The 57,671-nt window shown below is 52.3% G+C and carries 42 protein-coding genes, 1 tRNA gene and 1 riboswitch (2 of these 44 cut by a window edge); of the genes, 26 read left to right on the top strand and 17 right to left on the bottom strand.

Features of this window, described 5'->3' with window-relative positions; translation table 11 throughout:
- From JSS75_04185 to JSS75_04140, 10 genes are all read left to right on the top strand, one after another.
- On the top strand, positions 1-2,738 hold the 3' portion of the coding sequence (locus JSS75_04185; GenBank protein ID MBS1902881.1) for an IgGFc-binding protein. Its footprint begins 550 nt before the window's first position; the window shows 2,738 of its 3,288 coding nt (coding positions 551-3,288); its start codon lies beyond the left edge, outside the window; its stop codon occupies positions 2,736-2,738.
- Between the two features lie 95 nt (positions 2,739-2,833).
- On the top strand, positions 2,834-3,883 hold the full coding sequence (locus tag JSS75_04180) for a hypothetical protein (protein MBS1902880.1): 1,050 nt from the start codon (positions 2,834-2,836) through the stop codon (positions 3,881-3,883).
- 114 nt (positions 3,884-3,997) lie between these two features.
- The gene (locus JSS75_04175) at positions 3,998-4,708 is read left to right on the top strand and encodes a helix-turn-helix transcriptional regulator (protein ID MBS1902879.1); all 711 of its coding nucleotides are present in this window, start codon (positions 3,998-4,000) and stop codon (positions 4,706-4,708) included.
- Between the two features lie 168 nt (positions 4,709-4,876).
- The gene (locus JSS75_04170; GenBank protein ID MBS1902878.1) at positions 4,877-5,509 is read left to right on the top strand and encodes a hypothetical protein; all 633 of its coding nucleotides are present in this window, start codon (positions 4,877-4,879) and stop codon (positions 5,507-5,509) included.
- Positions 5,510-6,628: 1,119 nt separating this feature from the next.
- Entirely contained in the window at positions 6,629-6,787 is a 159-nt protein-coding gene (locus JSS75_04165; protein ID MBS1902877.1) for a hypothetical protein, read from the top strand.
- 956 nt (positions 6,788-7,743) lie between these two features.
- Positions 7,744-8,340 (top strand): transposase, encoded by a 597-nt coding sequence (locus JSS75_04160; GenBank protein MBS1902876.1) that lies wholly within the window; start codon positions 7,744-7,746, stop codon positions 8,338-8,340.
- Entirely contained in the window at positions 8,259-8,468 is a 210-nt protein-coding gene (locus JSS75_04155) for a transposase (GenBank protein ID MBS1902875.1), read from the top strand. The genes JSS75_04160 and JSS75_04155 overlap by 82 nt, the downstream gene beginning before the upstream one ends.
- Positions 8,469-9,413: 945 nt before the next feature.
- Complete coding sequence (locus tag JSS75_04150) at positions 9,414-9,713, top strand: DUF1360 domain-containing protein (protein ID MBS1902874.1); 300 nt, start codon at positions 9,414-9,416, stop codon at positions 9,711-9,713.
- A gap of 217 nt (positions 9,714-9,930) precedes the next feature.
- On the top strand, positions 9,931-10,827 hold the full coding sequence (locus JSS75_04145) for a hypothetical protein (GenBank protein MBS1902873.1): 897 nt from the start codon (positions 9,931-9,933) through the stop codon (positions 10,825-10,827).
- Positions 10,828-10,894: 67 nt separating this feature from the next.
- Positions 10,895-11,899: a hypothetical protein gene (locus tag JSS75_04140; GenBank protein ID MBS1902872.1), complete on the top strand. Its 1,005-nt coding sequence runs from the start codon at positions 10,895-10,897 to the stop codon at positions 11,897-11,899.
- 286 nt (positions 11,900-12,185) lie between these two features.
- Here JSS75_04140 and JSS75_04135 read toward each other — a convergent pair whose 3' ends face one another.
- The 3 genes from JSS75_04135 to JSS75_04125 form a co-directional block, all read right to left on the bottom strand.
- The gene (locus JSS75_04135; GenBank protein MBS1902871.1) at positions 12,186-12,854 is read right to left on the bottom strand and encodes a hypothetical protein; all 669 of its coding nucleotides are present in this window, start codon (positions 12,852-12,854) and stop codon (positions 12,186-12,188) included.
- Positions 12,854-13,207 (bottom strand): hypothetical protein, encoded by a 354-nt coding sequence (locus JSS75_04130; protein ID MBS1902870.1) that lies wholly within the window; start codon positions 13,205-13,207, stop codon positions 12,854-12,856. Before JSS75_04130 ends, JSS75_04135 begins: the two co-directional genes overlap by 1 nt.
- Before the next feature lie 77 nt (positions 13,208-13,284).
- Entirely contained in the window at positions 13,285-13,956 is a 672-nt protein-coding gene (locus JSS75_04125) for a hypothetical protein (GenBank protein ID MBS1902869.1), read from the bottom strand.
- Positions 13,957-14,088: 132 nt separating this feature from the next.
- On the opposite strand from JSS75_04125, the gene JSS75_04120 reads away from it, so the two are divergent.
- Entirely contained in the window at positions 14,089-14,361 is a 273-nt protein-coding gene (locus tag JSS75_04120; GenBank protein ID MBS1902868.1) for a helix-turn-helix transcriptional regulator, read from the top strand.
- A gap of 833 nt (positions 14,362-15,194) precedes the next feature.
- Here JSS75_04120 and JSS75_04115 read toward each other — a convergent pair.
- Positions 15,195-15,455, bottom strand: a complete 261-nt coding sequence (locus JSS75_04115) for a hypothetical protein (protein MBS1902867.1) — start codon at positions 15,453-15,455, stop codon at positions 15,195-15,197.
- Positions 15,456-16,163: 708 nt separating this feature from the next.
- Here JSS75_04115 and JSS75_04110 point away from each other — a divergent pair.
- The 3 genes from JSS75_04110 to JSS75_04100 all read left to right on the top strand — a co-directional run bounded on the left by JSS75_04110 (position 16,164) and on the right by JSS75_04100 (position 20,829).
- Positions 16,164-17,834: an AAA family ATPase gene (locus JSS75_04110; GenBank protein MBS1902866.1), complete on the top strand. Its 1,671-nt coding sequence runs from the start codon at positions 16,164-16,166 to the stop codon at positions 17,832-17,834.
- Positions 17,835-18,665: 831 nt separating this feature from the next.
- Positions 18,666-19,340, top strand: a complete 675-nt coding sequence (locus JSS75_04105) for a hypothetical protein (GenBank protein ID MBS1902865.1) — start codon at positions 18,666-18,668, stop codon at positions 19,338-19,340.
- A gap of 454 nt (positions 19,341-19,794) precedes the next feature.
- Positions 19,795-20,829: a hypothetical protein gene (locus JSS75_04100; protein ID MBS1902864.1), complete on the top strand. Its 1,035-nt coding sequence runs from the start codon at positions 19,795-19,797 to the stop codon at positions 20,827-20,829.
- Positions 20,830-20,913: 84 nt separating this feature from the next.
- Here JSS75_04100 and JSS75_04095 read toward each other — a convergent pair whose 3' ends face one another.
- Entirely contained in the window at positions 20,914-22,329 is a 1,416-nt protein-coding gene (locus tag JSS75_04095; GenBank protein ID MBS1902863.1) for a site-specific integrase, read from the bottom strand.
- A gap of 204 nt (positions 22,330-22,533) precedes the next feature.
- On the opposite strand from JSS75_04095, the gene JSS75_04090 reads away from it, so the two are divergent.
- From JSS75_04090 to JSS75_04060, 7 genes are all read left to right on the top strand, one after another.
- Complete coding sequence (locus JSS75_04090) at positions 22,534-23,496, top strand: hypothetical protein (protein ID MBS1902862.1); 963 nt, start codon at positions 22,534-22,536, stop codon at positions 23,494-23,496.
- A gap of 76 nt (positions 23,497-23,572) precedes the next feature.
- Positions 23,573-25,384, top strand: coding sequence for an AAA family ATPase (locus JSS75_04085; GenBank protein MBS1902861.1), 1,812 nt, complete (start codon positions 23,573-23,575; stop codon positions 25,382-25,384).
- A complete protein-coding gene (locus JSS75_04080) occupies positions 25,381-27,162 on the top strand; it encodes an ATP-dependent helicase (protein MBS1902860.1) in 1,782 nt (593 codons plus the stop codon). Before JSS75_04085 ends, JSS75_04080 begins: the two co-directional genes overlap by 4 nt.
- A 516-nt stretch (positions 27,163-27,678) precedes the next feature.
- Positions 27,679-28,542 carry a hypothetical protein gene (locus JSS75_04075; GenBank protein MBS1902859.1) on the top strand — a complete coding sequence of 288 codons (864 nt, stop codon included), beginning with the start codon at positions 27,679-27,681 and terminating at the stop codon, positions 28,540-28,542.
- A gap of 1,012 nt (positions 28,543-29,554) precedes the next feature.
- Positions 29,555-31,450 (top strand): hypothetical protein, encoded by a 1,896-nt coding sequence (locus tag JSS75_04070; protein MBS1902858.1) that lies wholly within the window; start codon positions 29,555-29,557, stop codon positions 31,448-31,450.
- Between the two features lie 95 nt (positions 31,451-31,545).
- Positions 31,546-32,367 (top strand): hypothetical protein, encoded by an 822-nt coding sequence (locus JSS75_04065; GenBank protein ID MBS1902857.1) that lies wholly within the window; start codon positions 31,546-31,548, stop codon positions 32,365-32,367.
- Positions 32,368-33,717: 1,350 nt separating this feature from the next.
- On the top strand, positions 33,718-34,506 hold the full coding sequence (locus JSS75_04060; protein ID MBS1902856.1) for a TatD family hydrolase: 789 nt from the start codon (positions 33,718-33,720) through the stop codon (positions 34,504-34,506).
- A 286-nt stretch (positions 34,507-34,792) separates the two neighbouring features.
- On the opposite strand, the gene JSS75_04055 is transcribed toward JSS75_04060, so the two are convergent.
- The 4 genes from JSS75_04055 to JSS75_04040 all read right to left on the bottom strand — a co-directional run bounded on the left by JSS75_04055 (position 34,793) and on the right by JSS75_04040 (position 41,810).
- Positions 34,793-34,865, bottom strand: a tRNA-Lys gene (locus tag JSS75_04055).
- Positions 34,866-34,907: 42 nt separating this feature from the next.
- On the bottom strand, positions 34,908-36,305 hold the full coding sequence (locus JSS75_04050) for a hypothetical protein (protein ID MBS1902855.1): 1,398 nt from the start codon (positions 36,303-36,305) through the stop codon (positions 34,908-34,910).
- A complete protein-coding gene (locus tag JSS75_04045) occupies positions 36,302-36,988 on the bottom strand; it encodes a response regulator transcription factor (GenBank protein MBS1902854.1) in 687 nt (228 codons plus the stop codon). The genes JSS75_04050 and JSS75_04045 overlap by 4 nt, the downstream gene beginning before the upstream one ends.
- A gap of 1 nt (position 36,989) precedes the next feature.
- Positions 36,990-41,810: a translocation/assembly module TamB domain-containing protein gene (locus JSS75_04040; GenBank protein MBS1902853.1), complete on the bottom strand. Its 4,821-nt coding sequence runs from the start codon at positions 41,808-41,810 to the stop codon at positions 36,990-36,992.
- 126 nt (positions 41,811-41,936) lie between these two features.
- On the opposite strand from JSS75_04040, the gene JSS75_04035 reads away from it, so the two are divergent.
- The 4 genes from JSS75_04035 (at position 41,937) to JSS75_04020 (ending at position 46,189) form a co-directional block, all read left to right on the top strand.
- Positions 41,937-42,548, top strand: coding sequence for an RNA methyltransferase (locus JSS75_04035; protein MBS1902852.1), 612 nt, complete (start codon positions 41,937-41,939; stop codon positions 42,546-42,548).
- Positions 42,549-42,612: 64 nt separating this feature from the next.
- Complete coding sequence (locus JSS75_04030) at positions 42,613-44,871, top strand: hypothetical protein (GenBank protein MBS1902851.1); 2,259 nt, start codon at positions 42,613-42,615, stop codon at positions 44,869-44,871.
- 74 nt (positions 44,872-44,945) lie between these two features.
- Entirely contained in the window at positions 44,946-45,689 is a 744-nt protein-coding gene (locus tag JSS75_04025) for a hypothetical protein (protein ID MBS1902850.1), read from the top strand.
- A 134-nt stretch (positions 45,690-45,823) separates the two neighbouring features.
- A complete protein-coding gene (locus JSS75_04020) occupies positions 45,824-46,189 on the top strand; it encodes a hypothetical protein (GenBank protein ID MBS1902849.1) in 366 nt (121 codons plus the stop codon).
- A gap of 24 nt (positions 46,190-46,213) precedes the next feature.
- On the opposite strand, the gene JSS75_04015 is transcribed toward JSS75_04020, so the two are convergent.
- Positions 46,214-48,214, bottom strand: a complete 2,001-nt coding sequence (locus tag JSS75_04015) for a T9SS type A sorting domain-containing protein (protein ID MBS1902848.1) — start codon at positions 48,212-48,214, stop codon at positions 46,214-46,216.
- Positions 48,215-48,331: 117 nt separating this feature from the next.
- Positions 48,332-48,409, top strand: a riboswitch (SAM riboswitch).
- 50 nt (positions 48,410-48,459) lie between these two features.
- Here JSS75_04015 and JSS75_04010 point away from each other — a divergent pair.
- Positions 48,460-50,280, top strand: coding sequence for a B12-binding domain-containing protein (locus JSS75_04010; GenBank protein ID MBS1902847.1), 1,821 nt, complete (start codon positions 48,460-48,462; stop codon positions 50,278-50,280).
- Positions 50,281-50,287: 7 nt separating this feature from the next.
- On the opposite strand, the gene JSS75_04005 is transcribed toward JSS75_04010, so the two are convergent.
- The 7 genes in view from JSS75_04005 to rlmN are tightly spaced (at most 54 nt apart) and all read right to left on the bottom strand, a layout consistent with a single transcriptional unit that may run on beyond the window.
- Positions 50,288-51,067, bottom strand: a complete 780-nt coding sequence (locus JSS75_04005; GenBank protein MBS1902846.1) for an alpha/beta hydrolase — start codon at positions 51,065-51,067, stop codon at positions 50,288-50,290.
- A 24-nt stretch (positions 51,068-51,091) separates the two neighbouring features.
- The gene (locus JSS75_04000; protein ID MBS1902845.1) at positions 51,092-52,765 is read right to left on the bottom strand and encodes a hypothetical protein; all 1,674 of its coding nucleotides are present in this window, start codon (positions 52,763-52,765) and stop codon (positions 51,092-51,094) included.
- Complete coding sequence (locus JSS75_03995; GenBank protein ID MBS1902844.1) at positions 52,762-54,243, bottom strand: hypothetical protein; 1,482 nt, start codon at positions 54,241-54,243, stop codon at positions 52,762-52,764. The genes JSS75_04000 and JSS75_03995 overlap by 4 nt, the downstream gene beginning before the upstream one ends.
- Positions 54,240-54,953 carry a sigma-70 family RNA polymerase sigma factor gene (locus tag JSS75_03990; GenBank protein MBS1902843.1) on the bottom strand — a complete coding sequence of 238 codons (714 nt, stop codon included), beginning with the start codon at positions 54,951-54,953 and terminating at the stop codon, positions 54,240-54,242. The genes JSS75_03995 and JSS75_03990 overlap by 4 nt, the downstream gene beginning before the upstream one ends.
- A gap of 54 nt (positions 54,954-55,007) precedes the next feature.
- Positions 55,008-56,264, bottom strand: coding sequence for a 4Fe-4S dicluster domain-containing protein (locus JSS75_03985; protein MBS1902842.1), 1,257 nt, complete (start codon positions 56,262-56,264; stop codon positions 55,008-55,010).
- Positions 56,257-57,057, bottom strand: a complete 801-nt coding sequence (locus tag JSS75_03980; protein MBS1902841.1) for an FAD-binding oxidoreductase — start codon at positions 57,055-57,057, stop codon at positions 56,257-56,259. The genes JSS75_03985 and JSS75_03980 overlap by 8 nt, the downstream gene beginning before the upstream one ends.
- A gap of 3 nt (positions 57,058-57,060) precedes the next feature.
- Positions 57,061-57,671 carry the 3' portion of a 23S rRNA (adenine(2503)-C(2))-methyltransferase RlmN gene (gene rlmN, locus JSS75_03975; protein ID MBS1902840.1) on the bottom strand. 499 nt of this gene lie beyond the right edge of the window, so only the last 611 of its 1,110 coding nucleotides appear in the window; the start codon falls outside the window, past its right edge — the gene reads right to left on this strand; the stop codon is at positions 57,061-57,063.

Genomic DNA, 57,671 nt, shown 5'->3' with positions numbered 1-57,671 from the left:
TCAGTGCTGCCGAGAATGGTACTGAAGTTACGATCACACCTTCCACGACCACGGCAGGCGGGCATCCCGGGGCGATCAGCGGAACCGGTGGGAACGGCAAGCCTCAGCCATTTACCGTCACGCTAAATCGCGGTCAGTTCTACACGGTATATAGCGGCGGGGCTGACCCGAGCTTCGATCTTACCGGTACACTCCTCACCGCGAATAAGCCGATCGGTGTGTTAAGTGGTCATGAAAATGCATTTCCTACCGATGGCGCGGATGAACTGACTTTTGACGATGCGCGTGATTACGTAATTGAGCAAATCATCCCGGTTGAAGCCTGGGACAGTACCGGCTACGTTACGTTGCCCTTCTACGAAGGCAGCGCTTCGGGGGATCCTGGAACAGGCGACGAGATTCGGATCGTCGGTCTACCAGGGAATGGCAATTCGGTGCTGATCCAGAACGGGAGCAGCTCGACGGCCCAGCCGACACCGTCTTATAGTTCTGTAAATCTCCCCTCCACCACCGTAGCACTCGGTCTGAAGGATGTGAACGGCAAGCCGTTTGGTGTGATGCAATACGACCAGAGCATGCAGGCGGTGCGGCCGCCGAACCCGGCGCCGAGTATGCTTTCGATCATCCCACGTTCACGATGGAAGAGTGAATACTATTTTAGCAACCCTTCCTCAAAGAACAACACTCGTTCGATGTACCTGCTGATTACGGCTCCTCGAAGCGATTGGAACGGGCAGAAGATTCTTGTCAGTCATGCTGGTGCACCTGCCTCATCATTAACGAGCGCAGGATTCGGCGTTAAACGAACGTGGAATACTATTCCCGGGGATTCTGCACTTGTTGGGGTCTTGCTCGTTGTTAACGGTTCCGGCACCTTCCGCTTGACGGATGTTGCACCGGCCGCAGACCCTTCACGACATTCAACCTTCGGCGCGGCGATCCAATCCCCGGTTGTAGAGGGGAATGCCTGGCCAGGAGCACAGCCGATCTACCCGGATGTACCGTTTGAATTTGCGAATCCACTCGGCATGCAGTATGGTCAGTTCGGGGTGAGCGGCTCGAAGCTTGGGGCGACGATCACGAATAACTGTGGAGTATGGGATATCTGTGTGCATGGCACAGGCTCGACGAATTCCGGGATCCGCTACATCGAACTGGTCAACTATCCGGACAATACGTATACAAGCCCATTACCTATCTCGAGGAATGTACAGATCGACCCAACTCGGGATCCGCTTGGGAAAGGGGAGATACTGCTCCCGGGTAGCGATGCCGAGTATTGCTTCAGCGTGTCGATCGTCAACCCGGCGGACTCAGCTACCGCTGTCGTACGAGTCTATGACAATTCCGGCGCGTCGAAGACGTTCACCCTTTCCGCTACGACAGCCGTGAGCGCGAGTGCGACCGGCTCGCTCGCTCAACTCTCGGCACAGTCGTTCACGTTTGGGGCCCATTCTATTGATTCCGAGGTATGCGGGATCGTCAAGGTATCGAATGCCACAACGACCGCTGGAGTCAGCGTACGCATTGACTCTTTGCGAATCGTGGGGGCGCTTGGTCGGTTCACGGTGAATGGATCGGTCGGGACATTCCCCATCTCTTTGCCAACAGGTGGTGCCCTCAACATTCCGGTCTGCTATCATGCGTTGGACACGGTAACCTCGACTGCCACGCTACGGGTCTATTCCGATTGCGGCCGATCCTTCGACTACGTGCTCCGGGGGAAGGGCCTCTCGCCGATTCTCAAGGCGAGCGATATCACCTTCGATGCTACTGATTCCGGTCATGTCAGTTGCGATACTGTATTGCTGAGAAATGTCGGGACATTGCCACTGGTTGTGTCTTCAGCGGCCGTTACGGGAGATACAGCGAATTTTCATCTTGCGGCATCATCTGAAGCTGCGTTTCCTCTGACGATTCCTCCGGGAGCAGCAGTAAGTGCAACACTCTGTTACTCACCGTATGATCGTAACGCACACTCTGCGATCGTGCATTGGGTAACGAACATGGCTTCGACGACCGAGCTTCAGTCGCTATCGAAGAGCACCACTTCTCTGCTTGCGCCCGGATTCGGAGGCTCTTGCAGATTCTCGCCCGGTGTCATCGCGTTCTCCGTTGACTCCACGTTGGCATCGCCCGAGCAAACCTTGCGGGTGTATCTTGTCAATCATGATGCGAGCCATTCTGTGACCGTCCCGTCTGTCATTATCGGCGGGGTAGATGCGTCGGACTTCTTGATAACGAATTCGCAGCATCCGGTATCTTCTGCATTCAGTCTCAGCGCGAACGACAGTGTTTGGTACGATATCACGTTCAAACCCGACGTGACCAAGCCGTATCCTGCACGGTTTGCCATGCGTAATGGATCTATCGGTGCTGCGTTCCAGATCGAGGGCGGGGGAAATACAGTTGATTCCAGCTTTGGAATATTGTCCGGCTCGTTCAGCGGTTCTTCATCCGTCGGGTCGGATTCGAAGAGTCCGGCGTCGGTTATCACTGCCTTCACGGATGGAGTACATCTGTTCGTAAGGGGTTCCTTCGAGAGTCCGGTCGAGGTCTCATGCCAGTTATTCGATCTGTTGGGACGGTGTGTCTTTGATTCTGGTACAGCAAGGGCGGATGTTATGAGTAACGGATTCGTCCTTAACCTCGAACGGCCATTATTCCGAGGTGTTTACCTTTTGCTGGTCCGCAATGGGAGTAGATATTTGTCTACCATGCTTGTGGATGATCATTAGTCGAACGGCCCATGTGGTACTTTGGGGATATTTAGAGATTAACCAACACAATAACACATTAAGCAAGTATTCTTATGAACTGCACTCCGATGCGTTTGGCAAACTGGAATGATTGGCAAGATTTTGCACCTGTCGATCCGGTTGACATTCTAGCAAACTGTCAGATGATCGCGGGGACGAACCCGATTGAGACGGGATCAAGAGTTAATAGCACAACCTTTCGAACGCCTACCTCAAGGGTACTTCCTATTGGTCAGGTAACAGGTGTTTCGATATCAAGTCTAGGTCCGATACAGACGTTAGCCAACATGCCGACAGATATCGTTACGCTTGAGACGGCACTGGCTGGTAATCCTCAGGTGATTGATATTACATTTAGTAGTGCTGTGGACGCCGCAAGTGTCACTACTGCGAGTTTTACGGTTACCACTGGTGGGGCAGGCGTCGCCGGAACTGTCAGCGTTCCCAGTGCGAACGTAGCGAGGTTCACGGCATTTGTACCCTTTGGGGTTGGGACGTACAGTGTTACCCTCATAGGTGCAGCAGGGCCGCCACATGTGACTTTTGCAGGCGGGACAAGAATCCTTGATGGTGATCCTCTCCAATTACCTTCTGGGAACGGAACAAGCGGGGGGACTTTCACTTTTACTTTCAAGGTTTCAGTGTCACCTTCCAATCCCATCTTGTATCCAGGCGCTAATATTGGAGGCTGGAATGGCACTCAATTTGCTCTGAATAGCGACCCACTATGTACGGCTCTGAGACTTGATGATCAACTGGCTGTTGCCAATGCACAACAGTGGACATTTTCGCATGACACCGCAAACCTGCAGTCCTCCAACCCTCTACCTCTGGAAAATACTATCTTTCTTCGAGCAGGAGTTAGATGGCAGATGGCGATTGACCTAAACCTTGGTACTCTGACGTATTCGAATTTGCAGTTAGGTTTCCAATTTGATGCTGGTACAAGAGGAGATTGTCAGGGGACGATCCCAGTCATCGAATTCGCCACCGGAGGTTATACGGGGCCGGCAACAATGTTTCTGACGCTGAAGCGTCAAGGTAGATATCGGATGGGCCTGCGTGCAATTGATGTACGAGGAAACTACTATATGTATGAGACGGTGTGGAATATTGTCCCATAGCCATCAGAAAAATGGATTCAAGCAGTCCCACAGCATCAGTGTGTTGCTAAGGGGGAGATATTGAAGATCTATGTGTTACTTCTCAGTTTATCAAAAGGAACAGTTGTATCAACTATGAAACTGGTAGTGCCCTTCGTTCGGTCTTCAGAGACAATTGCCGCAGGCGAAGTTAACGAAGTAATTGCTATCGTTAATTTAGGCTACACTCCTCTTGTGTTCGATGGGACAACATCACTCCGAGTTGAGGCACTAGAACTGTACGTCCCATTCTACTTCGTGGATCCGGTTCGTGCGCCGGCAAGGTCGGCATTACTCGAGAGAATCATGGAGAAACGCTTTCCATTGGCTCTGCGGATAGAAGCATCAAATCTGGAAATCCCGACGTTGATCGATGTATTCCGAGACCAGCTATTGCCCGTTCGACTTGACAATTCAACAGAATTGAGTTACCGGATGTTACGTTCCATCCTAGAGAATATGAGTCTCCCTGTTCAGATCGCGCTTCAAAAAACACGTATATCTCTCGGGATGTCTATCTCCAGCTTGCTCAGGCATTGCAAGATCGATTTAGGCGATACGCCCACAAGGATAATAAGAGAATTACGATTGAGATTAGCCCATGATTTAATATATAGCACGCCGGAGACAATTTGTAGTATTGCATGGTCTGTCGGATATCGTAGTCATCCTACATTCACTCGTGATTTCAAATCACGTTTTGGGGTCGCTCCTTCTGATTGTCGAGATCGGGGGATGACCGATGCGCTCGCCGCGGTCCAATTCTGCAGCACCAGATTGACAATATCGGATAAGAAATTGAATTAATCGGAATAGCATTATGCAGCCAAGTTGAGTATATTTGCAATTACATTCTGGAGACAATCGCGTTTTTCACGTTCTGCTTATGAAGGCGTGGTCGATCTGAGCAAATTTATGCTTCAAGTTGCCCGCCAAATGTGTAAAGATTCATTCATCTAATTTGAAAGGAAGAATATGGCTAGTGATTGTTGTTTTGCTCCATCATCGGCAGCAAATTGGAACGAGCTGCAGAAGTCAACCCCCGTCAATATCTCAGATTTGGTTGCCAACGCAACCTTAGGCGGCACGACAGGTACTCTTACTAATAGTTCAACTTATGCAGCGCCTGGCACATGGATTGCTAGCCCAATTGTGGTGTCGTCGAGTCCAACGTGCGTAGCACTTGGAACAGATAATCTACAAAATGTAGCGGATGCTGCACAATGGAATTTTCTAAATCTAACAGCGAATCTAGCTAGTTCCACTGCTATCCCCCTGCGTAAAGTGCTGTTCCTGAGGGCGGGGACAAAATGGCAGATGAAGATATCGCTCGACTTTGGTGCCTCCACATATACCGAGGTGCAATTGGGATTTCTTGATTCAGCTGCCACACGAGGAGATGCTCAAGGAACGTTTCCAGTCGTGGATTGGACTGGGAGTTTTACCGGTGTTGTCGATCTCTACGTTACACTTCGATTTGGAGGTGCGTTCAATATCGGAGTGTGGGCGAAATCGGGCACGAATTATTCGATGTTTGACATGAGGTGGATTGCGGTGGTAGATGTTTCCAGCCCGGCAATCTCCATCCAGCCGTTTCAACTGGGCTAGGAAAATCAAACTTATTCATAGTAGAAAGTAAAAAAAGCAATGGGATGTTGTGGTGATCGTCGACGAGCCATTGGGAAGGGGGGAGGAGCGCCCTACGTCCCAAAGAATCGAAAATTGATGGAGTTTAAGGGTGAGGGGGTTCACGTTGTGAAGGGTAACTTTTCCAATGTGGAGTACGTTTTTTTAGGGCATGGATCACGTATCGCTGTAGATTCGAGTGACTCTAACGTGATAACGGATACGCTCCTAAAATTTTGCGACGTGTTCATTTGACATTTATCTGTCTTGAGTATTTGTGGCTGTATAGCGAATCCATAGACTATGTTGTTGAGGTGGCTGATTCTGAGTTTGATTGGTAGTTTCGTGGATTCGAATAGTGTTTCCGTGGATCAGAAATCTCTAGTGAATCTAAACAAGCTTCAGAGTATGACTTCAACCATTATTGGTGTTCAACCATATCAGGCACATTGGACGGGTGTCTTCATGGACGCCTCGAAGAGTACGGGCGAAGTTCATTTTTATTTTGATCGTGCGGATACTATCCTTGATGGCGTTTTCAAGTTAATAACCAAAACGTACTTTGGTGAAGAGGTCGTTTTTGGTGAGGTAAAGGGCAAGATCGAGACTGGGAGGGTAGATTTACTTGCCACTACAGAATCTTCATCTCGTGCAATAATCCATTTCTCTGGAGTTCTAACCGATAGCACTCCGGAATCGCCACTTTGTGCTTTTGGAGTCTTTGCGGATAGTCTCCATAAATTCTTCTTGGGCGGAAGCTGGATCGTATGGAGTAGTAGATAGGGAGTTGAAGATTGTCCGAATCATTCCTAGCTTTGTTGATACTTTCGCTACTTTGACCAATGCAAGACAGAGTTTATTCGCTTGGAGAGACAAATATGGATGCGCCTAACCGGTTGCCCGGAGGTATGGCGGTCTCCAGTTCGGAAATTCAGACTGTTCCCTTGGGGGAAATTCCGCCCCCCCCGCCTCCCATGAATCCTCCTCCTCCTCCTCCAAACGGTCCCCCGATCCAAATAAATGATCCCGATCCACGCCTTTCATGGAAGAAAAATGCCAAGCCGCATTCGGATACCGGGACTGATTGTACCAATATTCATCGTGACCCATACGCATACGGGTCCACGCATTCATCTGGTACAGTGTGGCATCCTGACCCTCCCGCAGACGATTGGCCTTGCAGTCACCCCATACGGCCAGTTGGTCGCTCCGGTCGTAGCGGCAGTCCGCCGGCGTACCCTTCCCGAGAGAATGCGATAAGGGAGGCATGGACCTGTGTATGCACCGAACTTCATAGTTGTCTGCCAAACCTACAAGGTATCAATGATTGCCTCGACACAATAATTGATTGTCTCCTGAACCACGACATTTGGCATAGACGTATTGAAATCGATTGCGATTTGACAGATTCCAACAAGTACGGGCACACGGACGGGTACGCACTTGGTGACACGGTACATATTCACCTGAATTTTGATAACATTGGAGATAACCTAGATTTGCTTTGTCAGGTACTATTCCATGAACTAATTCACGCTTGTGGAGGGTCCGAGATTGATGCCTATTTCCTTACCTGGTTTTGTTTTGGCAGTCAGTTGAGCCCAGGGTTATCTCCTCGTTCATACAAGGGTAATCAGTTGATCTGCGCTCTTTGTCATAGCGCCAATATAGACCATTATTACGACGATCCCATGATGCTGAAGGGAACTTGTATCGCGCTGGATCTTCGAACTGGGAACGTTGTAACAAAAGTACACATTGATCCTGATGACCCTAGCGATCCTCTTTTTGGGAGTAGGCCAAGCTGGGACAGACGCCACGAGTATTTTGATAAGGATCATAGTCCTATTCTAAGTGCATTCACTGACTCGGGGTCTTTTGCTAGTCAAATGCTTGGGTTTCGACCAGGGATGAGCTGCCAAGACTATAATTGCTAACCTTACTACTTCTTGGTTACGCCTGACCGATACCGTTCTGAACGGAAGGGCCATGTTTGATATGCCTGAGGGGGCTGACTCAGTTTGCCAAGCAACGCTATACATGCTATGGTATGTGTTTGCATAGATTGTTGCCTAGTTCCCTTTTCTCTAATTCATTTCTGCAAAAGAATATCTGGTAAGTGACGACCAAGGGACTATGATCCCCCCCCCCCCCCCCCCCCGATCTTAGGACAGGTAGTTAGGGTGGGATTCATTGGGTCTACTACTTGTACCGATATGGAAGAAGGCACCCGCCGGAAGATCAGTCCGGCATTCAAAGCGAAAGTGGTTTTGGAGCCGTTGCGCGAGCGACGGACGATCGAAGATCTTGCGCGTCGGTACGAACTGCATCCGAACCAGATCACGCAGTGGAAGAAGGAGGCGACCGAACGGTTGTCGCAGGTCTTCGAGCGTGGTGCGGGGTCGGAGAAGCCGTCGGAGGATCAGAGCGAGAAACTCTACGCGTGGATCGGCCAACTGAAGGGGCTCGAGATCACCAGGGGCGGACATGTGTGGTCGATGGACATCAACTGCATCCCGATGCGGCGTGGGTTCCTGTGCATAGCGGCGATCATAGACGAGCACAGCCGCTATATCGTCGGGTATCGGATCTCGAACACGATGACGGCCGAGAGATGCGAGAGGCGTTCGAGACGTTCGGGGCACCCGAGATCGTCAATACCGATCAGGGCTGTCAGTTTACCATCGAGAGCTTCACGCCGCTCTTGCGCCAGAGCAGTGTTCGCATCAGCATGGGCTCGAAGGGTCGGGCGATCGACAACATCTTCATCGAACGCTTCTGGAGGACGCTCAAGTATGAGCACGTCTATCTGATGCCGGCGGACTATCGGGTGATCCTCGACGAGGGAGTCCGCTGGTATATCGACTTCTATTATCACGAACGGCTACATCAGTCGTTCGACTATCAGACAGCCGCAATGCGATACAAACAGGCTGCATGATATGTACTCAGACCCAATGTAACTACACCCTGTTTGCTGTCCTAATTTTTTTGGGGCATCATAATTATACTCTAATTGCTGACCATGCCGTCAGAATTGATTTTCATAAACTTTCTATTGGTAGATTTTGGTAACGTCACTTGTCATGCTAAAAGATCATATAACTCGCCGGCTTGGTCATGTAAGTGACTGCTCTATGTTGGGTGTCTTCAAGTCGTACTGAAGTACCGTGTAATAGGAGGAGTGTTTTATCCAAGATGCTTCAAACATGTTAAATAAGAATAGCGTCCTGTCTGGCTAATCTTTCATAGACTCGTCGATCAATCTACTTCGACTCAATCCAGACACACCAAATTCCTCCAAAGAAAGGTAGATTGGAGGTGCTAGCTACATATCCGTACATTGACTGTAGACCATTTGACGTAACAACCCACTTGCCTTGAAACTTAAGAGCGGGGAAAGACTCTCCCATTGCAATTTCAAAATTAATGAGATCCCTTGAAATCAGTCCCCTTACGTTGCCGCCATAGACTTTCCTTCCAGTGCTATCGAGAAAGCTGAATGTCAAAGTGCCCTCGATGGAAGAGTCTCTTCGTGCCAAGTTCAACTCGATCGAACCGAAGTGATCAGCAATGTCACGATATTGCCCATACCAAGTCCCATCTTGGAACTCAGTGACCGAGGGTGCGACGCGCAACAAATTCGACGGAAGTACAAGGTTATCGATCTGGTTCATATTTGTTCTTGTTTGTTTCATATATTCTTGTGTGCAACCTTGGTAGAGAATCGTGAACCCGATGGAAAGAAAAAGCCACCAAAAGGTTGCAAATCGGATCATAATTTTAGTTGAATGTCCTTAGTTGGAACCACCCATTTCCTAAGATGGTTTCTACAAGCGTTCATATAATTACTGATTTATTGTAATTCATAAGAGCCGATTGATCGGTGATTCGTCCATTCCGCCAAGATATGTTTTGGTACTTTTTGGCAGTGTTATCTGTGTGGCGCATAAGCCACTTGCTTTCATCCGAAGACGGTCCATTTGACTTGGTATTGAAGGGCAGGATGGCTCTTCGTGATTCCTTGCTTGGAAAGCTCTTTGATTGTTTCTATTGCTTGAGCATTTGGATTGCTATACCGTTTGCAATATGTCGAGCAACAACAATTGAAGAGGGCATAATGATGACATTGTCTCTGTCGGCGCTGGCGATATTTACAGACAGGCTGATAGGAAAACTCTTATGAGGTCCTTCGGCAAATTTGAGGGATAGTTGCTCCTTGCGTTAAAAATGGCGACTAAACCAAGCGTTGGGTATTGTTCTAGAGTAGTGGCTGAGTATGTTGTGACTGCATCGCAATACTAGTCATACTCGCACTAACAACATATTGGCATCGAATCAAGTGACAATTGTTCAAATGAGCAATTCAACTTGGGATATCTTAAATTGTACATCGAATGTCTTTGAAACATCGTAGCGATCTCGTTCTGGAAGAGCTAAGAAAGGGTCAATCCGAATATGGGGGAATTCTCTCAGAGGTGAGTTACGGGGGACAGGTGGTCACCGATTTGAACTGCGCAGTATCTAGTCTCGTAGCCATCGAGTGTGCATGTGATCAGTTGGTTTTCTCGGAGAGTCTTAAGCGGACCTTGTCGAGAATTCTAGATTTTGTCGAGGAATGCATGGATGAGGCTAACTCGGGTTGGTTTCGTTTCTACCCGAGTAAAAACCTAACGCCGAAGATTTCGCATCAGATTTTTGATTGCCGTATTCCTGATCTTGATGATACCTGCTTGGCCTACCTTGCACTTATCAAACATAATCGTCTGAGTGTCAGCGAGGTGGCAGTGTTCTTCCAGAAAGTCGTACCACAGTTGGAAGTGAGTCGTCTTTCCAACGATGACGGTTATTGGGTGCGATTGGGAGCTCTGCGTACTTGGTTGGTCAGCTCTGCGAATTTGCCACACAATCCAGTTGATGTATGTGTTAACGTCAATGCCGCAGCAGCGATGGCGCTGTGTGGGCTCAGGGGATCGGCTCTGTTTCGTACAGTTTGCGAATCCGTGGAGTCCGCAACATATTGTTTTCTGCATCAAGGAGTCAAGTTTGCAGAGATCGCTCCTTACTACTCCCATCCAATTGAACTAGTTTATGCAATTCAACGGGCGGTTTTATATGGTGCTGAGCGATTGCAGTGGGTCTTGGACGAGCTCCTTGAATCCGATTGGTCAACTATTGATGAGGGGAAGAGATTCTCAGCCTCTAGGAGTCTATCTTGTAGCTCGGACAGAAAAATCCACTGGCATGCCCCGACACTCCAGATCATACGTAAGATGTTGAAGCATGATCATATGGAATGACTTCTACTGACTGAGAGTATATTGCTAACAAGTCAGATTGCATCAGAAGGTTAGTATAGTGATCATCATGAAAGAAATGGATTTCATGCTTGAATTGGCTGGTGAACTTCGACGCGAAGTCGCACAGTCACTTCGCGGTACGAACCTGCCGCTTCCCGTCTCTGAATTCTACGAGGCTTCTCGTCACGCAGGCACTGACGTATTTGCTTCTCAGTTACCGGACTTAGTCGCAGGCATGAGGGAAATGGAAGAGTCAAAAGAGTTTGGGCCAGACTTTGTAAATGCCATCTATATTACAACAGGCGTAGGTTATTACCTGTCGTCCTCGTTCATCGGCCCACTTAAGCTTACAAATGAAAGGCATGAGTATGTAGCCGTATTAGGTGGAATTGCGAATCTGATTACATCGCTATTCGATGTTCTCGTTGATAGAGAGTATCTTAAGGTGGATGACCTCATAACAAGGGATGCGCTTAGAAGTATATTGTCTTCAAATGATTTGGCGGTCCCAAAATCTAGGCAAGCTAACAAGATCGCTTATTGCTGGTGGGTGATGGTTAGTAGATATCTTTCGATGGTTCAATCACTTCAAGTGGAACATCGTTCCGATAGCCAGGCAGATTGTCTTCGCAACCTATGCCTCAAGATGTTTGATAGCCATCTTGCCTCTCGTAATTCATCACGAAACTCCTACCTGCTGCTACGAAGAAAGGTGCTTCCAATTCTGATAATGCTCCAGGGCGGGTTCTTGGTCCAGAAGAACTATGATCCCAAGTTAGGCGAGAGTTTGTGGAGAAAGGTGTATAGGATTGCTGAACTCATCGCTATCTTAGATGACATTGTGGACTTGGAGAAGGACATAGATAACGATCATCCAAACCTATTTGCCCCTTGCGGGATGACTGCAAGTGGGATGGTCGCTTATTTCGATATGTACAGAAATCGTATTTTTAGTATCTATTCGGCGTTGGATCTTCAAGATGTCGACCTTGGGGGATGGCATACACGAAGGAAGTACTCTCAACTAGTGATTCCACTGCTGATTTCATCTTGGGTCGATCAATGTCGCTAGGCGATCTACCCAAACCTACGGATAGGAGTAGAGGATAAGTTCTCTGACTTCTATCTCGGTTTACGACGATCTGCCCAATCCTGGAGTTGTGCTTGGGAGGCGGGGCAAAGTAAGGATAGTATTATGCCACCCGGAGATATCCCCAAGAAGCATCAATCAGCATTGTCCTGTGGAGTTGCAGAAGTGGACGATCGAAGTGGTGGGTGTCGTCACAGTCTGGGAAAACTGGACTAATACTGCATACCGGACGCATGCGTCTGTCTCGGCTCCTTTTTTGTGACGCTAGTCACCATTCCTCTGCGTGTTTGATTTCGACATGCGGAATGGTGATCGAAATTTGTGTCAAGAGAGCTTTTCTTGCTTTTAGCAGCGATGCGATCTCCTCTTCCGGAAGTGAAAGCCACAGTCCTCGCTCCACAGTGAAGTTCACGACGCTTCCATCTTTCATATGGAATCGTACTCGGCACTTGTATGGTCGTTTTGAGTCACCTTCTGCATATTCGATCGAGCCAATCGTATCGAGTCGGACAGCACTCTGAACGTCAGCGCCAAGGTAGGGGAGATTGACAATGAAATTCTTTGTCAGCAGAACAGTGAAGAGATCAGGGTGGTCAGGCCAGTAGAACAACTTATGTGCGGGTGTCTCGGACAGTTCGGTTTGAAAGTGCGTCTCAGGGATGTGTTGGGCGATCATGGACTGTCTGGCAATCTCATCCGCCCCTCCCTTGTACAGTTTAAGGAGTACGGGGACGACCAGCAGCAATCCTAGACTTGCAAGTACTATCCGATCGGTGGTTGGCGAACTATGAGTGCCACCAGACGAAAGACTCGTCAGCCCCATAAACCCATAGGCAAGTAGAGAGGCCAGGTATATCCTGCGCTTGGTGCCTTGCCAGATCAAGCGTTTCCAGAAGTTCTTCCGGAGCGTGTAGTCTTTGTACGGGATAACCAGCATTAGCGTGGCCCCTTGTTCGTGACGCTCGTTGCCATCACCTGCACCTGCCCCATGTCCGAAACGCCGAAGGTCTCACCCTTCACTATGACGATGTCGTCTCGGTGCAACTCAACGGGATCGATCTGATAGAGCCGCACGTCGTAGTGATAGTCACCGTCAAGGTAACAGACCGCGTAGTCATTGAAGACGAGAGTTACCGTCATGGTCCAGTTGACAGCGACCTTCTGCCCTTTACGTGCTTCCTTCCACTGCGCCTTCGAATTTGCCTTGCCTTTCTTCTGTGCATTCGTCGGCGTTGTGCTTACAAAAGTGAGACTGATCAGCGTGAGAATTATGAGTGTGATGTGTCGCATAATGTGTAGGTTGAATGATGAAAATTCGGGGAAAACGTGCTCGTGCATATTCCGGGTTTCAATCACAAGTTCACCGTTCAAGGGATGCTCACGACTTGGATGTTCGAGCGGTGTAAGCCTGCGATGTCCGCACTCGCAGTTGCGTATAGCAATGCAACATCGATGAGCGATAGAGATGAACTGCCCTGACGGATGTGGATGGTATTTGCATAGTGTGGCCACCCGTTGCTAAACTGCTGCCGAAACTGCTTCGCTGCTAGTAGGGCGTCGCGCACGTGTCTATCAGCGTCGTTTTCATGGTGTCCTCGACGCGAAACGAAGGCTTCCCAGATCAGGAGTGTGCCTGGACTTTCTCCCCACTCTTCTAGGGCGAAGCAATACTTCAGATCCAGACATCGAGCCCGGAGGCTTGAACTGAGCTGGCGGAACATCCACGCCATCTGGTGCAGCATAAGCAGAGCGACAGCCGAACCGGCCGGCGCAAAGCACGAGCGATCGCCTTCGTGTTCTCTCCCGATCGACAGTTCCGTCGCACTGTCCGGGATTGGGATAAACAGAGGGGCCTCAATGCCGAGGGATACCTTATGCCCGATGATCAGGTCGTTCGCTAACGCCTCAACGAGTCCGGAAATGTCTGACCCAGTGGTGGGGTGACTCGCGACTCCAGTGTCATCCGCGATCCGAACCCACCCGAACCGGCCACGTCGGGTAGAGCCAATATCGCAAGCGAACGTTACGTGCTCGGTCACAAGCTGTGAAGCAACATCCAGAAGAGTATCGCGAACAGTATTAACGGCTAAAACACCCTATTCTCGTATATAAACGAGATATATGGCATATATCCTCTTGTCAACAAGGCCCTCAGTGGATAATTTGTTCCAATGACTTTGGAAGAGATTATCGGAAGCAATGTGCGAGGATTTCGCAAGCGGCTTGGATGGACACAGGAACGGCTTGCCGAGGTTGCCGAGCTACATCCTACCTACGTTGGTGACATCGAACGCTCGAACGCCAATCTGTCGATCGATACGTTGAAGAAACTGTCGAAGGCCCTACAGGTGGAGGCACATGTGCTCTTGCTCAAAGGAGCGTTCATGGACGCTGAGGTGTACCAGGTGATAGCAGGTTCGGGGGATGCGAAGAAACGAAAATGACGGCCGCCTCAACGGTAGTCTGAGCTGCTAGATGCCGGATGTATGGGTTTGCCTCTGCGGAAGCTCTTTTCAAGTTTGCACGCGATGCCAGTTCACCGGCTGTCGAGTCTGCCAAGAGCTCGCTGCTTTGCCTTCGTGATGAAGCAGGTTCCTACGGAAAATTGTACTCGCTCCTAGCCCGGTAGCGGCTCTCGGTTTTTTGGGTCGGATTACTATCGTGAGTCGCTGGTCACGGAAGGGCCTTTCCTTGCCCTCGGGAACACTCGAGCCATACTCGGAACCATAAAATAGCGATTCGGGGTGTCTTGCGTAAGGGAGAGGCTTCGCTTGGCTCGGACGAGATTACCGGCGAGTCTGCTGGTCCAACCTGCTTTGGAGAGTCTCAGTGCGAGGGAGCTCGTACGAGGGGATAGCTAGGCGGGACAATGGTTCACGAAGAAGTTTTGGCCGAAGCCAGTGAACCGGTCTCCTGAAGAATGCTGCGTCCTCGTGTCTACAGCCCTCACGAAGACAGGATCGCGAGGTGCCATACTATCATCTCTTTTGCAACCCAGGGAAGCGGCAATATTGATACGATGAGACAAGCGCTCGGCGTGCTATCATCGTGCCACAGTGCAGTTTTCGTTGGTGTTCGGAACCTTGCTACATTGAACCCTTTGTCATGGTCTCTCCGTCTCATCTCACTCAGTTCTCTTCACTGCGATGCTCCTGAGACTATGAAGTTAGCAACCTAGTCCATTACCGTTCGTAAACAAACGCGATCACAGTACTGATTGGACATCTCTTCATCAGACTACAAATGCATGAACAAGCAAAGACGGGACGTGAGTAGATCACTTCAGCATCGTGAAGAACAGGTAGAGCTTGCCGGCAGCGTGAACATAGTTTGCATCGCACGAGTCTGAAGCGCGTAATGCATCAACATCGACACCAACGTACACATCACTCTGTTCGACGAACTCAATCGCTGATCGTTTGCTACGAAACGCATCGGTGCGACAGCCGAACGAACGATGAATGTCTTCGGTGTGCAATGGACAAAATTGCAACAACCACACAACCGCTTTGTCAGGCATGAGTTCATGCAGTGCCATCGTACGTCGTAGTTGTTGCAAGAATCAGCAGCATCGAACCGTGATCGTCTCTGCTGTTCACTCGCATTGCTGAATCACGACGTTGATCACATTCGTTGTTGAACAACGTGATGAATTCGTAGCATACGATGGAGCAGTGTTGCGTGTTCGTTGTCACCTTGATACTCCGTTGCGCATGTGCTCGTGTCATGCGGGAAAAACGTAGCGAATAATTTTCTCAGTTCCAATATCCCAGAAGCCCCGTCGGACACGGGCTGTGGAGCCTTTATGATCGTTGCAACGCGACGGCTGGCAGCGATCCCAGTCGCTGTTTCAATGGATTTAGGGAGGGTTATAATCTAACGCTTCCAACGACCTTTGGGATGAATGCTATCCAATTGTGAGATGATTACAAACAAAATCGGATGCGCTCCTAAGTAATTTGGCTCTCTGAGCAGAAATGAAGCCAATATGACTCGCCAGTCGGATTTCGCCGCGACTCACTTCGGTTCTACGGGCGCTGTTCTGCTCGTGCGAGTTATTCGCATCGGACAGAACAGCAGCAATTCGTGCGGCATGCGTTGAGCAAGACCAAGCGCAACCGACTCGTTCGAATGAACAAGTCGAGGCAGGTAGGTTTTGCTTCCTTGCCAAACACGACTGAAATTGATGAACATAAAGTATATACACATGACCACTACAAACTATACATTTGGGCACGATCCTTCTGTGCCTGACAGACCTCACGACGAATCATCAGCCCGTCCGTCGGAGGACTCATTACACAAACATGATAACGTAGGCGACGACGAAGTGCAGTTCACGAGCGGCGATGCTTCATCGCTGGTCGAAGACTACGCGTCGCCCGGTGACTCGGATTACTCAGAGATCGATACCGATACGGGTGAGATCTTTGAGTACACTGTACCACCATCGGAACCGGGTAGACCATACCTAGGTGATGGCGGCGATTCAGAGCAGCAATGGGACGAATTCGACGGCGAGATCACGCTTGAAGCGCTGATGCAGATCAGCGTCGATCCTGAGCCTTTCATGCTTGAGAACTACCTACCAAAGATTGGAATCGCTGTTCTCATCGCTCGTCCAGATCTGGGGAAAAGCATGCTCTGTCGCAACTTATCGCTAGCGATCAACCGCAGGGACAAACAGTTTCTGGACATCCCGTTGTGGACGGATAGCGGTGGCGTAATTTACGTATCGACGGAGGATGGGCGTTACGATACACGGCGCGTCTTCGACCGAATGCTTGCCGGGGAGGGTGCTCTTGCAAATACGACCCGAGGCAAGCTTCGCTTCCTGTTCACGGAATCGATCGACCCGAAGCAAGTCCTGGGTCGACTGGAGCGCATGCTCAGGGAAGCACCGGCTGACCTGGTCGTCCTTGACGGATTCCGCGATCTCTTCACGATGCGGGATGCGAATAATAATACGGAGGTGTCCAGCTTCCTGCGCCCGTTCTACGAACTTGCACAGCGATACAAGTGCCTGCTGCTCTTTAACCACCACATCAATAAGAGCGGGTACGATGACAAGCCATCCCTTCGACACATGCAGGGTGCGTCCGCGCTGGGGCAGAAGGTACGCCTCGTTCTTCAGTTACTTGCCGATCGGGACGATCCAACGATGCGTCATCTGCTCATCCTGAAGGGGAATGGAGTCTCGAGTGAGATGAAGCAGTACACGATCGGCATCAAGTTGGACGAGACCACGCTGACGTTCAGCCGGAGCGGTGAGACGCGATCGCTGGATTCGTTCGATCCGGGGCGCCGCACCGAACAGGAAAAGGAATCGGAACTTCAGCCCCCTGGGCCGAAGTACAATCTCAATCGCCTGTTTAGGAGCATAGATGAAGTCCTCCGTCACGGCGAACTCGTCAAGCGCTGTATGGCCAAGTACGGCCTAAGCCAGTCGCACTCGCGTCGGTTGATCGAGAAACTGAGCAAAAGGGATGACGGGCGGTATGCTCTCCCTGCAAACGTGCTGTCTCTTGAGCCAACGCTTGCGGCGATACTCGCATCGATGAATGCTGACGGTATCATCCCGGTCGAGTACGCTGCGACTGTCCGAAGACTGCACGTTCAAAAGCTGGGTATGGATATCCCGGAGCAGAAATACCGTGTTCGAGGGGAAGACGGCAGCGACCACGGTTGGCTCGAAGACTGGGAAGCTGGTAGCGCCGCGGAAGTGGTCGCTCCGACAAAACAGGGCGATGCAAATCCTGTAGAATCAAGCAAGATCGGTACCGAGGCGACGAAACGTTCGCCTGAGGGGCTGCTTGCTAGTTCCGTGGTCGAGATGCTCACTACAACGAAGCCTGACTCGGATGTCGATGTGACGGCGTCGGGTGAGGGATTCATCGCGGTGGTAGAACCGAAGTGAGCGATTGGGTGGGTGGGGCCGAATCCGAACAGCTCCACCCTATTCCAAAGACTACCCTTAGCACAGTTGAGAGCAACCGGTTGGCGCTCTTCCTACTGACAAACGTGCTCGCCTCAGTCCTCTTGGTCAGTGCGGTGATGAATATGCCAACATGCTCATGCTCACAGGCCGACGCCAGTCTGGGGAACAATGACCCATGAGCATGAGCCCCCACTCAAGGCGGGCTCGTAAGGTTCGTTGGATCAACCTATAGAGTGCAGTCGGCGGTCCGATACTGTGCAAGATTGAATCATCATCAGGTTTCCGAGAGATCCGAATCTTGGCTTGGACGTCAGTTGCGTCCGATACGGCAGGAACTCTGCCGAAGGTCATGGTGCCGGGAGAAGTGCGGTCAGGTGGCGCACGGTGAATTGCAATACAGCGTATGATTGGTGGAGTTCGAGATACCCGAGGGTGTGTGTGATGCGCCAGAGAACGGTGAGCTCGACTGGCTATAGCGGGTGTCCCAACCGGCACATGGTAGCTCAGCTACTGCGGTCCCAACAGCAGACACGAACAGCAACAAGACCTTGTGAAAAGCCACTTCCTTACAATTTTGGTGCGATTGAACAAACAAATGGATGAGGCCAAAGAAACTGTGGGGCGACACCGGGCAACTCGATGACCGGATAGTGACCAAAAACAACCAGTAACATATTGCCACATAATCAGATAGCGGATGTGAGCACGTGTTACTGGAGTGGGGCCCACTTCGGAACACCCCTCCGCTAACTTTCGGTTGATGCTCGCGTCGCTCGGCACAAGCCGGCGAGTTATTATTAATATATCTATATGAAGACAATCAATAAACTCAATGACGTCAAAGCCAAGAAGGCACGACGTGTGAAGAGGGGCAGAAAACTATCGCACCGACACATCCAGGTGCTGTTCATGCATCGCAAATATGCTGGCTTCTATGGGCTCACTTTGCTGCGCTCAAGCATCAGGGCGATTTGCGACGTTGAGCATCTCCAGAACTGGGAACAGTTGGGACCTGCATCGTCGCTCGCTAGAAAACGAACGCGATCAGCGATTGTGATGACCAACGGTAATGTGCATTTGCTCAGGACTAGGTATCAGGCGTTGCGCGATGATCTCTTGGGATCGTCCCCAACGGCCAAAGATGCTCTGGGTGAGCAGAACACTCATGAGAATGGTGCCGATGGGACACCACCACAATTGCGACGGAGGATGAGAGCCACGAAGTCTGGGTGGTACTTCAGCGTGGACGAAGCGGACGAGCAAGGGAGGGCTGTAGCCCAGGCTCTAGATGATGAGAAGGACTTCGAGGCTCTTCTCGAAATCGTCCGTGCGAACCGGCCCGCATGGCTCAAGTATGCTGCTGATGCCGCGGCCCGGAAGGGGCAGAAAAGAAGGGGGTTCGACCAGAGGTTGGCGCCCGCTAACGATGCGATACGTCCAGCTTCCGCTGAGGCGCGGAGTGACGGCGATGCTTTAGCTGCCTAGGGAGCATAGTCATGCTGTCGTTCGATCCGGACGAACGACAGCATGGCCCAGTGCTCCCTTGCAGGGAGGACAGTCGAAATGGCATTCGGTGTACAAAGCTAAATTATCGAATTGGACGCGGCAGAACCTACCGAACTTTGAACGCTCGAAAATCAGCTCTTATGGTGAGCATGATCTCAGGGATCCTGCAGAAGTACAAACAGTCTGCGAACGGTGGGAGGATCATGCATCAGCGGTGCAAAGCAACCACGCTCTTTCTCGAACGCCGCACTATGAAACGGATCATCTGGAACATCGTAATACACGAACCGCGACTCCGTTCGACTTGGTCGATGTCGTTACCCAATGAAGCACCAATACTATTTCTCATACAGCTTAAGAATATATGTCCAGTAGATTTCGCGTTTTCAGTCAAGATGTCCAAGCCTTCACCCCTCACGCCGGATTCGGCGAGATGGAGATCACTTTTGAGGTGATGCCTAACGCGTTCAGGCAATCCGTAGAGCCTCATATTGAAGAGAAGAGCGGTATTGAGTGGCTCTTCGGGATGCAACTCACGAGAGGATCTGGTGACAAGTTCACACTTCGGGGATCGATCGCGGCCATGGCGGGGAAGGATCTGGGGGCACTCCAACTGGCGAACGACGATATGGTGAAGCTTGCGATTGATCTGTTTCGCGAAAGGACGGACGTTGATATCTCGGGCGCGAACGTTTCTGAATTGGAGGTTGGGTGCCTGTTCGATTCGCGATGGCGAGCCGCTGGCTACGATGACCTGTTCGATTCTGCCGGCACCCTAGAACCGTCTGACGATATCTCCGCTTCCGTTTTCTCGTCCAAAGAGGTAGAAGTTCGTGTGAGCGATGTGCTCCGTGATCTTGTCTCGGCCGGTGCTCTCTCCCCAGACAATGTCGAGAAGCACATTACCAGCTTCACGCTGCGCTGCAAGCGTAGAATGGCAGATAAGCTCATGGCGGGCCCTCTGTCAAACGTGACCTTAGGACAACTCGCAGACGAGGCCACATTCATTCACGTGATCCGCAGGTATCAAGAACTTTTGTTCATGTACCTCGGCGTCAAGCCAATACTCAGAAAATGGGTGGGCAAAGCGTCAGGGGGTCTCGCGGTGATGGGCTTGATCGCGTGTCGTCTCGCAGAGGACGATCCGCAGAAATATGCACGGATTCTGCTTGAGGTTCTAAATCAAGTCGGCATCCCTGAAGGCAGGCTTCATCAGATTCGGAAGACGGAAAAAGAACTCGAGCGGGACGCTACGCTCTTGCAGCTTAGGAAGGATATCGTCGATGCATGTGAGCGTTCGCTTCCATCAGCTGCTCGGGTGGCCGTTGATAACTTCCCGCATTCGAGTGTCTTCGACGTACTCCCTCCTGATGAAATTCCCGCCGAATTTGTTGGCGACGACGAATCTGGGCCTGTGTACCGCCCAGCGTCAGTTGACAGGCTCATCAGAAGCCTTTCGCGAATCTGAGAAATTCCCGCCCCGTGGAAGCAGAACCTTCGGATGTGACAGAGAACGCAAGTTGGCATCCGTCTCAAACGAGATGGATGCCCGCTAGTTCGTCGCGTGCGGCCACCCGCCGCTTCGAGGAGAGCTGGTGTCGAACCCCAGTAGACTGTAAAGGCTCCGCATGGATCGATTGCCGTTCGCCCTCCGTACGTTGCTCTTCACCTCGATCATGAATTCAGATGACGACCCGTCCTCTACGAAAACAAACCGCAACAAGGAGCTGATGTGAAGGCGTTGGAGATCCCAGGTCCTCATGCGGTCGATGATCGGGTCCATCGGCACCGAACTGTCCGAGTTCTTGTGGTACGTCGACAGAGTCGTTTGCAAGGAGCTGTGGCGTATCATGCGTGACACCAGGGCGGGATTGATGCCGCCTTCGACAAGGTTCTGTGGTGTGCTGTGGCGGAACGAGTGCAGATCCATACCATCGATTTTGAGACCAAGGCTTTCGCATACGGATCGCACTCGTTTGAGCACCGCCTTTGTTATGCTATCGGGATGATAGTGTTCCCCACGCTCGTTGCAGAACAACCATGCCGAGGTGCGCACACTCTCGTTCGGATGCTGATCCCGGTTCTGCAGCTGATCACGAAAAGCACGCTCCGCCGGTGAGGTGAGTGGGATTGTCGCCGCTGAAGCACGGTTCTTTAGGCGGTACTCAGGCTTCGGTCGGATCGATACGCGCATCGTACCGGTGTCGAAGTCCTCTACCTTTAGAAAGCATGCTTCAGATCTTCTCACGCCCTCACCGAATAGGACGAGCATCAGAGAGGCCGATAGCCGGTCCAGGTATGTCCCGCGTGGCATCGCAGCATGGATTGCGAAGATCTGCTCCGGTCTCATAATACCGCGAGGCCGTGGGTTCAGACGTTCCTTAAGCGCGCGTTTGTCGGCACGCACGAACGGATTGTGATCCAGATCGCCGTCAACCACCGCTCGAGCGAACGCGGCGTGAAGACAACGGTAGTACGATAGGGCGACCGAGGCCGATCTTACCGAATTGAAGAATGAGCGAAGCGTCGATACTTTGATATGCGTCAGTAACGTGCCCCCGTCGATAGCCTTTAGGAGAGCAGTTGCAGCGGCGCGCACCTGCGTGAGGTATTGTTTGGAAAGATTTCTGGCTTCGCATTCCTGTATGTACGCGGCGAGGAACGTGCTCAATTTCCGAGACGCAGTGGGATCGTGTTCCACTTGGAAGTTCGCGAGCATTTGAATGGCGGCGATACGTGCAGCCTTTTTTGATGCTGTTGACCCGATCAGCACACCGGTTGATCGCTTAAGATGTCTCCATCTCTCCGTGCGCGAAGAGCGAACACTGATCTTTACATACCACGTCGTTCTACCTTCGACACGGAACGGCTGTGTGCACTTGATGAGATCGGAAGTCGGGTTGATTGTAACGTATCCAGTTGTGGTGGAATTGCTGTTGCGCTGACGCGAGGAATTGTGGGTGCCCATGGTATTGTAATATTGTATGATCCCGTAGCGGAGTAGATAACCGCCTCGCACCCCCTGCAGGGTTCCCGAATGTCGCGATGCTACGGCCGAGCCGGATACCAACCCTGTTCGGTGACTAATTGAACCGCTGAATGCAAAGAACCATATGACGCGGCCGAACGTAGAATAACAGGGCCCAGTGCTTCATAAACCATTAGTATCCCGATGATTTACATATGCGTCTATACCGTCGCCAATGATAGGCTGCTTGCTCAGTTGTGCGGTTTCTATTCGATGAAGACCGGCCAGAGTATTCAATGGCAGTCGTACCGAGACCATTTGATCGACGTCTCCGAGGATCCTTCCTTCCTTGCCCATGAACTGCACAGCGGCTCAAGCCTTCCGCTAACGTGGGGGATATGCCGCCCGAACGTGCGAAACAAGATCGCTGAGCTGATGACTTTGGGGCAACGGTGCACAGTGATCTTCATAGCGCGTGAGGCTGGTAAGCCTGTTGACACCTACCATCTAAAGGCGATCTGTGACGTCCAGAATCTAGAAAATCAGTTCACCATTGTGGGTGGTGCAGGTAGCGTATTTAGCGGTTACGGAAACCTCCTCATCACGGCGAGTGGAAATGGGAGTTTTCAGCACCAGGAGTACTTCGATCAGATCGCGCGGCATGGATCGACTGGCCTGAGAATTGACGGGCATGGAGATTGGTACGAACGAGTCGGGGCCTTCGACTGGCATCACCCTTCGCTCGTTACACATCTCGAAAACTCTAATCGCAAAGAGTTTCGAAAAGGCTTTGAACGATACGGTCTTCATGGCAATGCTGTGCTTGAATTAGCTCACGCACAGGCAAACTGGGGGTATGTCCCGAAGGATAACTATGTCGTCTTCGATACTCAATCCATCGTTCTGCGCAATGGAATTACTATCGCTTCCGTTCTCACCGGAGAGCATGAACGGTGGGAGAGACACGACGTTGCAACGCAGGTTCAAGCTCTGGTGCAGCACAGTCGTTCACATCTGCGAGTGACAAAGCGAGGTTCACGTGGCGGCTTCCCTCATCCGCATGTGCGTATGGAGGAGTCCTCGCGGGAAATGGTTAGTCGGCTCATCGAAGCCGTAGGCTCATCCGGGTTAGAATGCATAGGGAACAGCCGTGAGCTGAACCCATGAGCCCATGTAAATCAGCACAGTGCTGTTTCGTCGAGCCGAGATTGCATATATTTGTCCTATTGATCGCTATACGCCAATGTACCTTCAACAATTATCGATCGAGAATTTCCGAAACATCACCAGCCTTGCTCTATCGTTCAGTCATGGGTTGAACGTCATTGTGGGTGAGAACAATATTGGCAAGAGCAATATCGTCGACGCGATTCAAATTGGGCTTGGAAGTCTTCAGGCATCTAGGGATGATCTACCGTACGCGATGGGTTCAAATGCCACGATTAAGATCGCCCTCACGTACAAGCCGGAGTCGGAAGCGGAAAGAGCCGCATTTCTCGACATTCTTGATTTTGATGCTGAGCACCCTGAAGCATCCACTGCGCGGATCAATTTCGAGTGGTCATTCAGCAATGATACTAATAAGTGGACTCGACGCCGTTGGGGAGGAAGAGACCCTGATACTGAACGAACTGTACCGGAGGATGTCCTTCAGGCCCTAAAGGTCACTGCGCTTGATGCACTTCGCGATTCGGTTTCTGAGTTGCGTCCGGGCCCGCGCAATCGACTAGCCAGCCTGTTCGGGCTTTTGGCGAAGGAGGATGAAAAGGCAACGATTGTGGAAGTATTTCGCAAGGCGAATCAGGAGCTTAAGAAGGACCCGCTTGTAAAGCGAACATCGGATTTGCTCCAGAGCACGCTTACAGGCTCAACGGGGAAGACTTTGGGCCAGTCGACCGAGGTGGCCACGTCAGAATCAGAGTTCGAAAGGATCGTACGGAACCTCAAGATTCTTATAGGGGACAGTGAGGCCCATGAGCTTTCAGCAAACGGACTTGGCTACAACAATCTGCTATACATCGCATGCGTACTGGCGGAGCTTGGCTCTTCACAGGAAGGTGACTATCCACTTCTCTTGGTGGAGGAACCTGAGGCACATCTTCACCCACAACTACAAACAATTCTTGCGTCCTTCCTGTCGAACGGCCTTCGTGACGTGGCGCAATTCAAGCGAAAGCCCCAGGTTATCATAACCACCCACTCTCCGACTATAGCAGCTCACGTCATGCCAAGCCAGATTCGGTATCTATATAAGGACAACAAGGGCGCTGTTCGGTTTTTCTCATTCGAAGGGATTCTGTCGAAAAGTGAAGAACGACGAGTTCAGCGCATGCTTGATGTAACTCGTGCGAGCATGTTGTTTGCAAAGGGGATCATTTTTGTCGAAGGAGAATCGGAGACCATTCTCTTGCCAGTCCTCGCTGAACGAAGCAATCAAGACCTTCTTCATCACGCGATAGCGATCGTGTCCGTTTGTGGTGTCGACTTCACTACGCTCGCCAGCCTGTTCGGCGAAACACGAATTCAGATTCCGGTCGCAGTGGTTACTGATGGCGACCCAGCGGTGGATTATGCTCAAGATTCAAAAAAAGACCAATGGAAATATGCAGTGCCGCGTAAGGTTGGTGACAAACTCGAACAGTGTGCACGAGTAACCAATTTGATCGAGCTGTTCGGCGCTGACGCGTACTTGAAACTCTTCGTGTCGTCCGTGACACTCGAGTATGATATCGCAGACGCAGGAAATACCAACCCCGAAGTGATGACGATTGCTTGGCAGCGCTGTTATGAAGTGGGATCGCCTAGAACTCTCACCACTGACATCATAACCGCATTGCCCTCAGATCATGAACGCACTCTTGCAGTCTGGCGAGGCATTTGCATAGCTAGTCCAAATGTTAGGAAACCTGTATTTGCGCAGGAGCTCGCCGAGATGTTATCCACTAGAAGCGAAGGGGGAACGTACGCAGTTGCCCAAAATAGATTTGTGGTGCCAACGTACTTGAGTCAGGCATTTGCTCATGTGGTCGGAAACAGAGTGCCGAAGAACGCATGACCGAAATCACTTGGACGGATGAACAGAAGGAGATCCTCGCCTGTGATGAGAGGATCGTAATCGTCAAAGCGGGTCCCGGTAGTGGCAAGACAAAGGTATTTGCCGAGTTGCTTGCACGGGAGATCAAGAATTGGCAGAGTCCGACACAGGGGGTCGCGGCGCTGTCATTTACGAACGTTGCGGAGCGGACGATCAGGGAACGATTGGGTTTTGCTGTGCCGTATCCTCATTTCGTCGGCACCATCGATTCATTCTTGCTCCGTTTCATCATCAAGCCGTTCTGGAAGGAAGCTGGTTTCCCCTTCTCCACCCCACGGTTGATTTCAGCCGACGTAGCGAATTTACTCGACAAACCTGATCTTGCGTTGGATGATGATAAGTCGAAGCGTGCATTCATTTTCCAAACAAACGCCACCGGAGGAACAGAACATCAGCCGAGGTATACTACTAAACTCAGTTACCGTTGGCACCAACTTCATGCGTTGAGCGATCGTGACAATGCGGCCGCTCTTCGATCCAAGCAATCGATCTGGAGAAAGAGTGGCTTGATCACATATGACGACAGCCATTATCTTGCCTCCTACATCTTGAACTTCGCACGTCACCGGGCGGCAGTCGCGAGCATTGTCACCCGTCGTTTCCCGGTCCTCCTAGTCGACGAGTTTCAAGATACCGGCCATTTTCAGTATCGTGCACTTCTCAAACTCATTCGCGATTGTCCAGTTCGCGTGATTGCGGTTGGTGATCCAGACCAGGCTATATATGGCTTTACGGGAGCTTCATCCCGGATCTTTGAGCAGACGAGTAAGCTCAACGGTGCAAAAGTTTTACCGATGCAGGTCTCTCAACGTTGTTCGATCTGTGTATGCACGGTTGCATCATGCCTCTCTAGTGCGGACAATCCTGTGCTTCCTAAGGAGGGAGCTCAAGTTGGCCACACGTTACTCATCAGTTATGAGAGTGACAAAACTCTCACGGCCGACCTAGAAGCCTACCTCCTTGCTCGATGGACGGATAGGGAAAGGGTTATTCTTGCAAGAAAGGCATCAATACTCAAGTCATTTAAGAACCTTGCTTCGCTTGAATACCCTTGTAGTGCGTCTGGTGGTAAAAAACTTCAACTTGCTGTAGATCTATCTCGATCCGGTGACCCGGCAGCTGCCCGTCGCATCATCTCAAATTTGCTTGGACAAATGGTGTTCACAAACAAGATAGGCGCGAACGAACCTCAGCATTTCTCGGATGAGCGATTGACTTCGTTAGGAGTGAATCTTGAAAGGTGGAAGAGGATCATTTATGCGGTGCTCCTGGAATCGTCGACGACTATCAGAGACGAGACATGGAACGATTGGCTCTCGCGAATAAGGGAAACGGTTGCATCGCAACTTGCGGATTACGGTTGTGATGCAAAAACAATCGCTGGGAAGTTTAGGAAGGATAGCACTAACGGCAACCGGCTGCGGAAGTCTTCTTCAGTGGGTTCAAGTATCCACAACGGGTCTTTCAAGACTTCAACAGTTCATGGTGTCAAAGGTGCAGAATTTGATTGCGTGTGCATGATCGTACCAAAAGGAAAGGAGACGGATTGTCCGTCTACCCAATGGTGGGATACCGATCCATTGAACGAAGAGAGGCGTGTTGCGTTCGTCGCCGTGACCAGAGCCAGGCATGAATTTGCGCTCTGTGTTCATCTAGATACATTTACTAGACTGAAGAATGAACGGCCAGAATTCGTGGATAGCTTCACTGAAACCCTAGAACTTCCTACAAAACTATAGGATGACAGATCATTGATAACGCGAGCGAAAACAACCTTCAGGATTCTCAACTTCGTCATCTCGTTCATCATCGACCTCGTACTGCAGCATTTCCAAATCGCACTCATTGAATTCTCTCTTCGAGCGTGGACGATCTACCTGCATATTGTCTTCCCGATGAGGTCATTTGGTCTGGCGACTACCTGAATTTGGATATAGTCTGTTCCATCTTCGGCCCGCTCGTGATCCAAGCCACCCTGCATGTGTCCGTACTCATGGACACCTAGCATAATAATAAACCCCATCACGGTCCATGATGTGAGTGATAATTACGCAAAACAGGGAGGTTTGCACATGCAAAAGATTGGCATTGATTCGGTTCGCTTTCACAAGGGGTTTGGTCCTGAGATCACAAACGAGAGGATATTACCATCATTTCGCTATTCTGCGGATGGAATGGCATGGTTTCATGGGTTTCTTACATTCCGTCATCGGCAAGATCCTCATGCGTTCTCATTTCAGCTATCGGTCCCTCGTGTGACAAGTGATGACGGGACAAACCTTGTTCCGGCAGGGCCAACTGAGATCGACGCTTCGAGAAGGAAATTTGAAGAAGTGAGCGGACTAGAGGTGTCGGATGCTGCGATCAGTCGTGTTGATGTTGCAATGAACCTCATGGTTGCACGACCTGTCGTGAGCTATGGTGCATTGATGGGAGAGAGGATGGGGTATAAGCGGCATCGAGAGGAAAATTCATTCTACCTCAACAGCAAGAGCAAAGAACGAACGCTTGCCTTGTATGACAAAAGGCAGGAGATCATGGACAATCACGGGTTCGATCCGCTCGATGGAAGTGAAGGGAAACATCTTGCTCGCATTGAACTCAGGATCCTTCGTCATGTGGAGCGTCATGCAAGGATTAGTAAGGAGATGCCAGCTCTGACGATGAGAACGCTTGCAACCGATTATGGCATGGTCGCGATGGTGAACACATTCGATCGTTTCTCAAGACGTCTGCTCGGAATGGTTGATGCTGAGAGAAGAGGACGGTTTGAAAGGAAGAAGCCTTTAAGCGTACAGAGGGTGGAGAATGAGGCTATGAGACGTCTTGCTTCAAAGCACTCGGATGAACTTGACAGGTTGATCGATGAGGTGATCGCAGAGCAGGGAAGGAATGGAGAGGTGGTGCTGGAGGCAACATATCACAGGTCGCTGAAAAGGAAAGTCGAGGAAGCAAGAAGCGAAGTGTTCAACGGAATCAGGCGTCTTTGTGATGAGGTGTACAAAGAGCACCCGGTAACGATGAAGGCGCAGGTAAAAGAGCAAATTGACGATGAGGGGGTACCAAGGACGGGAAACGTTGAATATCGGACGAAAGAAGAACGATTTACTAATCAGTGATCTTGCTAACTCTGCACAACTACATTTGTACACGATTAACAAAATTGGAAGCCAACGGTTGCGGCGTGGGCAGAATTCTGTTCGCTTGGAGAATTGGCCACATTGCGTCTGACAGCCATGAACCTGCAAGCCATCACACTCAACACCTCCGCGAAGTGATGTTGTTGAAGTGTTGCTGCTTGAATCTTGATGTTGAGCTACAAGGGTCCGAGTACCCAAAAGTGAAGTTCAGTGGCGACACCAAATGGGGCACCCTGCTGGGAGTACTCGCAGTCCAACCCTAGGCTGGTTATCCTGGGTAAGCTTTTGAGTAAACGGGATGTGACTCGGGAGACACAAATTGCGCTAGTGGTGCTCTGTCTCTTATTGTCTGATTCGAATGAGCGGATACGATCCCTGTAGTGAAACGCCTGTTCGTGTCCGTTGGGAATAGGCCCATGGTGTGTGATAAGAGTAGAACAGCGAAGTACTGCACGCCATGAGACAGCTTGTTCCATTTCAGCTCGCGAGCGGTGGATCTGAATTTGCTAATATCATGCTGCAGATCCTTCGTGTAGTCACCGCTGTTACGATGACTTCGGATCGACGCATTATCAAATAGCCAACCTGCCTTAAACTCAATGATTGTTTGGGGGTCTGTCCTGGTCCAGTATGGCGATGTCGAATCGTGATGTTACGCCACGAACAGGTAGATTCCATTCGCGGGCGACGGTCAAGTTGCTGCTTATTGCACGTTGAATGGCCCATGCAACACGGTCTCGGATAGGTACTTCGATCTTCGACGTTGCGGCAAGGTATCCGAGTTCTTCTGGAATGAGAGTGATAACGTCCTTCACGTAGCGAGACAGGTGTTTGTTGGTCATAGCGATTATGGAAAGTTATAGTGCCGAAGTGCACGCTCACCTCTAGTAAACGGGTCACAATCCCAAGACTTGGGATCTCACCAACGTGGGGAACAATACTCCCTCTCGCGGAAGTTGGCTTAGAAACACACGACCTACCCTGCAAATCAATGTGGAATGATAGAGAAACTGATGTTGATCTTCTTGGTCATGAAAAGATCGCACAGACGATTGTAGAAATTATCGACGATCCAAGTCTCCGACCATTGACCGTTGGGGTGTACGGTGACTGGGGGGCGGGGAAGTCATCCGTACTCTCGATCCTTTCGAAAAAGCTCGAGGAAGCGAACGCAGAGGGCCGTACGCGAAATCACGTCATCAAGTTCAACGGATGGTTGTTTCAGGGATTCGAGGACACCCGAACAGCCCTGATGGAAACGATTGTCTCCGAATTGGTTTCTAAACTCAAGCCTACAGACAAGATCAAGCGACTCGCACAATCACTTTTCCATAGGATAGAGTGGCTCAGCGTTGCGAAACTGGGAGGGAAGCTTGCACTTGCCGCTGCCGGCGGCGCTGGGGGCGGTCTTGCATCGCTAGCTTTCCTAGCCGGGGGTAGCGTAGCCAAGGAGGCTCCAAATTCGGGTGGCAATGAGAGGGTCGAGGTGAACGTCGAGAAGGAAAATGAGACCAGTCTCTTGAGGCCCGCATCTCAGACGATAGCGCAGCACATTAACGCGTTCCGGGAGGAATTTCGAACCTTGGTGGAGTTGGGAGACGTTGACAGTGTTGTCGTGCTGGTCGATGATCTCGATCGATGTTTGCCTTCGGCTGTCATTGAGATACTGGAAGCGATTCGGCTGTTCCTGTTTGTAGACGGCACCGTGTTCGTCATCTCCGCGGACGAACAGATGATCGAGTACGCGGTACAGCAGCATTTCCCTGATCTACCAAATCATCTTGCCTTATACCCTCGTCAATATCTTGAAAAGCTGATTCAAATTCCCATTCGGATTCCAGCTCAAAATCAACTTCAGACCACAAACTACATTAAGTTCTTGGTTCTTCAAGCCCACTTCGGGAATGAAACTGATAGCGTAAGGGAGTTGTATGCCTCACTCGAAGCGACCAGGAAGACCCCATATCAACCTGTTGAATTGAGCTATGATTTTGTGATCGGAAAGCTTGGGTCGGAATCAGAGGAATTACGCATGACGCTTCAGATTGCCGATCAACTTGGCAGATTCTTATCGAGGAATCTGAGGGGAAATCCTCGAAATACCAAACGCTTTCTTAACACGCTCTTTCTGCGGATCCGTATTGCTAAGATTTATGGATTGAGCGAAAACGTTCTGTTAGGCGTGCTGGGTAAGTTGATGCTCCTCGAGAATTTTCACCCCGAATTATACGATCAGTTGGTGTCACGGGTAATTGCTTCTCCTGATGGTATGCTAGGTGATCAAGACATTGCGATTGTGGGTAAAGATGATCCTGCGCAAGGCGCAAACGAGGAAAGGCCAATTGATGAAGCGACTGAACGATTTGAGGAGTGGAGGGTGCAGGAGCCTAGTCTCGCTGGTGTTGACCTGAGACCCTACATATTCGTGTCAAGGGAAAAAGTAATCGGTGCGGGAGCAATCGATGGTGCATCGGAGCGCCTCTCTGAGATTGCGGCCCATCTCCGGAGTAGTTCGATTATCCTCCGAAATGGCGCGACCAAACTGCTTCAGACGGTTACTGATGTGGAAGTCACGAAGCTCTTCGCTATGTTTGAATCCGAACTGCGATCGGTACAGGATCTCAGGAAAATGCCCGGGGCGGTACATGGGCTTATCGCAATAACGAAGGTAAATCCTGCTAAGTCTGATGCTGTACTACTACTTTTGGAGTCTCTCCCCACTCGAAATCTAGGACCGTGGGTTGCAGCAGAACTCAGTGGCGGGCTTACATCTGGTTCAAGCGAGAAAGTTCGGAAGTTGCTTACCGCGTGGGCTGAGCGTGCTGAGAATCCTGAACTAAAATCAGCCGCAAAAGCTATCCTACAAGCTACTAAATCAAGGTCCTAATGGGAACCTCATCTTCATCTTCAGGGGCGAATGGGTCACATCCATTGATCCCGTCCTGGATTTCGCCTATTGGTAACAATGAAGCACCGACGTCTATGCTGGCTAGCGATGCAGTTACCGGAGGGGAACAGGTGGATCTGGTCACGCCGGCCACTAACAGTGCGCACGAAATCGTTTCGCCAGGTGCTGTGTCATCTCCGCTGACTCCTCCAAGTGAAGTTGGGAATCGTTACTCAACCTCGCGACGTGCCTTCAACGACGCTCTTAGGGCCTCGACAGCAGAAGCCGGTAGAACGAGGCTGAGGACGGCAATGCGCAGCTATGTCAGCAAGGGAGCCGGTGGCTCAAGGGTGCTCACGCGACGGATGGAAGCGGCAAGAAACCGTGTCGGCAGTTTCTATTCGGCATTAGACACAATCCAACAGTACGGTAAGATAGCTGGACTCCTACGCCTCAATCTTGACGGTTATGTAAATCGTCCTGCTCAAGATATCCTCGGGGCATTGTCTGACCTCATTTTTCAACCAGACGGTAAATCCTTTGAAAATACAGAAGATGACTATCTTGTCAAGGAGGCGTACGGTAATACTGTACTTCGGATTTTGAGAGAGCCGGACGTGTCACTAGATAATCTTACGTCAGAGTCCGTCGCCGCCATGACTTCCATATTTATCTGCGAGTCTATCGCATTGCGCGTTCTTCATGACATCGGTGTTCATCTCTATAAGTCGACGACCGATGTGAACAGAATCCTCCGAGTCGAGGAGGATGTGTATCAATTGGTTGAAGGGTTAGTACGGAATACGGTTATGAACCATATCGCGTCTACCCCCACCACTACTAAGGAAGACGTCGAACGCTTGATGCAGAGCGTGTACCAGATTGCGTTCAATTCAATAGAAGGGGTAGGGGAGTAGATCTGCTATGGCCACTTTCACTTTCCGGGCTGCAGTTGGCGCCAACGACAGCATTGCAAGTACTGCCCGATCGATCGATGACAACTGTGCAACTCTCAGCTTTTTTGGACACCAGGGGTCTGCTTGTGTCCGGATGGACACGATCATCGAGTCAATTACTAGATTGGGATTGAAGCCATCAGAGACCTCAATGGACTTGTTCGTGCTCGCCTGCACGATGGCTGCCGCGGACACTAGGGTAGACCGCAAACAGTATGGTGAGGACGGATGGACACGGGTCTTTCGACTCGAGGTGCCTGTTCGCGACCTAACTCTTTGGCAAGGTGGATCCCAATTATTGGAACGAATCTTCCGATTCTTGACTGGGGACATTTGGTCGATTGAATTTCGACAGCGCACTGGGCAGGACCTGTACCTGCCTCCAGCCGGCAGAAAGAGGAAATACACAATTCCTTATGCTACGGACACCGTCTGCTTATTCTCGGGTGGCTTGGACAGCTTCATAGGTGCTGTGGAACTTCTCGACCGTGGAATTCGACCGATCCTGGTTGGGCATTCGAAGAGCGCAGATGTATCTACCTATCAATCGCAGTGTCATCACGCGTTGAAAACAGCTTACCCGAATTTGGTGCCCGCGAGAATCAATGGATACGTCGGGATACCCAAGAAGGGCTTGTCTTCGAGCGAAGATCATACAGAGCGAGGCAGGTCATTCCTGTTCCTATCTCTCGGCGCTCTGTGCGCCTCGTCTATCTCGAATGCCTCAACCTTAGTAGTGCCTGAGAACGGAATGATCAGCCTAAACCTTCCTCTTACTCCTCTTCGCATTGGTTCACACAGCACGAGAACGACCCACCCTTACTATATGGGTTTGATGAGTACATTGTTCTCCCATTTACGACTGGGAGTTTCTCTACTCAATCCATACCAATTCAAAACGAAGGGCGAGATGATCAGCGGATGCACAAATCCTGCACTGATCAGAAATGCGGTTACAATGTCATGCAGTCATCCAAACGCTCGGTACCATGGCAAAGGGAATATTCATTGTGGCTATTGTGTGCCGTGTATTATCCGGCAAGCTGCATACCTATGCTCTGGCATCCCTGACCCGGCGCAAATGCGCGTGGATTTGTCAAGTCACAGTTTAGACATAACAGGGGCGGAGGGCAAAGATGCATTTGCATTTCACTACATGCAATCACGCGCCAAAAGAGACCCGAACTATGTTGAGGTCTCAGTGCGAAATACTGGCCCACTTGACTCAGATGTGACTCAATACGTGCAGGTATACACCAGAGGGTTGGCCGAAGTATCGACCTTACTGCAGAATGTCACTTTCAAAAAATGATGGAATTTTGTGACACACATTGTCACCTGGATCTCCTGAAGGGCATTGAACTCGATGCTGCATCCATGATTTCCCCGAATGTTCAATATATTGCTGTTACAAATGCACCATATCTCTATGAGCCTAACAGAGCACTTTTCTCGAAATTCACAAACGTTTCTGTAGCGTTGGGTATGCATCCACAACTTGTTGACCAGTTCGGGGGACAGCTTGACAAATTTGCATCTCTTCTTTCTCAGACCGGATGGGTTGGAGAAATTGGTCTTGACGGATCACCCCAGAGTGTTGGTTCTCTTCCCCGTCAACGTGAAGTTTTCGATCAAATCCTCGCCATGATTGCGAAGGGACGCTCCAAGATTCTCTCTGTCCACACCCGCGGGGCCGAAAGGGAGGCGATTCAAACATTGCACAACCACCTTGCTGACACGGATTCTCGTGTTGTACTACATTGGTATTCAGGGCCTGCCTCTGTGGCTGCTTCCGCTATCGAGCACGGCTACTTCTTTTCCGTAAATCATCGGATGCTGAATTCCGCGAGAGGTAAGCGAATTCTTGAAGTTGTTCCAATTGATCGTATTCTTACAGAAACCGATGCCCCTTTCACATTCGATCAGTCGGTTTTCTCTCAGCGAACGTCACTCGCAACTACCGTCAGCCAACTCGCGACGTTATACGGCATAGAGCTCGAAACAATGGTTACAAAGATTCGGAGTAATCTGGACCATTTAATGATCCACTCCACTGGTGAATCATCGACGTTACGGTCCCCGGTGCAACCGAGTCAGTGACAGAGTACCATCTGCTCGTACTCCATATATATAGCGCTGATTTCGTGATAGATCCCCAATCTCGTTCTACCCGATACTGGCCGTCGAATGAGAACCGTATGAGAACTCGAAATGAGAACTGAAATGGGGGGTTCGGGGGTAGTGAGACCTTCTCCGAGTTCTCAGACATCCTCTACCAAGAAACGGCGAGTGTGCTAAGAGTGTTTTTGTAACTGCATACGAAAAAGCCCGTTACGACGCGGGTTGTAACGGGCTTATGCAGCATTTTGTACTGCGATTTTGGTAGTGCTTCCTGACGGACTCGAACCGTCGACCCACTGATTAAGAGTCAGTTGCTCTACCAACTGAGCTAAGGAAGCGAGTCGAAAATGATTTTCGCGCTCGCTTAGTTCCACAATAAATTATGGCCGCCGATTCGTCGGGATCCGGCACCGTACGATAGTGCCCCGGCCACTTTCGCTCTCGACTTCGAGGGCGATGTGATGCAGGTCTGCAAGGCGTTTCGCAATGGTCAGTCCCAATCCGGTGCCCCCGGCGGAGCGGGTACGTGCACGGTCCGCACGCCAAAACCGATCGAAGATATACGGAAGATCCGAGGCAGCAATCCCGATGCCGGTATCGCTGATCTCGATGACGGAACTACCGTCGGGTGCATCGAACGATCGTACCGTGAGCGAGCCTCCTTCCGGCGTATAGCGGATTGCGTTATCGATCAAGTTTGCTACGATCGTCCGGACGTCTTCGCGATGGATCGTGCAATTGTGTGTCGATTGCAGATCGCGGACGACGGCCAGTCGCTTCTCGTCTGCGACAAGTACAAACCGGCCGAGTGTCTCGTCGAGTAATTCATTCGGCGACCATGGCGACGATGCGTGGTCCTGCGTATGCGTATCGCGATCAAGGCGTGCAAGCGTCAGCAGGTCTTCGACGATCCGAATCAATCGGGCTACTTCTTCAAGGTTACTTTCGATGGCGGCCCGATCACTTAGCGTAAATTCTTTCGTCCGAAGATCGACTTCCATTTCACCTTTGAGGATGGTCAGCGGGGTTCGCAGTTCGTGTGCTGCATCAGCCGTAAAGGTACGGAGTGCTTCGATATTGCGATTGCGTTCGGCAAGTACATCGTTGATCAGCGATGCAAGCTCGTTGATCTCGGCTGTCCGGGTGTCGGTCGGGAGTGCGTCATGTTGTTGCGAGTGCGAACGGATCCTAAATGCAGATGAAATCAATACCTTTAATGGTTTCAGGGCAAGATTCGCTGTGATCATCCCGATCACAAACGACACGATCACACCCACACCAAGCAAAAACAGAAACTGACTGATCATCGTATCCTGCACCTCGTCGAGTGGCAGCATATCTATCGCACCGACCAGTGCATGCGGACGGGCTACACGTGAGATAATTCTATAACTGTGTTCAAATCCGTGAACAATCTGTGGAGGATCGAGCAGCGAAAGATGAACCGAATCGAGGATCGCAACTGCATGCGACGGACCCCGCGCAAGAATCCCGGTATGGCTTCCATCAGAATGACGCAACGAGATCGCGATGGCCGATTCACCGGTCGTACTATGACTTCGATAGAGGGAATCGAACACGGCCTGCGTCGGCGGCTCGTGCAGTGCCGAAAGGATCGCATCGAGTGCGGCCGTTACCTCAGCGTCACTACGGACTACAAGGGTCCGTTCGATCGAAAGATAGCTGGCAATAAAGAATACCGAGAGTAACACCGTGAATGCGGCGGCAATGAAGAGCCCGGTGCGAAGGCGAAAGCTGATCGGCTGCTTGGTTCTCATCGCTCGCTCAATCGGAGGACGTACCCGACGCCGCGAACCGTCTGAATCAATGGATGTTCGGACGGCCCATCGACTTTCTTGCGCAGATACATCATATAGACGTCGACGATATTCGTCTCGCGATCAAAGTGTTCATTCCAAACATCGGCGGCAAGCTGTGTCCGGGTACACGGTGAGCCTGCATGACGCATGAGATATTCGAGCAGCCGAAACTCGGTGTTGGTCAGTTCGATCGCACGAGAACCCCGGCGCACACTGCGTGTGATAGGGTTGATCTCGAGGTCGGCATATTGCAATGTTGTTTGTACTGCCGGTACGGGTTCGCGGCGCCGGAGCAGCGCGCCGATGCGTGCTACAAGTTCTTCGAAGGCGAATGGTTTGGGGAGGTAATCGTCGGCGCCTACACGGAATCCCTTCAATTTGTCATCTAATTGATCGAGCGCCGAAAGGATCAATACTCCTGCATTCGGTTGAATCTCTCGCAACGACCGGATCACGTCGAAGCCGCTCGTCTGCGGCAAGAGTATATCGACGGTGATCACATCGTACGGTTGTGTTTGTGCCAGTCGGAGCGCTGCCGAAGGAGTTTCTGCCGTATCGGTCTGAAAGCCTTCTGCGGTGAGTCCGCGTTTGATGAACTGCGCGACTTTGGGTTCGTCCTCGATGACCAATATACGTGCCATGTCAGTTCAACGGAATTCGCCAGCCGAACCGCCCCACATAGGCGGGTGGAGCAACGAGCGATTGAATCGACGAGTTGATATGTCCCTCAGCCTGAAATACGATATTCTGTGCTTCTTGGAAAGTGAGAAACGTAGAGAATGGGATCTCGAGTGAGAAGTCAGAGGCATTACCAAAGCCTGCGTTCGACACACCGCCACGCAACACGATATCGCGGTACACGTTAAGCGTTGCATTTACTTTCACAGCATTATTGGCGCCAAATTCGATGCGGGCCGATCGGATATAGTCCTTCAACGATGTCGAGGCGATCGCATTGTTCAGCGCTGACGATACGAAACTCGACCCGATGCTGTACCCTGATTTATCTTTGATCGAACCCAATGTCGATACTGCGCTTGCCGCGTTCGCATCGTTTGGCAGCATGCCGGTCGCCAGGAAAAAGAAGCTTTCATTCCGCTGCTGTTCCTGGGGTTCTGTTCGCTTTACGTATTCACCCTGCTGGTTCTTTTGCCACAACTCGAACCGTAGTGATGGGTCGTATCGGGTGCCGCCGACAAGCATTCTGATACGAATATCACCCGGACCATAGGAGCCGGTATATTCGGCGCTCAGATCGAGCGTCGGATTATCGAGGGCTTTATAAAATTGCATGGTACCCTTCACCGGAGTAAACTCCTTGATGAAGGTATAGCTGGAGCGCTCGGTCAGCCGGAGGGTACCGGTGGACCCATAGTCGGCTTTCGGTTCGTATCGATAGAAGTGGAATGGTCCGTCGGATTTTAACTCGGCCTTCAATTGGGTGCCGAAGATCCCGTAGGCTTGTGGGAAGGTGATGATGAGCCAGCAATCGCCCGGGATCATGATGTTCATATCATAGAGCATCTTGTCCATAAACGATAACTGTGGCGCAGACTGCTGAGTAGTACTCTTATTCGCTTCGATTCCCGTCGCATCGGCGGCAACTGACGGAGCGCTGCGAAGCTCGAACTCCCTGGCTTCGGCATCTTCGGCGCTCTCAGGTTGCGGGGATGGTTGAATGTTGGCCGTATCGGCAGGAGGTTTCGGCTTTGTCGCCTCGATATAGGTAATGCCTTCCGATTCCACCTGCGCAATCGTATTCGATGATTGTGGAAGTGTTAAGTATGCCTGCGCGATCGTCAGGTCGCCATCCAGATGCGGAGCATCGAACGTCCCGTAAAAATGGAGTGGAGTATTCCCCGAGCGAACAATGAGCGGACCGTAGATAGTCTTCATCGCATCCTTCGATGCGTCGTTGAGTACGAGCAGACGGTCGTCGGTTCGAAGCTTCAGATCGAAGTTCTCTACGTCGAATCCGTGGAAGTGAAATCCGCCGCTGAGAAAAGCGCGGCCTCCTTCGAGATCCACGGGATAGTTACTGACACGCACATCGTCAAAATTCAGATCCAAATGGGCAAGCGTCACTCTGCCGCCCATTTGATATCGGATGTTGGTAAAGGGCACGAGGAAGGATCCCTTCGTGATATACCCTTCACCTTGTATGGTGGGAGAGGTCAGGCTCCCGTGAAGCGATATGGTCGCGTCGGCGAGTCCGTGGATCTGTGTAAGCACGGGGATGAACGGTCCGAACATATCGATTGCAAAATCCCGGGCCGTGACAGATACGCTTGTGGGCGCCGAAGCGATCCGTGCGCTATCAGTGCGCTTTTCGGGATAGTCGGCAAACGAGAGCAGCATCGGAATGCTGTCGATCGCGACACTGAGCGTATTCTTTGCCGAAGGAATCCATCTCTCCAAGCCGCGTGCCATGCTCCCGATACCGTAGGCGCTGCTGTCAATATGAGCATCAATGTTCCCTCGAACGTTACCCAGTCCGTACGACAAGTTTGCCCGCATGCTATCGAGTGTCACATTATTATAGGCAAAATTCTGCGCGGCAAGATCAAGGGCCATTCTCGGCTGTGCCAATGTCCCGGAAACATCAAAGAGCAGGCGCGTTAGTTTTCCTTGTGTCGGCCTGAGGCTCGATACATCGACCCATGATGAGAGGAAGCGAGGCAGCTCCGGCAGGCGAAGCAGCGACGAGTGCACGAAACCGTAGGCGATCGTATCGCCTCGCAATTGCATTCCAAGCTGCAGCTTTTGCGCGAACACATGGCCCGGATCGTAACTCGGTTCCGGTTTGAAGAGCCGGAGCGTATCCAGTGTCAATGTGCCATGCTCATCGATGTGAACACGAGAGGGGGCGTCATTGAACCAATCGAACCCGTCCGAGAATGTCAATCGAAGCGAATCGATGCCGAATGTCTTCTCTGCTCCGGCGATCGAACCGGCGCCGCGAACGTCGAGCGCCGTTTTTCCCTCGAGCGATCCGCCGATCACATATTGCATTGCTTCACCGCTGAGCTTGAGCGTTACGTGCGGAGCGAACACTGCTACATCTGCAACTCGTAATGCCGAATCGGACTGCAACGAAAGCGAACCCTGAAGTGTGTTCAGCACGTCGACATCGTTGTGTGCAAGTCCGCGCAGGGCGACTTGAACTCCTAATTTTTTTACGCTGATCTTCGGCACGCCTGCCCCTGCTCCGCTGCCGGCATCCGCAATCAGGAAGTGATCGAGCGTTCCGGCCATCGATACGTTCATTAGGGCATGCGGGTCGCCTGCAACCGCGCCGTCGAGACGTCCCTTGGCGAGCAAGGTAAGATTCGGAAGAAAATGCGTAAGTGGCCGCATATCCTTCATGTGGAGTGTGTAGGTGCAGGCAATCGAATCGCTGTTGCGGGCGAACGAAGAATCCGGATGCGGCGATATCGATCCGTTATGCTTCGACGTATCGCGCATGTGTTGAATCGACCCGGCGAAGGCAGCGAATCGTTCTGCGAGCACGCCGCCGATCGACACGATATCGTATTTACCGCGCACGGTCAGATCGGCAATATCGCTGGCGATGACGTCGGAACGTTCGCCGGTTACCGAATCGATCTGCATCGTTGTATTTACCGATATCGGGGCAAGGGTCGAGCCTCGGTACGGCATACCCGTAATAACGGCCTGAATACTTCCTGTCGTACTGTTCACCGATTTGAGATCGCCCGCGATCGTCGCACTGGCACTCAATGTCGATGCATGAGGGAATACTGGTACCAAGCGGCCGATCGGGATGTCGGTCGTCGAGAGATCGCATTCATAAGTCGGTGTGGCTGGAGCAAGATCGAGCGTCAAGTAATTCGCGTCGATATGAGAGCCATCGGCGAAATGAATATTGCTCTGATCGAGATTGATCGCATCGTGGTCGATCGCACCAACGAGATGTGTGCTGGTCAGATCGAGCCCGTAGAAGGAAGATGGCGTTGCACTTTCGACAGAAAACGTGGTGCTCATCGTTTTCAAGTCGAATCCGTTGCCTTTGGCTGCGAACGTCATATTAAGCGAACTACGAAGCACGGAATCGCCCAAGAGCGGGGCGAGGTCAAGTGATGTGGTCGTGAGCTGTGTTTCGTATGTCGGTGATGGAATACTCAGGTTAAGAGCGGCCGTCCCGTTGACATTGCCGTGCGTGGTGCGCACAGCGAGTTCAGTCTTGAAGTTATCGGGTCGTCCGACAAAGCCGATGTGGTCGATGTCGATCGTACCGAACCGTTTCATGTCGGGCAATCCGAGTCCTGGGATATAATCCCGAATACTCTTATCCGAAAGCGAGCGTGCAGCCACATCAACATCAAGGTAGAGCTTGTCCGGTTGGTGGAGATTTTTGACTTCACCACCGAAGGTGATGAAGCTTCCACGCCCGAGACCGAGACGACCGCGACGAATCTTGAGCGCTCCGTACGGACCTTCTGCTTCGAAGTCGAGACTGGGTCTTCCGGCGAGGAAGGAAATGTCGGGGATGAATTGAGCAAGTTCATCCTGACCGATCGAACCTGCTGTGAGCTTCACATGTGTCGCTGACGTGCGCAGCGAATCATACGGCTGACCGTTGAGCATCACAAGCGGCGAGAGACTGGCATCGAGCTTGAGTTCGGTATGATCGGTCAGCAATCGTACGTTCTTTACTTCCGTAATATTTCCGTCGTGATATGCTGACAACGACAGTTGGTAGAGATTGAACGGCGCGTTTGCTTCGCGGCAGCTCAGGTGCTCGAGGTTTACATATTGTTTCACACTGCCTTGATAGCGTCCGCTGAGTGTGAGTGCAATATCCCGGACATCGAGATCGCTCCAGCGGATGTAGCGTTTCTTTCCGTCGGGTAACAAACGCACTAGGCTGGTATCGTTCGCATCGAGTACACGAAACGACCCGCCCGCGACACTCAGCGCCTCGAGGCGAACGGTTTGCGAGAAGGGCTGCGATGGCTTGGTCGAAGGTGCCGACGGTTTGAAAAACCGTTCGTAATTCCAGAGCGAGTCCCCGAACGATCGGTGGAAACGGATCTCCGGAGCATCGACAAGCAACGAATGGATCGTAATCGAGTTACTGACGAAGTAATCGATGATCGAATACCGAACCGAAAGGAAGTGAATGCGGGCGATCGCTGCCGTGTCCGACTTCAATCGAACCGTCACGTTCGAAAGGGACAAGCCTGTGATCAGATTGCCGCCGATCTCGCCGATGGAGACGGTTCCGTTGGTGTTCGATTCGACGATCGAAACGAGTTTGTTTTTCAGAAATTCGCGCATCGGCCCGGTCTGCAAACTGCTGAGCAAGGCGAGCACCAAGAGGAACAGGACGAGCAACGTGCGGCGCACAACGCGCATCGCGCGCTTGAAGCGCGACGGTGGCCGCACGGCGGGGTTCGCCTGCGGTTGCTGATTGGCCGTTGTTTCGCCGGTTTCGGGCATATCTATCCACTACATCTAACAGTCAAATGATGCGGATACGTTTACATCTGCGGCATGTCAAGACAATGATTTTTCATTCACTTGCGAAGTGCGGGCGCAACCCGAAGCCTGTAGGGTTCGTTTCAGATGGCGGTGGCAAACCAAGAAGCAGCATGGACGCGAAGCGAGGGGCGTTCGGAGCGGATCGCCCGAACACTCGAGCGCAGACAACCGGGGCTCGTACTCGTGCTCGAGAACGTGCACGACCCGCATAATGTCGGCGCCATTCTACGTACATGTGACGCCGTCGGAGTGCAACGCGTCATGATGGTCTATTCGATCGAACAGCCACCCGGGATCGGTACGACGAGCGCTTCAGGGGCCGTCAAGTGGCTCGAATTCAAACGGTATCGTTCGATCAAACCCTGTTTCGATGAGTTGCATCGGGAAGGATTTCAGATCCTTGCGACAAAGATCGAGCCGAAGGCGGCCAGTATTTATGCATACGATCTAACGAAGCCGACCGCGCTCGTCCTTGGTAACGAACATCGCGGTATCTCGGATGAGGCTGCAACACTTTCCGACGGACTCGTATATATCCCCATGATGGGTATGGTCGAAAGTGTGAATGTCTCGGTTGCTTCGGCGATCTGTTTGTTCGAAGCGATGCGCCAGCGGATGGAGAAGGGGATGTACGACACTCCGCAACTGAGCCCCGATGCACTTCGCTCTGCGACCCTCGACTGGCTGAAAAAATGAGGTGTTTTTGCACAGCCAGAGAAACCGATCACAATGTACGTTCTATCGCTCATAGTTTGAAGTATTGAGTTCGTTCTCCGTTCATCTTGCATCGGGTTCGTGGTGGATCGCAATTCCTGCCATACTCATTGGCATCGGTCTTGCAGTCTGGACCTATCGGCACACCGTCCCGAGAACAACACCGGCGCGCCGGAGGCTGCTCGTCGCACTTCGATCGATTGCCATCGCGCTCATCCTCTTCGTCCTCTTTCAACCGATTCTCACACTCACGAAGACCCAGGAGCGAACACCTCGCGTCGTCATCATGCTGGACAACTCGCGGTCGATGCAATTACCGCCGGCACCGGGCGATACGGCGAAGACGAGGCTTTCGGCGATGCACCGAAACCTACTAAATATCTTTCCCGAGTCGTTTCGATCGGATCGTTCGGCTCGTCTTCTCGAAGTATTCTCCGAGAAGGCTTCTTCGGTCGATACTCCGTTTACGCACGTACTTTCTTCAATGAAGGCGGATGGATCGGCCACGGATATTGCCGGCGCGTTCGGTTTGCTTGCCGAGGCGGAAAAGTCGCAGAATATCAGCGCTGTTGTCCTCTTCAGTGATGGAGCATATACGGCCGGATCGAACCCGCTCTATGCTGCGGAGCGTCTTGGCGTTCCGGTATTTACCGTCGGCCTTGGCGATTCGAGTGAGCGGCGCGATGTGGGAATCACCTCGATGTTTACCAACGATATCGCTACGGTTGGCGTCTCACAGCCTGTCGATATCGAAGTACATGCGGCCGGTGCGAATGCAGGGGAGAAGGCGGTTGTGAGTTTGTATGCCGAGTCGGAGAAGATCGCTGAAGAAGAAGTAACATTCAAAGCAGGAGCGAACGATGCGGAGGTGAGTATCAACTACACTCCGGCACAGGAGGGTAGTGTGAAACTCACTGCGCGAGTTACTCCGCTTTCTGGAGGCGAAACAACGATGTCGAATAACGTCAGTATTCGATACGTGAACGTCCTGAAAAACAAATTCCATATCGTGCTCTTTGCGGGGGCTCCGAGCTCCGATGTCTCGTTCGTTCGGGATTATTTTCGGGCGCGCAAGGAGATCGAACTGACGACATATATTCAAAAGCAAGGAGCCGAGTTCTACGAGGGCACTCCGACGTTCGAAAAACTGCACGACGCCGATCTCGTGATCGTCGTCGGATTCCCGATCGCATCGACATCGACGGAAAGCATGGCACTGCTCAAGCGGCTCGTGGTTTCGGAAGGAAAGTCGATGCTCTTCGTCCCTTCAAAGATGCTCGATATCGCCAAGCTTCGCGAGATTGAAGAAGCATTGCCGTTCACTCTTAGAGAGGGGGCTGCATCGGGCAACGAACTCAGTGTCTCTGCCGCCGTGAACCAATCTACCGTTACAAACCCCATTCTGCGAGCGGACAAGGAACAAACGGCAGCGGTAAAATGGGAATCGCTTGCGCCGCTGGCGAAGACGGAGATGCACTTTGCCCCGAAGCCGGAAAGCGATGTGTTGATCGAAGCGACGGTGCAGGGCGTGAAGATCGGCGAGCCGATGTTGCTTTCACGCACAGTCGGGAAATCGCGCGAGATCGCATTCACCAGTTATGGCCTCTGGCGCTGGAAGCTGACGTCATTCGGACGGGAGCGTGCGTTTGCTTCGCTTTCACGTACGAAAGACACAACCGTCGGGTCTGAGAGTGCCCTGGACCTGTTCCTCGGAAACGCGACACGCTGGCTCGTGATGCGCGACGACCGCAAACGAGTCCGCATCGAGCCAACCCAGCGGCTCTATGATGCCGGAGAAACGATCGAATTTACTGCGCAGGTATATGACGAGAGTTTCGAACCGGTTGACGGAGCGATCGTGTCGATGAAAGTTGTCGGACCTGGGCTCAAGCAAGCGTTGGATCTGACGCTGGAGCCGCTCTCGAACGGCCGGTATTCGGCGCGGCTTCCCCAAGGATTGCCCGCAGGTGATTATACATACTCCGGATCTGCGGTCTCAGGGAAAGCTCAGATCGGCACCGATGGCGGACGATTCAATGTCGGCGAGTACTCGATCGAATTTGCCGAACCTAGAATGCGCAGCGAGCTGCTGCGCGAGATCGCCGCGCGGACGGGCGGTGCATTCTTCACACCCGAAAACGATGCGGATCTGCTCTCGCGTATTCGTGCATTGCCAAGTTATCAGCCGAAGAAGATCGAGGAGCGTTCAGAATATGAAGCCCGCACTGCGTGGTATTTCCTTGTATTGGCGATCGGTTTGTTGAGCACCGAATGGTTTCTCCGAAAGCGGTCGGGAATGTTATAACCGCGAGAATGGGGAATTGAGTATTGCGTATCTCTGGTTCTAACTGGCGCATGCGGCAAACCTCTTCCATTACAGTGCAGACCATACACCAACCAGGACGGTCCTTCCGGCATCGCAGTGCAGTTGCGTTGTTGCTGATGGTGCTGTTTTGTTCGACGTCAATTGCATCGCCGACCGATTCGCTCACGTCGCCTGTCGATGCATACCGACATTTTATCATGCCGTCGGCAAAGCCGATCGATAATCCATACGTTGGGTTTTGGGAGCTTGCATTTCTGCAAGGGGGCTTTGGGATCGGTAATGTTCTGAGTGTCACCGGAGGCGCGACGATCCTTCCGACGGTTTCCTTCAAATCGCAGTTCGCCTATCTGCAAGCGAAAGCAACGTTGGCCGAAGAGGACGGTGTCTCGTTTGCAGTCGGTGCAAATCTGCTGCGCTTAACGAGTGAGCATCTCTACCTGCATGCCTTTGCGGCTGCGACGATCGAGATGCAGAATGAGATACGCTATACCGGCTTGTTCTTCTATAAGGTGTCTGGCGACGACTATCCTGTTGTCAGTGTGTATCCGTACGGTCAGTTCTCATTTAGCTACGGGAGTTCGCTCGGAGCAGGTATTGGGTTCGATACCCCGATCAAAGGTGTGCCGAATTCTCGGTTGGTGGTCGAGGCCTGGAATCACGATCTCTCAACGCCGAACAAACTCGCGCTGCTGTTTGCGGTTCGTGTCGAAAGCCAGCGATTCTCTTCCGACTTTGGCTTTATGTACTTCACGCTTCCGCTGCTGACACCGGTTGCGAATTTTGTGTGGCATATTTGATTGGTGCAACGCGGTTGGCGCTTCGATAGGTCACGAATCATTCCCCTTCATTTCTGCGAAACAACGAGAGCAGTGGTGGGTCTTCATCATAGACGCCGGCTAGTTTGGCCGGGGATGAATATGAAGATTAACGTATGAAGACCAATACACCTCTCATCATTGCTGCGCTGTTTGCGCTTGTATTCTCATCGTGGTTCTTTACCGGCTGCAAGGATAATCCCGCCGGTTCTCACGCCGATGTCGTTACCGTGACTGCCGACACGTCGGTCGTCGCGAAACTTGGAATTACCACGCGACCGATCGTCGACTCGACGGCACGGCTGATTGCGGAATCTGCATCGACCGGGAAGACTATATCATCGTCGCAGCACACCACTGCCGATATCGGTTATTTCGACGTGCAAGAGCTTGTCGGAGTGCTGACGATCGATGTGAACGTCCGCACCAGCGACGGCGCGATCATCACCTTTAGCGATCCTGACATTCACTGGCAACACTGATTAAGCAATGATGTTGGTGACTCACTATCGCGCTGCGATCACGAACAATCGGGCGATCACTCCGGAAGGCGTCACAATCCTCATCACGTACGTTCCCGGTGTCATGCCTATACATGAGAAACTTGTAGAGTGTGATGCATCGGGAACAACTGTGCGAACGGTTCTACCGAGTAGATCGCAGACTGCTATCGTTGTCGCATCGTCAGGAAGTCCCGTTGCACAAATGTTCTCCCTCGTAGGATTCGGGTAGATCACGACTGTTGGGCTGTTGCTGCCCATCGTCAGAGGGCTGACGCTGAGCGAATCCTCAGGTATGTATGCTATGCCGTTCGGGGAGGCAACGTAGAGGTAGCCGCTGTCGGCCATCATGTCCTGAAGGTTCGGAATCCAGAATCGTTGTTGCCACGTGTGACCAAAGTCCTTGCTGGCAAAAATATTTCCGTTGTAGTTCGATAAGAAAACGTAATTCCTGTCTGTAGCTATATGCGCTGCGGAAAATGACGTCTGTACGAGATATTGCGTCCACGTCTGACCACGATCCTCCGAAACGAGAATGTGGTCATAACCACCACAATCATATAGTAGGGATCCGTTGGTGGCAAGCTTATCATTGAAGGAAATTGGGGACGCGGCGCCACTGCGAGTCCAGGTTGCTCCGCTATCGGTGGAGTGCTGTATTGGTTGGCCTGAAACAGCAGCGAATAGTTCGCCACCAATGGAGGTAAGCGAAACGACATATTGATTATCTGCAATGCTATCGGATTGTTGCCAACTCTGGCCGTCGTCCTTCGAGTACCAAACTCCTCGATTAGAAGTTCCAATAATGATGCGGTCACCCATCCGTACGCCTGTATTGACGGTTAGGCCACGCAAAAGTGTATCCGACGAGGACCAGACATCCATAGTCGTGCTCCATCGCAGCGGCGAGTTTGTGCCGCACAGTAAGACTGACGTATCGCCCGGGATTAGCTGATCGGCAGTGAATGAGGTTGGACCGATACCGATGGCATTCCAGTGATCTCCATGGTCGGTTGATCGGAACACGCCAGTGTGCGTGCCTGCATAGAATATCCCATTCTGCTTGCTCAGAAGAGAAACAGTGCCACGCGCGATACCGCACACCTGCCATGCGGCATCAAGTTGTGGCGATCTGAACACGCCCTCGGATGTACCCACGAAGACCATTCCCCAATGACCAGTGATCGCAGTAGGTGAGTAGGGCCCCGTAACAACATCCCAATTGTAAGCATCGGTCGAACGCAGCACTTGCTTCGACGTGCTTGCGAGGAACAGATCTCCCGTACAGGCAATGCCTGAAACGTTGTCGTTGGAGATTTTGTCGAGCGTGCGAATCCACGTCTTGCCGGAATCGAGAGACCGGTAGATGCCTCCGCCGTACGTGCCGGCAAGTAGCAAGGAGTCGTACACAACGAGCACACTGATATACGGGGTGAGTATACCGTTGTTTGCACTACTCCAGGTTTTGCCGTCATCGTCCGAACGGAAGACACCGCCGCCTGTGCCTGCAAACGCCAACGTGCCGAGGTACGTCATCGAACGTATCGAATTGTTGGTGATCCCACTGTCAGAAACGCTAAATGACGTGCCGAGGTCAGTGGAGCGATACACACCTGCAGAATATGTTCCGGCGAGAATGGTAGAATCTTGCAGCGCAATTGCATAGACCGGGATACCACTTGGAAGCCCGGCCGTATGGCGAGTCCAGCGCATGCCGCCGTCCACCGACACATGCACCTCGCCTGCTGCCGCCGCGAGCACGTTTTTCTGAATTACAAGCTGCTGGGGTGCACCGGTAAGCGATCCTGTACCGAATGTCCAGGTCTTCCCAGTGTCCTCGCTATGCGCTACACCGTTGCAGCCGATGAAGATCGAGGAATCGTTCGATACGAGTGTTGTGACGGCACCGCTCGCAAGTGGTCCGCGGAAATATGCCCATTGGGCCTGTACCCCTGCAACCAACATCTGCAATACAACCAGTGTGAAGAATGGTGCTCGTATCTTCATGATCTGACCGATGAGTGTATACGAAGAAATGAAGAACAATACACTTCAAACAGAGCTCTACCGTGATAGTTCTCACCGCATAGCCAACGCCGAACTCTACACCGCGACATGCCGTTTAGTAATTCACGTGGCACGTTGACCGAGGTAGCTTGCAGCCACGTTAAAGAAGTGCTAAAGCGCCGGAGGTAGAATGTTTCGATCCCTGCGCACCTCGGCGCAGGGATTTTTTTTATTGTCACCTGGAAATGTCGGATAGTCACGAGCGAAAATTGATTTATGATCCGTTGACGGAGTTTATGTCGCATTATGCCGATGTGAAATCCGCGAAGAAGGAAGCATCCGGCTATGAGAATCTCTCGATCGAAGAACGCCTCAAGCAACGCATCATCGACGGCGATAAGATCGGAATGGATAACGATCTTGCGCTTGCCCTGAAGTCTTACCCTGCACTCGATATTATCAACAACATTCTGCTTGGCGGAATGAAGGTCGTCGGCGAGCTCTTCGGCTCCGGCGAAATGCAGCTCCCGTTTGTGTTGCAATCGGCCGAGACGATGAAAGCCGCGGTCAAGTATCTCGAACCGTATATGGAGCGTACCGGTGGAGATACTTCCAAAGGCAAGATGGTGCTCGCAACGGTCAAAGGCGATGTCCACGATATCGGGAAGAATCTCGTCGATATCATTCTGACGAACAACGGATATACGGTATATAATCTTGGGATCAAGGTTTCGCTCGAACAGATGCTCGAAGAGTACGATCGCCGGAATGCAGATGCGATCGGGATGTCGGGGTTGCTGGTAAAGTCCACCGCCATCATGAAGGAGAATCTTGAAGTGATGGCAGGTCGCGGCCTTGCGGTGCCGGTCGTGCTCGGTGGCGCTGCGTTGACCCGCAAATTTGTCGAGCACGATCTGCGTGCTCTTTACGGAGGGACGCTGGCGTATGCGCAGGACGCATTCGACGGACTGCACTTCATGGAGCGATTGAAGTTTCCCGATGCTGCCAGCGAATCGTTATCTGCGGCATCTGTCCCGGATCTCAGTGAGGAAGATCTGCTCGAGGAAGAACTCGACAGTGCGACGGGCGAAGAGTCGAAAATGGTGCTTGCCAAGCGCGATCTGCCGTGGCTCGGTGGAGCAAGCCAACAGCAGGATGTGCGCACTCCGCAGGCCACCCAAGAGCGGGTCAAACCTGCGACGATCATCCCGACTCCTCCGTTTTGGGGCGTAGAAGTACGCGAGCAATGGATCCTCGATAAGATTTGGGAGTATCTGAACGAAGTGGCGCTCTTCCGCGGACAGTGGCAATTCAAACGAGGAAAGAAAAGCGCCGAAGATCATGCCGCGCTACTCGAAACTGTCGCGCGCCCGAAGCTCAACGAGTTGAAACTGTTGTGTAAACAACAGCACATTCTCCGGCCGAAAGCAGTGTATGGGTATTTCCCGTGCTATAGCGAGGGCGACGATCTTGTGATCTTGAAGCCGTCATCATACGACGACGCTGCATTGCAGTCTCGATGGTCGAACGACGACGTTGCCGGTGCCCTCGTCGAATGGAAACGCTTCATCTTCCCACGTCAGTCATCGGGAAAGCGGCTCTGCATTGCCGACTTCTTCCTCTCGAAGGAACGTGCGAACGCGCAAGGCACGTACGATGTCGTCGCGATGAGTGCGGTGACGGTCGGCCGCGAGGCAAGTGAGTACACGGCGAAACTCTTCGAGTCGAACCAGTACACCGATTATCTATACCTGCACGGCCTTTCCGTCGAAACGGCCGAAGCGCTTGCCGAGTATCTTCATAAGATCGTCCGTGCCGAACTCGGAATCGGGACATCGGATGCAACTGATATTCAGCGGCTCTTTAGTCAGGGATATCAAGGCTCGCGGTTCTCGTTCGGGTATCCTGCTTGTCCGAATCTTGAAGATCAGACAAAGTTGTTCGATCTCATCCGTCCCGAACGCGTTGGTATTACACTCACCGAAGAATATCATCTCGAACCGGAGCAATCGACGACAGCCATCATCTGCCATCATCCGGAAGCCAGATACTTTGGCTTGAAATAAGCGAGGCTCAGAGGCTAGTTACGAAGTGAGCGACGACGGACTTCCATTCGCGCGGCGTTTCGAATGGGGATAGATGCCCGGTATCCGGGAGTTCTTCGTAGCGTGCCCCTTCGATCCCAAGAGCGATCGACTTCGTGACGCTGCTTGGCATTAATGTGTCTTCGGACGAGGAGATCACGAGCGTCGGGCACGTGATCTGCGCGAGGAGGTCTCGAGAATCGTCACGGTTCGCCATGGCGCGAAGTGCGGCAGCAACGGCGAGAGGATCTGTCAGGGTAATGAGTTGCTGAAGTTCTCTAAACCGATCCGGTCGCGAACGTTTTGTTGTCTCACCGACAAGTGCATTGAGTTGCCGTTTGATGACGGCGTCGATCCCATGATGCTCGACGTCGAGCGCATATTCTTCGCGGCCCTTCTTCGCCGGTTCGTCATCCGCCTCGGCTTTTGTGTTGCTAAAAATCAGCGCCTGGATCTCCTCCGAGTAGAGCCGATAGTATGCAAACGCAGCATAACCGCCCATCGATGTGCCGCCGACGATACAGTCGCGGATATTCCGCTCTGCTAATTCGTGGTGAAGCTGTTTCATTGCGCCGCTGATTGTCCATGCAGCTTGTCGTGCCGCATCGCCGAAGCCGGGGAGATCGACCAATACGATCGAGCGGTCAGGGAGGGTATCGGCAAGCATGGTTGCCGCATCCCGATACATCGCGCTCGACAGCGGAAAGGCATGGATGAGCACGACAGGTGGCGCAGGCCGACCTGCGCCGATGATCCGAACTGATATCATGATGGTACCGAAGCAGCGATCACGCTACTTCGATGAACGATAGGTACGCGAGAGAAGAATCCCGCTCGGCTCCTCGATCTCGTCGATGAGTACCGGGCCCTCTCCTTTGGCAAAATAGATCGTCCATCGAACCGGGGAGGTCGTTGTGCCTCCGGCCTGATCGGCAAAGCGGTAGTTGACGACAAAGATGCGGCTGAAGATCAGGCCATTCGTCAACTTGAGGCTGTCGATATACCGGTCAACATCGGCTCTTAGCGAAACGGACACGCCGAGCGAGTCGGAAAATATTTTCCCCGCATCCCACGTGCCGCCGACATGGATGCCGGCGTCGTCTGCACCGAGCAGCCTGAATTCAAGCGGGAGCAATGTATGAACAACGGTTCTCTGCGTGGGGCTGGAGTGAAGTTTGGCCCAGGGCCCACCCGATCCGTTCGAAAAGGAATGGTTGTATATACCCGAGTCGCTGGTCCCTGCGAAGGCGTTGCCATTACAGAGAGTGATCGCATTCAGCACCGAATAGGACGACAAGGGTACCGATGGTGCTGTCGTCACAACCTGGTTCGCTGTTTTGAAAATAGCACAATTTCCACGTTCGTTTGCAAGAAGCACCGCCGAGAGGTTGAACGCATCGACCGCGGCGAGCGTAAAGAACGAATTTGTGAGAAGATGAAATGTATCCTCCGTCGGTATCCACGAAGCAGTTATTCCGGTCGATGTGGAAGTCTGCAGACTGATGATGAATGTGGTATCGGTCGCTCGCGTAATTACTCGGGGTGTCGCACTGCTATAGCGAACTGCTGCGGGCAGGGTCTTCCAGTACACATCGGAGTCCGGATTGATATAGTAGATTCCCCCTGAGGCGTCAGATGCCAGAAAGGTAGTCGCGCCGCTGAAGGGTGCTCGGGAAGTGGCCAGTAGTGTTGCGCTCGAATCGATTGCGGGCAATCCAGGGGCGACAAGCGAAGGCTGAGATGCCATGCGGTAAATTCCGTTTCTGATGATCGATGCGAACATACCGTCGGACGACGAACAGATAGCTCTGATGCCCCCAAGTTTCCCCGCATATCCGAGGGACCACGACTGCCCGCCATTCGAGGAGATATAGACTAACCCATTCACAGTTGCGGCTGCGACAACTGTTTTCGAATTGAACGGGCCATAGGCGAAATCGACGATCGCGTCTTTCGCAGAGATCGAAAGTCCGGTCGACAGACCCCATGAAGTTCCTGCGTCGCTTGAGTAGAAGACATGGCTCGAATCGTCGCTTGCGACCACTTGCTTCCCTGCGTCGCCGAACGCGAGAATCTTCCGAATATTGCGTGGCCGATCGATGCTATCGTATCGTACGCCGGAAAGAGCATAGCCGCTCGGCACGCGAATGATGCTTCGCTCGGTCAGGCCGGAGACGGTGAGCGAATCGTTAGACGAATGAAGCAGGAGCGTATCGCTGCCTGACGTATTGAAGTTTTCGATCGCTTGATAGCGGTCGCTCTCGGCAGTCGCGGCGAAGTGCAGAGTGATTGTCGAGGTAGCTCCGGTTTTCGGCTGTAGGGTCGTGTAGATGATCGTATCGATCATATTCCACCCGTACGAAGAAGCACCGGCCCCGGTCGGCGGTGGGACATCGACAATGTTCTTCGAGCAACCCGCAGCGAACAGTGCAACGACCAGAAGCGATATGTACGTGCGCTTGATCATGGCAAACGGTATTGGAAGCCGGCACGAAGCGTGATTGCCGGCGTGAAGATCCTCGACTGTGGTGTGCTTGTCGTCGAGTATTCGACCGGTCCGCTCACGCTGGATGGCGTTGTAACCGTGGTTGCGGTAGTGTTCGTAAGCACACCGGAGTATAGTGCGAATACCTGGAAATCCAGTCCGTCCGTTAAGCCAGGTTGGAAGCTGATGCCTGCCTGGGCACTGCCCATCCACCCGCCTGCGCTGCCGAACGCGCGTCCGCCCCCAGCCGAGAGTTCGATGCGAACAGCATCATACGGATTCACGGTGTATCGAAGTGCAAGACGCATGAACGTACTCGTCGACGTCGTCGATGTTGCGTGTGTAACGATGCGGGATATGCTCGGATCGGAAATGACCGACGAGGTCGGAGTGAGCGCCTGACTCGAACTCACTCCTCCTTCGACACCGACAGCCCAATGTGCATCGAGCATACGGTCGATTCCAAGCAGAGGATTTACTTCGGTGCGGGTAACGTACGAGTTGCTCCCGCTCGGCACATAGAGGAATGTAGTGCCAAAACCGAGCGAACCACGAAGTGCCCAATCGCTGCGGCGTCCGTCCGGATGCGTCACCAGATCGCGCAACGACTGGCGGCTTCCCGAATTCGAACCGATGATGTTCGTCATACCTGCATCACGAATAGCGACGGTCGGGATTTGAGCGATTGATGACTCGGACGCAACTGCAGTTTCGGTATGCTGTCCGATGATTTCGGTGGTGCTACTGGCACGATCGCGCGCGTCAATGTTCGTATGTTCGGCCGATACTACCTCCGAGCGATGCATTCGCTGGCGTGGTTGTGACGAATGTGCGATCGCATGTATGCGGTCCGGACGAAGGTCAGTATTCTTGTTCCCGGTTGCGCTCGTCGATGACACCACGTTCGAATGAACGCCAGAGTTGTCCGCAACTGCGCCTGTAGGTTGTGACGTGCCGGTGGCGGGTTGGATGTTCGACGGCGATGGTGCAGTTGACATACCCAACGGAGTGTGCGCGTCTGTTGCAGACGAATGCTCTGAGGTAGAGGCCGAGCCGAATCTACGGTCCGATGTCGGAACGTCGTTAGGCGACGGCGAGCCGGCCATGCCGTACCAATAGACAGCACCACCGGCAAGCAACGTAACGAGGCCGCCGAGTGCAAAACGGATCGGGTATTGGCGTAGCAACAATAGCAGCGACGAAATCGCCGAACGTCCGCGCAACGCCGTAGTTGTCGTTGTTCCGATGACAGCAGGCAAACGCTTTGCGAGCGTCTCTTCGAGTTCTACCGGGACATCGAACGGTCGCTGAGCCACGCGCGTCAACTCCGAGAGCTTGATGTGCTGCTCGAGAATGACGCGCTTCTCTGGGCTGACCGAAAGCTGATGCATCAGCTCTGCGGAGTCATGCTCGTTAAGCGAGCCGTCAAGATAATCGAGTATGCGATCTTCGGTACTCATGCTTCTTCCTCCTCGTCCGCAGCGAACGGCGTTCCGTTCGCGCGATAGGTTTCGTCGGTAATGATCGGTGCAAGCAACTTCCGCAGCCGTTGTTTGGCGCGGTGAATGCGAACTTTCGTGAGTGTGATCGTCGTCTGCGTGATCTCTGCGATCTCTGGGTAACCCAGGCCGTCGAACTCGCGCAAGATGAACGGCTCGCGGAATTCGATCGGCAGTGTGGCAACCGCTTCTTCGATCGCTTCGCGCAGCGAGCGTTGCTCGCCGGCGAATTCGGGTGAAAGACGCCGCTCGGTGCTGGGCAGATACGGATGATTTTCGATCGTCTCTTCCGGGCGCTTCGACCGGTAGATGTTCAGCGCCACATTGCGAGCGATCATGTAGATCCAGCCCTTTACATTTTCTCCGTAGCGGAATGTATGCAGTTTCTCATACACCTTGATAAACGTCTCCTGATACGCATCACCCGCTTCGGCGCTGTCGCCGCCGAGCATACGCAAACAGAAGGTGTAGATCTCGCTCTTGTAGCGGGTATAGAGTTCGGCGAATGCGCGCTCGTCGCCGGCGCGAAATGCCTCGATGAGCTCTAGATCCGTTCGCACCTTCGTCGAAGGTTTCGTAGCCACATCACTCGCCGCTTGCACCGGAGTGCCGCGACGACGATCGCCCGTCTCCGGTCGGACACGGGCCCCTATGGCCGTAAGAGACTGCATTCAATGTAAATAAAACACATCCTGCAACGGAGAGTTACAGTCCGGGCAGGGGAATTACGCCCGAATTCGAGAGGCTATAACTTCAATAAAATGGTAGGCTTGTGCACCGTCATGCCGTTCGCGAAGGCCGCTCTGCAATTGCATCAGACATCCCGCATTCGCCGTGGCGACGACCGGAGCACCGGCAGAGCCGATGATCTCCATCTTTCGGGCCAGCAGTTCACGGGCCATTTCCGGGCGCTCGACGTTATACGTGCCGGCACTGCCGCAGCAGATATCGTTCTCTTCGAGGACCGTCACCTTGGCATTCGCGATCGTGCGAAGAAGCTGTGCTGGAAGGTCAACGATCTTCTGACCGTGATAGAGATGACAAGGTGCGTGATAGGAGATGTGTGTCGGTTCGTCGAAACGCAAACCAAGACGCTCGAGGTCCGAAAGATGATGCTCGAAGAGAAATTCGGAGATGTCCTTGATCTTCGCTTGCGCGGGATGGGATGCACCGAGCATCTTCGAGTACTCTTTCATCGTCGCACCGCAGCCCGCGATGTTCGTGATGAAGTAGTCCACCCCTGAGCGCTCGATGGCATGGAGAGTCGTGCGAGCGAGTGTGCGCGCATGCTCACCATACCCTGCATGTGATGCGAGAGCACCGCAGCAACTGATCTCGGGGATCGTATGCACATCGTACCCAAGTGCATTGAGCACGACGATCGTCGCATCGTTGACCTGCTTCGTGAAGACGTCACCGATGCAGCCGATGAGTAGGCCGACCGAACCAATATGTTGCTTCGTTGTCGGGTATACTCCATCGCGGTCATGAGGGAAGGGGATGCTATCCGGCGTTATGCGAAGCGGAGCGAAGATGCCAGTTGTCGTGTCGAAGGTCTTTCGTGCAAGCCTCAGCAGGCGAGTACGCGAGAGCAGCGCCAAGCAAAACTGTCCGAGCCGAGTGAGCGCACGCGAGCCAAGCACGTTCGTATAGACGAATCGGTGCAACGGCCCTCGCGAACCTGTTTGTGCGATCGCGTCGCGAGTGTGCTCCATCAGGACGGAGTACTGCACACCCGACGGACACGCCGTTTCGCACGCGCGGCAGACGAGGCACGAAAGTTCGTGCTCCTGCACGAGCGGGTCGGCGATATCGAGAGCGCCTTCGTTGACCGCTTTCATCAAGTAGATGCGGCCGCGCGGGCTGGACATCTCCTCGTGCGTTACTCTGTAGGTCGGACAGAAATCCAGACACAGCCCGCAGTGAATGCACGCGAGCAACTTGTCGTCGATATCCGCGAATATGTGCTTCTCGTCAGACAAGGATGTGTTTGGGATCGAACACCGCACGAACGTTTGACAGCAGGCTCACTACTTCTGTATCCGGTTCTGCCCTGAGATGTGATACACGTACTCGAGCGAGCGTCTGACTCCACTCTGCATTGCTCAACTCGTGGTGGATATGCTCGCGAAGAGCATTCATCGCTTGGTCCACATCTTCGCTGTATCCCGAGAGTTCGATGATCGGAGAGTCAACATCGGCCATGAGAACGCTCGGATTCAACCGTCGCGTTATCTCAAGCCCAGCCGGCACAATGGCGAATCGCGCAGTGCGCTCCGGTTTCGGCTGCACCTTCATCGTCAGCGAGAGGATCGCCCCGAATTTCCCGCGCGAGCCACAGAACGCACGGTGAATATCGTACCCTGCGACAGACTTCACCACCCGCGAACCGCTTTTGAAGATCGTACCGTCCGTGGTGCAGAACGTACCTCCGAGGATCGAGGTGCGAAGCATCCCGAGTATTGCTGCACGGGGATGGTAGTGGTCGTTAATGACCGCAGCACCAAGCGATGTTTCCGGGATCTCAGACGTGACAATTGTTGGTATCCACTGACCCTGTGCCGCAAGCAGCGTTTCAAGAGCGATAAGTGTGATGCCGGGCTCGACGACGATCACCATCTCTTCGGGCTCATACGAAACGACCCGATCAAGCTTCGCAAGCGAAAGTGTATCGATCGTAGAATCGGAAAGCGTATCGTATGCGATACGCAGCGGCGACGACCGCTGTGCAAGAAAGCGTGCAACGTCCTCGGAGGTCTCCGCAAGTGTGATCACGATCTATTCGACAGCAATATCGTGAAGATGCGGCTCGTTCGAAAGTGCAAGCTGCCCGCACGCCGCTTCGATATCAACACCAGCCGACGAGCGAACCATCACATGCGCTCCGTGCTCTTTGAGCTGACGGATGAACTCGTTGAAATGCGCTTCGGAGCTTGGGTGTAGCGTCGCGCCGAGTCCGCTCGGTTGCGTAAAGTCGATGGGATGGAAGGGGATGACGTTCACCTTGCTTGGCGCACGACGAGCGATCTTTGCCAAGCGCTTTGCATCCGCCGGCGTGTCGTTGAGCTTGTCGAAAAGAATGTATTCGTAGGTGACCGGGATGTGCGTCTCGCGGTAATAATCCTCCATTGCAGCGATGACCGTATCGAGCGGATACTTTTTGTCGATGGGCATCAGTTGCACGCGCAGTGCATCGGTTGTGGCATGCAGCGAGAGCGCAAGCTTGACCCCCAGTCCCTCTTTTGCAAAGCGGCGAATCTCATCGGGGAAGCCGCTCGTCGAGACGGTGATCCGTTTGGCGCCGATGATCTCAAGCTCGGGATCGGTGAGTATGCGCAGCGACGCGACGACGTTCTCATAGTTGAGCATCGGTTCGCCCATGCCCATGT

The organism is Bacteroidota bacterium (genome assembly GCA_018266755.1).
GTDB lineage: Bacteria > Bacteroidota > Ignavibacteria > Palsa-1295 > Palsa-1295 > JAFDZW01.
The sequence above is the reverse complement of the archived record's forward strand: the minus strand, read 5'-3'. Positions and strand labels throughout refer to the sequence as shown.

Excerpts from the sequence above, each read along its gene's own strand:
- JSS75_04175 (MBS1902879.1), top strand. The coding sequence starts at position 3,998 with ATGAAACTGGTAGTGCCCTTCGTTCGGTCTTCAGAGACAATTGCCGCA.
- JSS75_04170 (MBS1902878.1), top strand. The coding sequence starts at position 4,877 with ATGGCTAGTGATTGTTGTTTTGCTCCATCATCGGCAGCAAATTGGAAC.
- JSS75_04160 (MBS1902876.1), top strand. The coding sequence starts at position 7,744 with ATGGAAGAAGGCACCCGCCGGAAGATCAGTCCGGCATTCAAAGCGAAA.
- JSS75_04155 (MBS1902875.1), top strand. The coding sequence starts at position 8,259 with ATGGGCTCGAAGGGTCGGGCGATCGACAACATCTTCATCGAACGCTTC.
- JSS75_04140 (MBS1902872.1), top strand. The coding sequence starts at position 10,895 with ATGAAAGAAATGGATTTCATGCTTGAATTGGCTGGTGAACTTCGACGC.
- JSS75_04135 (MBS1902871.1), bottom strand. The coding sequence starts at position 12,854 with ATGCTGGTTATCCCGTACAAAGACTACACGCTCCGGAAGAACTTCTGG.
- JSS75_04130 (MBS1902870.1), bottom strand. The coding sequence starts at position 13,207 with ATGCGACACATCACACTCATAATTCTCACGCTGATCAGTCTCACTTTT.
- JSS75_04120 (MBS1902868.1), top strand. The coding sequence starts at position 14,089 with ATGACTTTGGAAGAGATTATCGGAAGCAATGTGCGAGGATTTCGCAAG.
- JSS75_04115 (MBS1902867.1), bottom strand. The coding sequence starts at position 15,455 with ATGGCACTGCATGAACTCATGCCTGACAAAGCGGTTGTGTGGTTGTTG.
- JSS75_04105 (MBS1902865.1), top strand. The coding sequence starts at position 18,666 with ATGAAGACAATCAATAAACTCAATGACGTCAAAGCCAAGAAGGCACGA.
- JSS75_04100 (MBS1902864.1), top strand. The coding sequence starts at position 19,795 with ATGGAGATCACTTTTGAGGTGATGCCTAACGCGTTCAGGCAATCCGTA.
- JSS75_04095 (MBS1902863.1), bottom strand. The coding sequence starts at position 22,329 with ATGGGCACCCACAATTCCTCGCGTCAGCGCAACAGCAATTCCACCACA.
- JSS75_04090 (MBS1902862.1), top strand. The coding sequence starts at position 22,534 with ATGATTTACATATGCGTCTATACCGTCGCCAATGATAGGCTGCTTGCT.
- JSS75_04085 (MBS1902861.1), top strand. The coding sequence starts at position 23,573 with ATGTACCTTCAACAATTATCGATCGAGAATTTCCGAAACATCACCAGC.
- JSS75_04080 (MBS1902860.1), top strand. The coding sequence starts at position 25,381 with ATGACCGAAATCACTTGGACGGATGAACAGAAGGAGATCCTCGCCTGT.
- JSS75_04070 (MBS1902858.1), top strand. The coding sequence starts at position 29,555 with ATGTGGAATGATAGAGAAACTGATGTTGATCTTCTTGGTCATGAAAAG.
- JSS75_04065 (MBS1902857.1), top strand. The coding sequence starts at position 31,546 with ATGCTGGCTAGCGATGCAGTTACCGGAGGGGAACAGGTGGATCTGGTC.
- JSS75_04060 (MBS1902856.1), top strand. The coding sequence starts at position 33,718 with ATGGAATTTTGTGACACACATTGTCACCTGGATCTCCTGAAGGGCATT.
- JSS75_04050 (MBS1902855.1), bottom strand. The coding sequence starts at position 36,305 with ATGAGAACCAAGCAGCCGATCAGCTTTCGCCTTCGCACCGGGCTCTTC.
- JSS75_04045 (MBS1902854.1), bottom strand. The coding sequence starts at position 36,988 with ATGGCACGTATATTGGTCATCGAGGACGAACCCAAAGTCGCGCAGTTC.
- JSS75_04040 (MBS1902853.1), bottom strand. The coding sequence starts at position 41,810 with ATGCCCGAAACCGGCGAAACAACGGCCAATCAGCAACCGCAGGCGAAC.
- JSS75_04035 (MBS1902852.1), top strand. The coding sequence starts at position 41,937 with ATGGCGGTGGCAAACCAAGAAGCAGCATGGACGCGAAGCGAGGGGCGT.
- JSS75_04020 (MBS1902849.1), top strand. The coding sequence starts at position 45,824 with ATGAAGACCAATACACCTCTCATCATTGCTGCGCTGTTTGCGCTTGTA.
- JSS75_04015 (MBS1902848.1), bottom strand. The coding sequence starts at position 48,214 with ATGAAGATACGAGCACCATTCTTCACACTGGTTGTATTGCAGATGTTG.
- JSS75_04010 (MBS1902847.1), top strand. The coding sequence starts at position 48,460 with ATGTCGGATAGTCACGAGCGAAAATTGATTTATGATCCGTTGACGGAG.
- JSS75_04005 (MBS1902846.1), bottom strand. The coding sequence starts at position 51,067 with ATGATATCAGTTCGGATCATCGGCGCAGGTCGGCCTGCGCCACCTGTC.
- JSS75_04000 (MBS1902845.1), bottom strand. The coding sequence starts at position 52,765 with ATGATCAAGCGCACGTACATATCGCTTCTGGTCGTTGCACTGTTCGCT.
- JSS75_03995 (MBS1902844.1), bottom strand. The coding sequence starts at position 54,243 with ATGAGTACCGAAGATCGCATACTCGATTATCTTGACGGCTCGCTTAAC.
- JSS75_03990 (MBS1902843.1), bottom strand. The coding sequence starts at position 54,953 with ATGCAGTCTCTTACGGCCATAGGGGCCCGTGTCCGACCGGAGACGGGC.